The organism is Sciscionella marina DSM 45152, from assembly GCF_000379465.1.
GTDB lineage: Bacteria > Actinomycetota > Actinomycetes > Mycobacteriales > Pseudonocardiaceae > Sciscionella > Sciscionella marina.
Genome location: NZ_KB905398.1, coordinates 1 through 57,671 on the forward strand (window position 1 = coordinate 1; position 57,671 = coordinate 57,671).

A 57,671-nucleotide genomic window follows, 5' to 3' on the forward strand; every position below is an offset into this window, starting at 1 on the left:
CCACGAGCAGCCAGGTGCCGGTCAGTGTTGTGGGGGTGGGTTCGGTGATGGGTTCCCAGGTGATTCGGTAGCGCCAGTCGGTGATGGTCGTGTCGGCCAGTTCGCGGCGCCGCCAGGACGCAAGCGCGGGCAGGATGTCCCGCAGCTGCCCGTCCTCGACCGCCAACTCATCGGCGAGCCCATCGACGTCCCCGTCCTCGACCGCCGCCCAAAATCGCGAATCACCTGTCGTGTCCACTGCGGACTGCTGTGCCGGACGGTCGGGCCAGAACCTGGTGCGTTGGAAGGCATAAGTGGGCAGATCAACCGCCTGTCCATTCAGGACAGTGGTCCAGTCCACCGAAACACCGTGCACATGCGCCCGGGACAGGCTGATGCGTAGCGCATCCTCGACCGGGGTGTCCTTACGCAGCAAGGGAATGAACACCGAATCCGGTAGTGTCTCCGATCCTATTGACGACAAGGTGCCATCGGGTCCGATCTCGATGAACACCGAAACGTCCCGCGCTGCCAGGGTTTCCACGGCATCGGCGAACCGGACCGGATGCCGGGCCTGCTCGGGCCAGTAATTCGCACCCAGTGTCTCAACGAGTCCGCCAGTGAGCGCACCAGCCCACGGAATCTCCGGCACCGAAAACTCCAATTCCCCGGCCACTTGGGCGAGCTCATCGAGGACGGGGTCCATGTGGTGCGAATGGAACGCATGAGAAACCCGCAACCGCCGCACCCGATAACCCCGCTCACCCCACCGCTCGACGATTCCTTCGACCGTGTCGGCATCCCCAGAAACCACCACCGAGGCCGGACTATTCACCGCGGCCAGCGACACCCCATCAACGCCATCGATCTCGGCACGCACCTCGGCCTCAGACGCCGCAACGGCCACCATCGCCCCACCCTCGGGCAACGCCTGCATCAGCCGGGCACGAGCGGCAACCAGCCGCGCCGCATCAACCAGCGACAACACCCCAGCCGCATACGCCGCCACGATCTCACCAACCGAATGCCCCGACACTGCATCTGGCCGCACCCCATGGGAAGCGAGCATCGCGACCAGCCCTACCTCGACGGCGAACAACCCGGTCTGGGCATACAGCGTCTGATCCGCCCGCTCATCCTCTCCCTCGGCCAGAACCACATCCCGGATCGAGGTGTCGAGTTCGGCCTCGATGAGCGCGCACGCCTCGTCGAACGCCTCCGCGAACACCGAACACGCGGCATACAGCCCTCGACCCATCCCAGCCCGCTGACTGCCCTGACCCGCGAAGACGAAGCCCACCCGGCCCGCACGCACCGAGCCGGTCACGACGCCAGGCGCGGACTGGCCAGTCGCCACGGCGGCCAGGCCCGCCAGCAGTTCCTCGCGGCCGCTGCCGGTCACCACGGCACGATGGTCGAACGCCGTCCGAGTCGTCGCCAGCGACCAACCTGCATCCGCCGAACCCAGCCCCGGACGGGCCAACACAAACTCCCGCAACCGGCCCGCCTGCGCTACCAAACCCGCGGCCGACCGAGCCGACACCGGCCAAACAAAACCACCGATAGCGGGAACACGTGCCCCCTCGGCGGGTTCCTCGACGTCCTCGGCGGGGGGTTCCTCGAGGATCACGTGCGCGTTGGTGCCGCTGATGCCGAACGCCGACACCCCGGCCCGACGCGGACGCTCACCAGCGGACCACTCCACCGGCTCCCGCAGCAGCTCGACGCTGCCCGACGACCAGTCCACGTGCGGCGACGGCTCGTCCACGTGCAGCGTCGCGGGCAGTTCGCCGTGTTGGAGAGACAGGACCATCTTGATCACGCCGACCACACCGGCGGCCTGTTGACTGTGGCCGATGTTCGACTTCACCGATCCCAGCCACAGTGGCCGATCACGGTCCCGCCCGTAAGTGGCGAGGACGGCCTGCGCCTCGATCGGGTCGCCCAGGGCAGTGCCGGTGCCGTGCGCCTCGACGACGTCCACGTCGGCCGCGTCGAGCCCGCCGTTGGCCAGCGCCGCGCGGATGACCCGCTGCTGCGAAGGACCATTCGGCGCCGTCAACCCGTTGGAGGCGCCGTCCTGGTTGGTCGCACTACCCCGCACCACCGCCAACACCCGATGGCCATGACGCCAAGCATCGGAGAGGCGTTCGACGGCCAGCATGCCCGCCCCCTCGGCCCAGCCGGTTCCGTCGGCATCGGCGGAGAACGCCTTGCACCGGCCATCGGCGGCCAGGCCCTGCTGGCGGGCGAACTCGACGAACACGTCCGGGTCGGCCATGACCGTGACGCCACCCGCGAGCGCGAGCGTGCACTCCCCCGACTGCAGCGCCTGCACCGCCAAGTGCAGCGCCACCAACGACGATGAGCACGCGGTGTCCACCGTCACCGCCGGGCCCTCCAGGCCGAGCGCGTAGGACACCCGGCCGGACAGGATGCTGGTAGCGGTGCCCATCAGCAGGTGGGCGTCCGCGTCGGCGGCGAGGGTGGAGCCCGCGCCGTAGCCGGAGGCGGCGGCTCCGGCGAACACGCCGGTGCGGGAGCCGCGCAGGGTGGTCGGGTCGATGCCCGCGCGTTCCAGGGCCTCCCACGACACCTCCAACAACAACCGCTGCTGCGGATCCATCGCCAGCGCCTCGCGCGGGGAAATTCCGAAGAAATCCGCGTCGAACTCGGCCGCATCGGTCAGGAAGCCACCAACTTGGGCGTAGCCGGTGTTGTGCACGTCCCAGCCGCGGTCGGTGGGAAAACCGCCGACGGCATCGGTGCCCGTGGTCAGGAGGTCCCAGTACTGCTCGGGGGTGGCGACGCCGCCGGGCAGGCGCAGGCCCATCCCGACGATAACGAGGGACTCGGTGTCCGCAGTGGCCACCGCGACCGGCCGGTCGGTCTCGGTGGTGTCGCCGACCAGTTCACCGCGCAGGTACGCGGCCAGCGCGATCGGAGTGGGGTAGTCGAACACGAGGGTCGCGGGCAGGCGCAGAGCGGTGCTCTCGGCCAGCCGATCGCGCAGCTCCACCGAGGTCAGTGAGTCGAAGCCGAGGTCCTTGAACGCCCGGCCGGGGTCGACCGCCGTGGCCGAAGCGTGTTCGAGAACGGTGGCGGTACGGGTGCGGACCAGGTCGGTCAGCAGCCGGTCCTGCTCGGTCCTGGTGAGCCCGGCAAGCCGCAGGACCAGCTCGGAATCGGCGCCGCGAGTAGGTTCGGGTTCGGCGCTGCGGGCCGCTGCGGCCTCGGGCAGTGAAGCCAGCAGCGGACTCGGACCGCGCAGGGTGAACGTCGGGGCGAACCGATCCCAGTCGACATCGGCGAGCGTGACCGCGCATTCGCCACCGTCGAGGACCTTGCCAAGGGCCTGCACGGCGAGGTACGGATCCATGGGGCACACGCCGCGGCGCCGGGCCTGCGCACCGCCGTCTCCCGCGCCGAGGCCATGTCCGCCCCACAACCCCCAAGCCACCGAGGCGCCCGGCAGGCCGCGAGCACGGCGGCTTTCCGCGAGAGCATCGAGGAAGGCATTGCCCGCAGCGTAACCAGGCTGCCATGCGCTGCCCCAGGTCGCGGAGACAGACGAGAACAATACGAACGCCTCGAGATCCTCAGTCAACTCGTCGAGCCATACCGCGCCCGCCACCTTGGCCTCGGTGACGGCGGCCTGTTCGGCCAGCGTCGTGTCCTGCAGCGCGGTTGCCTGCCCAACGCCCGCGGCGTGCACGACGGCGGTCAACTCTGGGGTGCGGTCCAGCAGCGCGGCGACGTTGTCCCGGCAGGCGACGTCACCGGCGAGGACATCCACCGCTGCGCCGCGCCTTGCCAGCTCGGCGACCAGTTCCGCGACGCCATCCGCGCGGGGACCACTCCGGCCGGTCAGCACGAGGTGCGGTGCACCGCGATCGACGAGCCACCGGGCGACATGGCCACCGATCGCGCCAGTGCCGCCGGTGATCAGGACGCTGCCGCGCGGCGTATAACGCTCGGTGCCACGGGGCAGCGGCGCCCGCACCAGCCGACGTGCGGCGATCCCTGCGGGCCGCAGCGCCACCTGGTCCTCACCGCGGTCCGCCAGCACCGCGCACAGTCGCGCGGTGGCGCGATCATCGAGGGTTTCGGGCAGGTCGATCAGGCCGCCCCAGCGGTCCGGGTGTTCCAGACCGATGACCCGGCCGAGGCCCCACGCCTGCGCCTGGTAGGGACGGGGCAGCGGCTCGGCAGGGCCGGTGGCGACCGCGCCCCTGGTGAGCACCCACAGCGGGGCCGTGATCTCGGCATCGCCGAGCGCCTGGGCGAGGGTCAGCGTCGCGGCGATTCCGTTGGGCAGCATAGGGAATTCCGGGTGCGGCATCTCGTCGAATGCCAGCACGGACACGATCCCCGCGAGGTCCGTCCCAGGCAGCGCGGCGGCCAGTTCCGCGCGGTCGAGGCCATCGATGTCCAGGGTGATGACGTGTGCGCCACGCTCGGTCAGTGCCGGGCCGATTTCCGCCGACTCGCCCACCAGCAGCCAGGTGCCGGTCAGCGCCGCGGGGGCGGGTTCGGCCACCGGGGTCCAGGTGATCCGGTAGCGCCAGTCTGCCGCGCTCGAATCGGCCAGTTCGCGGCGCCGCCAGGACGCGAGCGCGGGCAGGATGTCCCGCAGTCGCCCGTCCTCAACGGCCAACTCGTCGGCGAGCCCGTCGAGGTCGCCGTGCTCGATCGCGGCCCAGAACCGCGAGTCGACGGTGGTATCCACTGTGGACTGCTGGGCGGGGCGTTCGGGCCAGAACCTGTTTCGCTGGAAGGCGTAGGTGGGCAGCTCAACCGTCTGTCCACTCAGGACAGTGGTCCAGTCCACCGGGACACCGTGTACGTGTGCCCGGGACAGCGCGGTGCGTAGCGCTTCCTCGGCCGGAATGTCTTTGTGCAGCACGGGGATGAACACCGAATCCGGCAGCACGGTCGAGCCCATCGACGACAGGGTCCCATCAGGACCGATCTCGATGAACACCGACACATCCTGAGCAGCCATGGTGTCGAGAGCATCACCAAACCGCACCGGCTGCCGCGCCTGCCCCGGCCAATACGATGCATCCGGCGTGTCAATCAACTCACCCGTGAGCGCACCCGCCCACGGAATCTCCGGCACCGAGAAATCCGATTCCCCGGCCACCCGAGCCAACTCATCCAGAACCGGGTCCATGTGATGCGAATGAAAAGCATGACTGACCCGCAACCACCGCACCCGACGATCCCGCCCTCGCCACCGGTCGGCAACCTCCTCGACGGTGTTGGTGTCACCGGAAACCACCACCGAAGACGGACCATTCACCGCCGCAATATCAACACCGTCAACACCAGCAATATCCGCAAGTACCTCAGCCTCGCTGGCGGCGATCGCGGCCATCGCCCCACCCCCAGGCAAGGCCTGCATCAACCGAGCACGAGCAGCCACCAACCGAACCGCATCATTCAGCGACAAAACACCGGCAGCGTGAGCCGCAGCGATCTCCCCCACCGAATGCCCAACCACCACATCCGGACGAACACCATGCGCCGCCAACAGCGCAACCAAACCAACCTCAACCGCAAACAAACCCGTCTGCGCATAAAGCGTCTGATCCGCCCGCTCATCGCCCCCATCCCCCAAAACCACATCCCGAACCGGAACATCCAGCTCAGCCTCAATCAGCGCGCAAACCTCATCAAACACCTCCGCAAACACCCGACTCAAGGCATACAGTTCACGACCCATCCCAGCCCGCTGGCTGCCCTGACCCGCAAACACAAAACCAACCCGACCCAAACCAGCAACCCCAGACACCACCGTGCTCACCGACCGGCCACTCGCCAACGCCGCCAACCCATCCAACAACTCACCACGATCGGAACCACAAACAACCGCACGATGACCGAACACCGACCGCGTCGTCGCAAGAGACCAACCAACATCCACCGGATCCAGCTCCGGACGAGCCAACACAAACTCCCCCAACCGAGCAGCCTGACCCACCAAACCCTCAGCAGTCCGAGCAGACACCGGCCACACCGGAACACCCAACACCACAGCACGCTCCGATTCCCCAGCCGCATCCTCATCCTCGGGAGCGGGAGCTTCCTCGAGAATCAGGTGCACGTTGGTGCCGCTGGCGCCGAAGGCGGAAACTCCGGCGCGGCGGGGGTGTTCGGCGACGGGCCACGGCACCGATTCCCGCAGCAGCCGCACCTTCCCGGCCGACCAGTCCACGTGCGGGGAAGGCTCCTCGGCATGCAGGGTCGCCGGGATCCTCTCGTGGCACAGGGCGAGCACCATCTTGATCACTCCGGCGACGCCCGCCGCCGTTTGGGTGTGCCCGATGTTCGACTTCAGCGAGCCCAGCCACACCGGAGTTTCCCGGTCCTGGCCGTAGGTGGCCAGCAGGGTTTCCGCCTCGATCGGGTCGCCGAGCTCGGTGCCGGTGCCGTGGGCTTCCACGACGTCCACATCGGACGGTGTCAGCTTGGCGTCGGCGAGAGCGGCGCGGATGACACGGCGTTGGGCGGGAGCGCTGGGGGCGGTGAGCCCATTGGAGGCGCCGTCTTGATTGGTGGCGCTGCCTCGGATGACCGCCAGCACGCGGTGCCCATTACTACGGGCTTCCGAGAGGCGTTCGAGGGCCACCATGCCCGCTCCTTCACCCCAGCCGGTGCCGTCGGCATCAGCGGAGAACGCCTTGCACCGGCCATCGGAGGCCAGGCCCTGCTGACGGGCGAACTCGGCGAACATGCTCGGAGTGGCCATCACCATCACCCCACCGGCGAGCGCGAGCGTGCACTCCCCGGAGCGCAGCGCTCGGATCGCCTGGTGCATCGCCACCAGCGACGAGGAGCACGCCGTGTCCACGGTGACCGCAGGGCCGTTGAGGCCGAGCGTGTAGGCGAGCCTGCCGGAGAGCACGCTGATCGCGTTGCCCGCGACGAGATGTCCTTCCGGCCCACCACGCTCACGGGAAAGCCAGTCATAGCCGGAAGCGGTGGCGCCGACGAACACGCCGGTGGGCGAACCGTGCAGCGCCGTGGGTTCGAGGCCCGCGCGTTCCAGGGTCTCCCAGGCCACCTCGAGCAGCAGCCGCTGCTGCGGATCCATCGCCAAAGCCTCACGCGGGGAAATACCGAAGAAGGCCGCGTCGAACTCGGTGGCGTCGTGCACGAAACCGCCCTGGCGCTCGTAGCCGGCGCCGATGTCCTCGACATCCCAGCCCCGGTCGGTGGGGAAGCCCGCGACGGCGTCGGTGCCGTCGGCGAGGAGGTCCCACAGGTCCTCCGGTCCGCGCACCCCACCTGGGTAGCGGCAGCCCATGCCGACGACCGCGATCGGCTCCTCCGCCGCCGACTCCAGCTCGTGCAGGCGCCGGCGGGTGTCGTGCAGGTTCGCCGTCACCTGCTTGAGGAAGTACCGGAGCTTGTCCTCACTCACTTACGCCACCTCGTCGAATGCCGGTCAGTAGATGCCGAACTCTTTGCCGATGAATTCGAAGACCTCGTCGTCATCGGCCGACTCGAGCCGGCCGGAGACATCGGGGCCGTCCGCCCGTTCGCGGATCTCCTTCCACCTGGCCAGTACGGCCTCCAGACGGGCGGTGATCCGCGCGGCGCCGTCGTCCTCGGCCTGGTCCACCGGCATTCCGATCAGCATCGATTCCAGCCGGTCCACCTCGGTAAGCACGCGTTCCGGTTCGGCGCCGTCACCGGTGACGATCCGCAGCAGATGTGCCGCCAGCGCTGCCGGGGTGGGGAATTCGAAGACCACGGTGGATGGCAGCTTCACCCCGGTCGCGGCCGAGAGCCGGTTCCGCAACTCCAGCGAGGTCAGCGAGTCGAAACCGATCTCGCTGAACGCACGGTCCGGCGAAATGGCCGCGGAGCCTGTGTGGTCCAGGACCCGCGCCGCCTCGGTGCGCACCAGCTCGGTGAGTTCCCTGTCCCGCTGGGCCGGGGGCAGCCCGGCCAGTCGTTCGACAAGAGCGGGACCGTCCCCGCTGTCGGCGGGCTCCGGTTCGGTCAGCGCCTCGGCGACCTCGGCCAGGGACTCGAACAGCGGGCTGGGACGGCGCAGGGTGAACGCCGGGGCGAACGTCGCCCAATCCACGTCCGCGATCGTCACCAGATCCTCACCGCCATCGAGCACCTGGGCCAGGGCACGGACCGCCATCGCCGGGTCCAGCTCGCGCAGTCCGTGCCGCACCGAGCTCACCGGATCGGTGCCGTCGGCCCACGGCCCCCAGGCGATCGAGGTCGCCACCCGGCCGTGCGCACGGCGGCGTTCGACGAGGGCGTCGAGCGCCGCATTGCCCGCCGCGTAGCCGGGTACAAGGGCGCTGCCCCAGGTGGCGGCGATCGAGGAGAAGACCACGAACGCGTCGAGCTCGCCGATCAGTTCGTCGAGCCAGATCGCAGCGGCGGCTTTGGCGGCGGAGACCTCGGCCAGCTCCGCCGTACTTGTATCGGCGACCGAGGTGGCCTGGCCCGCGCCTGCGGCGTGCACAACGGCGGTCAGCGCGGGGCCCTCGGCGGCAATCCGGTCCAGCAGACCGGCCAGCTCGGCGCGACGGGTGGTGTCGCAGGCGAGGATCAGCACCTCGCTGCCTGCGGCGGCGGTGTCGGAGGCCACCGAGGCGGCTTCGGCGGTCAGCTGATTGCTCGCGGCAAGGACGACCCGCTCGGCGCCCCGTCCGGCGGCCCACCGGCCGACCTGTCCACCAATGGCGCCAGTGCCACCGGTGACGAGGACACTGCCGCGCGGCGTCCAGGTACGCGTGCGACGGGGCTGCGCGGCACGGGTGAGCCGCCGGGCCAGGATGCCGCGCTGGCGCAGCGCGACCTGGTCCTCCCCTGTCCCGGCAAGCACGGCGCACAAGCGGGAGGCGATGCGCTCGTCCCAGTTCTCCGGAAGATCGGCGAGCCCGCCCCAGCGTTCCGGGTGTTCCAGGCCGACGACCCGGCCCAGGCCCCAGGCTTGCGCCTGCGCCGGACTGGCTGCCTCGCCGGGAGCGGTGGCGACGGCGCCCCTCGTGAGCACCCACAGTGGAGCGTCGATCTCGGTGTCGCCGAGCGCGTGCACCAGGTCCAGCGTTGCGGCCAGGCCAGCAGTCATAGTCGGCCCGTCATCGGTGGGGGTTTCATCGAGCGCCAGCAAGGAGACCACCCCGGCGAGCCGGTCGAACTGGGCCAATTCCGCCCGATCGACCCGGTCGGCGGTGACGACGTGGGCGCCCCTCTCGGTCAGCGCGCGGGTGACCTCGGTGGAGCGACCGAGGACGAGCCAGGTACCGGTCAGGGTCGTGGTTCCGGATTCGGTCACCGGATTCCAGGTGATCCGGTAGCGCCAGTCGGCCACGGCGGACTCTTCGCGTTCGTTGCGCCGCCAGGAAATCAGCGCGGGCAGCAGATCGCCGATGCATTCGTCATTGACGGCGAGTGTGGCGGCGAGTTCACTCGGATCACCGTGCTCGACGGCGGCCCAGAATGCGGATTCGGCCGAGGAGCCGCCGGTAGCGGTTCCACCCGGCTGGACCCAGTAACGCTCGTGCTGGAAGGCGTAGGTGGGCAGGTCGACGGTCGTGCCACTGCCGAGGATTGTTGTCCAGTCCACGGCGACACCGCGCACGAACGCCTCCCCGAAGGAGGCCAGCAACCGGTCCGCGCCACCATCATCACGACGCAACGTCCCAACCACGATCGGATCAGCGTCCTCGAGGGTGTCGGTGACCGCGGTCGTCAGCACCGGATGCGGAGACGCTTCAACGAACACACCGTGCCCGGACTCACCAAGCGTGCGAATGGCGCGTTCGAATTCGACCGGTTCCCGCAGGCTCGCGAACCAATACTCGGCATCCAACTCCGGACCCGACAGCATCTCACCGGTCATTGCCGACACCATCGGAACATCACCCTGCTGCGGACTAATCCCATCCAGTACGGAAAAGATCTCCTCCCGCAGTGCGTCCACCTGACCCGAATGCGACGCGTAATCCACCGGAATCATCCGCGTCCGCACCTCCGGACACGAATCCGCCAGTTCCTCCAAGGCCCCCGGGTCACCCGACACCACCGTCGCTTGCGGACCATTCACCGCAGCCACAGAAAGCCGCACGCCCCACGACTGGATGCGCTCGCGCACCACATCAGCTGGCTCGGCAATCGACATCATCCCGCCCTGGCCCGCCAGCGTGGCCAACGCCTTACTGCGCAAAGAAACCACACGCGCACCATCATCCAACGACAAAACACCCGCCACCACCGCAGCAGCAATCTCACCCTGCGAATGACCAACCACCACATCCGGAACCACCCCAGCGGCCTTCCACACCTCCGCCAGCGACACCATCACCGCCCACAACGCAGGCTGCACCACATCCGCAGACTCAAACCCATAAACACCAGACACGACATCATCCAAAGACCAGTCCATAAAAGGCGACAACGCCCCAGCACACTCAGCCAACCGTGCGGCGAACACCGGCGACACCCCAGCCAACTCCCGGCCCATCCCCAACCACTGAGAACCCTGACCCGGAAACACAAACACCCTGCGACCAATGGCACCAGGCGCGGCAACACCGGTGAGCGCGTCCGCGCCGGTCGCCACCGCGGCCAACCCGGCAGCCAGCTCGTCGCGGGCATCACCGAGCACCACCGCACGATGTTCGAACACCGAACGAGTACTCGCCAACGACCACGCCACATCCCCATCCGGCACCTCCGGCCGGGCAAGGACGAACTCGCGTAGCCGACCAGCCTGGGCCGCAAGGGCCGCCGCGGTTCGCGCCGACACCGGCCACGCGGTGACACCCGGCGACAGCACCGGAGCGGTCGCGGTGGATTCGGCGGGCACCGGTGCGGGAGCCTCTTCGAGGATGACGTGGGCATTGGTGCCGCTCATTCCGAAGCCCGAGACGCCCGCGCGCCGGGTCCGGTCACCCGCCTGCCACGGCACCGGTTCGCTGAGCAGCCGCATCGCCCCCGCGGACCAGTCGACGTGCGGGGACGGCTCGTCCGCGTGGAGGGTTCGGGGCAGTTCGCCGTGCCGCAGCGCCAGCACCATCTTGATCACCCCGGCCACCCCAGCGGCGGCTTGGGCGTGCCCGATGTTGGACTTCACCGAACCCAGCCACACCGGCTGCTCCCGGCCCTGACCGTAGGTGGCCAGCAGCGCTTGCGCCTCGATCGGATCACCAAGCGTGGTGCCCGTACCGTGCGCCTCCACAGCATCCACATCGGACGCCGAAAGGCCGGCGTCGGCAAGCGCCGCGCGAATAACCCGCTGCTGCGACGGCCCGTTCGGCGCGGTCAGGCCGTTGGAGGCGCCGTCCTGGTTGACCGCGCTGCCCCGGATCACGGCCAGTATGCGGCGGCCGTTGTGGCGGGCATCGGAAAGCCGTTCGACCGCCAGCATCCCGGCGCCCTCGGCCATCCCCATGCCATCGGCGCTCGCAGAGAAAGCCTTGCAGCGCCCGTCCACGGACAGGCCGCGCTGCCGGGAGAAGCCGACCAGGTCGCGCGGGGTGGCCATCACGGTGACACCGCCGACCAGCGCCAGCGAGCATTCGTCGTTGCGCAGCGCCTGGCAAGCCATGTGCAGCGCCACCAAGGACGAGGAGCAGGCGGTGTCGACGGTGAGCGCGGGCCCCTCCAAGCCGAGCAGGTACGACACGCGTCCGGACAGGACACTCGTCGCGTTCCCGGTCATCAGGTGCCCCTCGAGGCCACCGCCCGCCGCCTGGCTCGTGAACTGGTCGTAGCCGGAGAAGTAACCGCCGATGAACACGCCGGTCCGGGATCCGCGCAGGGAACCGAGATCGATGCCGCCGCGCTCCAGGGCTTCCCAGGACACCTCGAGCAGCAGCCGCTGTTGCGGATCCATCGCCAGCGCCTCACGCGGAGAGATCCCGAAGAACCCGGCGTCGAATTCCGGGGCGTCGTGCAGGAATCCACCCTCGCGCACGTAGAGCGTGCCGGTACGGTCGGGGTCGGGGTCGTAGAGGGTGTCGAGGTCCCAACCGCGATCGGTGGGCAGTCCGGAGATCGCGTCACCACCGGTCGCCAAGAGTTCCCACAACTCTTCCGGACTGCGCACCCCGCCGGGAAATCGGCAGCCCATGGCGACGATCGCCAACGGTTCGTCCTCGGTCACCCGCACGCCGGGGATGTCCGCCGGTACCGGGTCCGCGCCGAGCAGCTCCGCGCGCAGGAATGCGGCGAGCGCGACCGGATCCGGATGATCGAACAACAGCGTGGTCGGCAGGTGCAAGCCGGTCGCGGTGTTGAGCCGGTTACGCAGTTCCACCGAGGTCAGCGAGTCCAGGCCCATTTCGCTGAACGCCCGGGTCTGCTCGATGACCTCGGCGGAGTCGTAGCCCATGACCATGGCGGCCTCGGCGCGGATCAGGTCGACGAGGACCCGTTGCTGCTCGGTCTCCGGCAGTCCGGACAGTCGCGTGTACAGTGCGCCATCGGTATCGACGCCGGTCTGGGCCGGTGTCGCCGCACCAGCCGTGCGCAGTTCCGGAAGGTCGCGCAGGAATGGTGTGTTGCGCAGGTCTTCGGCGCCGCGTTCGGTTGCCAGCGCGTCGAAATCGACCTCCATCAAGGTCAGGACGACGCTGTCCGGGTCTTCGATCGCCTGGCCCATGGCACGCACGGCGAGCTCGGGGTCCATGAGGACTTCCCATTTGTTGCGGGCGAGCCGCTGCCGGGCGCCTTCGCTGGCCTGGCCGACCCCGCCGCCGTCCCACGGTCCCCAGGCAAGCGACAACCCGGCCAGCCCGCGTGCCCTGCGGTCCTCGGCCAGTGCGTCGAGGAAGCAGTTCGCGGCGGCATAGTTGCCCTGGCCGCCGTTGCCGAATGTGGCCGAGGTGGAGGAGAACAACACGAAAGCATCGAGGTCGAGGTCCGCGGTGAGTTCGTCCAGCCACACCGCACCTGCGGCCTTGCCGGACAGAGTGCTGGACAGCCGTTCGGGGTTCAGCCGGTCCAGGACACCGTCGTCGAGTGCACCCGCGGCGTGCATCACGGTGGACAGCGCAGGCCCGGTGGCCGCGATGCGGTCCAGCACACCGGCGATCTCACCGCGTTCGCCGGTGTCACAAGTGAGGATGTCGACGTCCGCGCCCGCACCGGCCAGATCGGCGGCCAGCCCGGCCACGCCATCGGCCTGCGGGCCGGAGCGGCTGGTCAGCACCACGCGCCGGGCCTCGCGAGCCGTCAGCCAGCGGCCGACGTGACCGCCGATGGCCCCGGTGCCGCCAGTGATGAGCACGGTGCCGCGCGGACGGTAGTGCGTGGCCGAAGTGGCCGGCAGCGGTGCACGGGCCAGTCGCCGGGCAAGAATTCCGTTGCCACGCAACGCAACCTGGTCCTCATCGCGTTCGGCCAGCACAGCGCAGAATCGGCCGGCCGCCCGCTCGTCCCAGGCTTCGGGCAGATCGATCAGCCCACCCCAGCGGTCGGGATGTTCGGCGGCCACGGTCCGGCCAAGGCCCCACACCTGCGCCTGCCGGGGGTCGGCCACGACCTCGCCGGAGCCGGTGGCGACCGCGCCCCGGGTCAGAGCCCACAACGGTGCGTCGATCCCGGCATCGCCGAGCGCCTGCACCAGTGCGAGGGTTCCGGCCAAACCGGTCGGCACCGCCGGATAACCGTCCATAGTGGACTCATCCAGGGCGAGCAGGGACACCACGCCATCGGGACGCAGCCCGGCGAGCCGACCGGCAAGGGCTGCGCGGTCGACGGTGTCCACGGCGATGGTGATCACCTCGGCGCCGTGCTCGGCGAGTGTCCGTGCGGCCGGATGCTCGGGAAGTTCAGCGGAGGAGACGGCCAGCCACGTACCGGAGAGCACCGCCGTCGTTGGCGCGGCCACCGGTGCCCAGGCAACCCGGAACCGCCAGTTCTCCGCGGCCGAGTCGCCGCGTTCACGGCGGCGCCAGGAGGCCAGTGCGGGCAGCACGCCTTCGAGGCGGGTGCGGTCTTCGATGGCGAGGGTATCGGCCAGCGTGTGCAGGTCGCCCTCCTCGACCGCGGCCCAGAACCGCGCCTCGGCCGTGCGCGAGCCACTGTCCTGTCCCGGCACGGTGGCCGTGGTCTTCGGTTGGGGCCAGTAGTGCTGGTGCTGGAAGGCGTAGGTGGGCAGCTCGACCCGATGGCCGCCGCCGAGCACGGCGGCCCAGTCGATGTCCACCCCACGCACGTGGCCCTCGCCAAGCGCGCGCAGGATCCGTTCGGCACCGCCGTCCTCGCGGTGCAGCGTTCCCACCACCATCGGCTCGGGCAGGTCCTCGCGGGCATCGAAAACCTCTTCCACTGCAGTCGTCAGCACCGGATGCGCCGAAACCTCGATGAACGCCTCGTACCCGGACTCGGCCAGACTCAGCACGGATTCGGCGAACCGGACCGGCTTGCGCACATTGGCGTACCAATAATCGGCGTCGAGCTCAGTGCCGTCGAGCCAGCGACTCTCCACAGTGGAGAAAAAAGGAATTTCCCCTTCTGCAGGCTGAATTCCGGCCAACTCCCCGGGCAGTGTCTCGGCAAGCGGCTCCACCAGTACCGAGTGCGCCACGAAATCCGTTGCCGGAATGCGCCAGCGCATCACCCGGCGGGAGCGCAGTTCCCTCTCGAACTCGGTCAACGCCTCGGGTGAACCGGAGACCACGGTGGCGGTCGGGCTGTTCACCGCCGCGACGGACAGCCGCTCGCCCCACGGCTCCAGGATGTCGCTGACCTGCTCGGCGGGCATGACCACCGACAGCATTCCGCCCTCGACGTCCAGGACGCTCAACGCCTTCGACCGCAGCGCCACCACCCGGGCGGCGTCCTCCACCGACAAAACCCCAGCCACACACGCCGCGGCAATCTCGCCCTGACTGTGCCCGAGCACGGCGTCCGGACGCACCCCGGCCGCCCGCCACACCTCGGCCAGCGACACCATGATCGCCCACAACACCGGCTGCATCACATCCGCGCTGTCCAGACCAGGGGCGCCGTCGACACCGTTGACGACATCCGTCAAGTCCCAGTCCACAAAGGACGACAAGGCACACCCACACTCGGCGAACCGGGCAGCGAACAGCGGTGACTCCGCCAGCATCCGCCGACCCATCCCCAGCCACTGACTACCCTGACCCGGAAACACGAACGCCACGCGCTCGCGGTCACCGGCAGCGGCGCCGCCCGTGATCACGCCCGGATCCGGCTGTCCGGTGGCCACCGCGGCCAGACCGGCCGCCAGCTCCTCGCGGTGCGCACCGAGCACCACGGCCCGGTGCCCGAAGCTCGCGCGGGTGGTTGCCAGGGACCAGGCGAGGTCGGCGGGATCCAGCTCGGGCCGGGCCAGGACGTACTCCCGCAGTCGCCCGGCTTGCGCCGCCAGTCCCTCCCCCGTCCGGCCCGATACCGGCCACGCCCGCGCCTCGGTCGCCAGCACCGGCAGATCCCGGCCGGTCACCTCGGCGGCGGGCTCATCCGGTGCCTCCTCCAGGATCACGTGCACGTTCGTGCCGCTCATGCCGAACGCGGACACCCCGGCCCGCCGTGAGGCGCCGTCGCTGATCCAGGGCAGTTCCTCGGTGAGCAGCCGAACCTGACCGGAATCCCAGTCGATGTGCAGGGACGGTTCGCCGGCGTGCAGGGTGCGCGGCAGCGTTTTGTGCTGCAGGGCAAGCACCATCTTGATCAGCCCGGCGACACCAGCGGCCGTCTGGGTGTGGCCGATATTGGACTTCACCGACCCCAGCCACAGCGGCTGGTCACGCTCCTGACCATAGGTCGCGATCAGCGCACCCGCCTCGATCGGATCACCCAGAACAGTGCCGGTACCGTGCGCCTCGACGGCGTCCACATCCGAAGAACGCAACCCGGCATCGGCCAGCGCCGCCCGGATCACCCGCTGCTGCGCGGGACCATTCGGCGCCGTCAGCCCATTCGAGGCCCCATCCTGATTCATCGCGGTGCCACGAATCACCGCCAGCACCGGGTGCCCGAGGCGACGAGCATCGGACAACCGCTCCACCGCCAGCATTCCGGCACCCTCGGACATCCCCATGCCATCGGCCTCAGCGGAAAAGGCCTTGCAGCGCCCGTCCACGGACAGACCGCGTTGCCGGGAGAAGCCGATGAACTGGCCCGGCGCGGCCATGACCATCACACCGCCGACCAGCGCCAGTGAGCACTCCCCGGTCCGCAAGGCCTGGCCTGCCGTGTTCAGGGCGACCAAGGACGAGGAACAGGCGGTGTCGATGGTGACCGCCGGCCCCTCAAGACCCAGGGTGTAGGCGACCCGGCCGGAGATGACACTCCCGGAGTTGCCGGTGACCAGGTAGCCCTCGGCGCCGCTGTCGCCCTCGGCCATGCCTGCCCCGTACCCGGTGAGCGCGGCGCCCGCGAAGACCCCGGCCGGTGTGCCGCGCAGCGATTCGGGATCGATCCCCGCTCGTTCCAGGGCCTCCCAAGACACCTCAAGCAGCAGCCGCTGCTGCGGATCCATCGCCAAGGCCTCACGCGGGGAAATCCCGAAAAACCTGGGATCGAACTCGGCCGCGTCGTAGAGGAACCCACCGAACCGGGTATAGGACTTGCCCTGCTTGTCAGGATCGGGGTCGAACAGGTCAGCGTCCCAACCGCGATCGGTGGGGAATTCGGCGATGACGTCCGCGCCCGCGGTCAGGAGATCCCAGTACTGCTCCGGGCTTGCGGCGCCACCGGGGAAGCGGCAGCCCATGCCGATGATCGCCAGCGGCTCGCCGGGATCCGCGGTGACCGCCGCAGGGGCCGCCGGTTGCTCCGCGGCGCCGGTGCCGAGCAGCTGCCCGAGGATGCGCTCGGCGAGCGCCGCAGGATTCGGATAGTCGAAGACGATCGAGGAGGGCAACTTCAGCCCGGTCGCGGCATTGAGCCGTTTGCGCAACTCCACCGCGGTGAGCGAATCGAAACCGAGCTCCCGGAATGCCTTCGCGCCGGGCACCTCGCGCGCCGAATCGTGTCCCAGGGTCGCGGCCGCGTGTGTCCGCACCAGTTCGGTGACGATCCGGGAACGCTCGGCGGCAGTCGCCTCAGTTAGGCCGCGGGCCAATTCCCCGTTCGCCGCGGGTGTCGTTTCCGGTGCCGGGCCGGTGTTCTGCCGGGCCTCGGGGATGCGTTCGAGCAGTGCGCGGGAGCGAGCTGCGGTGTATACGGGGGCGAAGCGGGCCCAGTCCATATCGGCGAGCACGAGGAAGGTGTCGCCCTCGGCGAGAACGCGCCCCATGGCGGCCAGCGCCGGCTCCGGCGGGAGGAATCGCATGCCCTGGCGCAGCAGCCGCGCCGGGGTGACGCTGCCCGGCTCATGTGCCGTGGCGGCGTTCAGCGCGTCCCAGTCGCGGGTGTCCCACACTCCCCAGGCGATCGAGGTGGCGGGTAGGCCGCGAGCACGGCGACATTCGGCGAGGGCGTCGAGATGGGCATTGGCGGCGGCGTAGACACCGTGCTCGTTGCTGCCCCAGGTGGCCGCGATCGAGGAGAAAAGCACGAACTCGTCGAGGTTCCCGGTCAGTTCGTCCAGCCAGACCGCGCCCGCGACCTTGGCCGCCAGCGCGGTCGCCAGCCCGTCGATATCGGTCTCTTCGATCCGGGTCAGATGGAACACGTTCGCCGCATGGATCACCGTGCTCAGGGCTGGTCCGCTCGCGGCGATCCGATCCAGCAGACCGGCCATCTGGTCCCGTTCGGCGATGTCGCAGGCCACGACGTCGACCGCGGTTCCCTGGCCGACAAGGGCAGCGGCGGACGAAGCCAAGGCCGCGCTCGGCCCGGAACGGCTGGGCAGCACGACCCTGCGGGCACCGTGTTCAGCCAGCCACGGGCCGATGTGCGCACCGATGGAGCCGGTCCCGCCGGTGACGAGCACCGTGCCACGCGGTGACCACGGGGCGGTGTCGGCCCGGCGCTGCCGGTCCCGTTCCAGCCTGCGCGCCAAGGTCCCGGCCGGGCGAACGGCGACCTGGTCTTCCGCGCCACCGGCCAGCACCCCGCACAGCCGCCGCGCCGTCGGCTCGTCCCAGGTGCCGGGCAGGTCGATGAGCCCGCCCCAGCGGTCCGGATGCTCCAGCCCGACGACGCGGCCGAGTCCCCAAGCCTGTGCCTGCACCGGGTTTGCCGGTTCATCTGCTGCAGTGGCGGCGACCGCACCCCGGGTGGCCACCCACAGTGGGGCGCCGATCCCCGCGTCACCGAGCGCCTGCACCAGACCGAGGGTCGCGGCGATGCCCCGGGGCACGACCGAGTTCTCCGCTACCGACTCCTCATCGAGGGCGAGCAGGGACAGCACTCCGGCGAGCTCGTCTCGGGGCAGTTCGGCGGCGATGCGTTGCCGGTCGGTGTCGTCCGTCCGCAGCACGCGGACCTCGGCACCGTGGCCGGTTAGCGCCCGCAAGCAGTCATCCGGGACTGCCGCACCGGTCACCACCAGCCAGGTCCCGGCCAGAACCGGGGTGCGATCCGCACCGGCCGGAGTCCAGGTGACCCGATACCGCCACTGCCCGGCCGCGGCATCGTGGCGTTCGCGTCGGTGCCAGGACGCGAGCGCCGGAAGGACCTCGCCCAGGCTCTGGTCGTCGACGGCCAGGGTGTCGGCGAGACCGCGGACATCGCCGCTCTCGACGGCGTTCCAGAACACCGATTCGGCGGTGTCCTCGGCGAGCGCGGGTGCCTGGGCCGGTTGTGGCCAGTAGCGCTGCCGTTGGAAGGCGTAGGTGGGCAGATCGACCGGGTCCCGCTGGTCGAGCACCGCGGTCCAGTCGACGGTGACACCGTTCACGTGGGCCTCGGCGAACGAGAGCAGGAGGCGTTGTGCACCGCCGTCATCGCGGCGCAGCGTGCCGGTCACCACGGGGGAATCGTCCTCGAGGTTGTCCGCGATCGCCGTCGTGAGCACTGGGTGCGGGGAGGTTTCGAGGAACACCCGGTGCCCGGATGCGCCGAGGGTACGGATGGCGCGGTCGAATTCGACGGTGTTGCGCAGGCTCGCGTACCAGTAGCCCGCATCCAGCTCCGAGCCCTCGAGCATCTCTCCGGTCATCGCCGAGATCATCGGGATCTCGGCTGCGTGCGGGCTGATTCCTGCCAAGAGACCGAGGATCTCCTCGCACAGGTCGTCCACATGGGCGCTGTGCGAGGCATAGTCCACCGGGATGATGCGGGTGCGCACCTCGGGGCAGGACTCGGCGAGCTCATGCAGCGCCCCGGGGTCACCGGACACCACTGTCGACTGTGGACCGTTGGCCGCCGCGAGCGCGAGCCGATCGCCGCAGGCCGCGATGCGATCCCGCACCACCGAGGCCGGTTCGGCAACGGACATCATCCCGCCACGCCCGGCCAGAGCGGTCAATGCCTTGCTGCGCAAGGCCACCACCCGTGCGGCGTCCTCAAGGGAAAGAATCCCGGCAACCACGGCGGCGGCGATCTCGCCCTGCGAGTGGCCCACCACCGCGTCCGGCCGCACCCCCGCCTGCCGCCACACCTCGGCCAGCGAAACCAGCACCGCCCACAGCGCGGGCTGCACCACATCGGCGGACTCGAATCCGTGCGCACCGGCGAGAACCTCGTCCAGTGACCAATCCACGACGGGCGCCAAGGCCGCGGCGCACTCGGCCAAGCGGGCCGCGAACACCGGGGAGGACTCGGCCAGCTCCCGGCCCATGCCCAGCCACTGGCACCCCTGGCCGGGGAACACGAACACCGTCCGGCCGACACCGCCCGCCAAGACCTCCCCCGTGACCACCTCGCCCGCGGGCTGCTCGGCCGCGGCCGCGGCCAGCCCGGCGACCGGATCCTCCCCCGTCACGACCGCCCGATGCTCGAACTCCGAACGCGTCGTCGCCAGTGACCAGGCCACATCGGCGTTGTCCAGCTCCGGATGGGCCAGCACGTGTTCCCGCAGCCGACTCGCCTGCGCCGCCAGTCCCTTCCCCGAAGGGCTCGACAGCAACCAAGCCGTCGCCCCGGTCAGCACGGGAAGCCGGGATCCGGCGGCGGCCACGTCCTGCTCGTTCTCCTCCGCCACCGGTTCGGGAGCTTCCTCGAGTACCAGGTGCGCGTTGGTGCCGCTGATGCCGAAGCCCGAGATCCCCGCGCGCCGCGGCCGTTCGCCCGCTTCCCACGGCACCGGCTCGGTCAGCAGCCGCACCGTGCCCGGCGACCATTCCACGTGCGGGGAGGGCTCCGCGGCATGCAGGGTGCGCGGCAGCATTCCGTTACGCAGCGCCATGACCATCTTGATGACCCCGGCGACCCCGGCAGCGGCCTGGGTGTGACCGAAGTTCGACTTCACCGATCCCAGCCACAACGGCCGATCGTCCGGCCGGTTCTGACCATATGTGGCCAGCAAGGCGGTGGCCTCGATCGGATCGCCGAGTGTGGTTCCGGTGCCGTGCGCCTCGACCGCGTCGACCTCCGCGGCGGGCACCCGCGCGGCGGCGAGGGCCGATTCGATGACCCGCCGCTGCGCTGGGCCATTGGGGGCGGTGAGCCCGTTCGAGGCGCCATCCTGGTTCACCGCACTGCCGCGGATCACCGCCAGTATCCGCCGGCCGTTGCGGCGCGCATCGGAAAGCCGCTCCAGCACCAGCATTCCGGCACCTTCACCCCAGCCGGTGCCATCCGCCTCGGCCGAAAAGGACTTGCAGCGCCCGTCGCCGGCCAAGCCCTGCTGCCGGGCGAACTCGGCGAACAAGGTCGGGGTCGACATCACGGTCACCCCACCGGCCAGCGCCAGCGAACATTCCCCGGACCGCAGCGCCTGCGCGGCCAGGTGCAGTGACACCAGCGAGGAGGAGCAGGCCGTGTCCACCGATACCGCGGGCCCCTCCAGGCCGAGGGTGAAAGCGACCCTCCCGGAGAGCACGCTGTTCGCGGTCCCGGTCAGCAGGTGCCCTCCCACGTCCTCGGTACCGATGCGCAAGCTCGTGCCATAGCCGGAGGAGTAGACCCCGGCGAACACTCCCGTGCGGGTTCCGCGCAGCGAGGATGCCACGATCCCGGCCCGTTCCAGGGTCTCCCAGGAAATCTCGAGCAGCAAGCGCTGCTGCGGGTCCATCGCCAACGCCTCACGTGGCGAGATACCGAAGAAACCGGCATCGAATTCCGGGGCGTCGTAGAGGAAGCCGCCCTGGTGCGTCGTCGAGAAGCTGGGTGTCTCCGCGTCGTACAGGTTGTCGACATCCCAGCCGCGGTCGGCCGGGAAACCGGATATCGCGTCGACTCCGTCGCCGACCAGGCTCCAGAACTGCTCCGGTCCGCTTATACCGCCGGGAAAACGGCACCCCATACCGACGATGGCGATCGGCTCGTTCGCGCGTTCGGAAAGCTCACGAGCCTGTTGACGCGTCTTTTGTAAGTCGGCGGTCACCAACTTCAGGTAGTCGCGGAGCTTATCCTCGTTCGCCATTACTCCACCATTCCAAGGCACACCGAAATATCGGGGTCAAGAATCCATCAATCGCGAATAAGCGGAACAAACACAACAAGACGTCATTGGGCAGGTAGATCTACTCGACAGCACAAAAATCAATCCCTGAACGAACCGTCAAGTATCGCTTGGAAACGAAGCATGATTGCCCGCCACGCGGTCAATCATGCTTCGGTATTACGAAAACCGCCGCCAAAGCGGGGTCTGTCCGGCAGCCGATTCGTATCGGCAGCCACCCAGCCCAAGTACCCGGATACACGCCACGAGAATCCGCCGATTCCCGAGCTCAGGACGACGGACGATGCCCACTAGGCACGCGCGGCCTCGTCGACCACCTCCGCCTCGGCTTCGACCACGTCCGCGCTGACCTCCGCCGCATCTTCAGCCGTGGCACCAGCGGGCTGAGCTGGGACACTGAGCCCGGGAACTCCCAGTTCGGGAACTGTCTTCACCGCCTCGAGCGCGGACTCGATCGCCTCGGAGAGCGAGGGCGAAACCGTGTCGTCGAGCTCGATCTTCGTCACGGGCACATCCGCATTGGTCGGGAGCGTGTCGTCATCGAACAAGGCGCTGCCACGGATCGCTTCCTTCAGAGTCACCGATTCGTCATCGGTGATCTTCCGGCTGAGAACAAGGGAGAACTTATAACCCACCGTCTATCACCCTTAAAGTCCTATACATAACGGATATTCGGCTCAGTCAACGGAACAAACCTAACCAAGCCGCTTCGCGCGACGCAAGAGTCCTGCAGCTATCGGAAAACACTCGCTCATCGAGATGTTCAACCGCATAAATCCGGCGGCTGAACAGAGACGACATGAATCCCTCGATCCGGATTGCCGGGGTACCCTCGCAGCGCAATATCCCGAGTTTTCCTCGCTAGCCTGGAGTACCATGTCCCAGCATTCTTCCGAAGACAGCCTGTGGTTCCGCCGTTATCGGCCCCACCAGGATCCCGCTGCCCGGCTGGTGTGTTTCCCACACGCGGGCGGGGCCGCCTCGTTCTTCCGCCCGGTTTCGTTCGCGCTCCGGTCCCGGGTAGATGTCATCGCTGTCCAGTACCCGGCACGCCAGGATCGCCGGGCCGAGGCGCCGATCGACGATCTCCTGACGCTCGCCGACCGGATCCACGGTCTTCTGCGGGAGCAGCCGGAGCTCCCCTTGACGCTGTTCGGTCACAGCATGGGAGCCATCGTGGCCTTCGAGGTCGCGCGCCGCTGCACGGCCAAAGGACCATCCCCAGTGGGACTGTTCGTTTCCGGGCGCCGCGGACCGGCTATCCATCGGGAAGAGGGGGTGCACCAACGGGACGACGAGGGACTCTTGGCCGAGATTCGCGGACTCGGCGGATCCGCCGCGGAAATACTCGACGATGAAGAGATCATGCGCGCCGCGCTACCCGCACTGCGCGGGGACTATCGCGCGGTGGAAACCTATCGCTGTCCACCCGAGGCAACGGTGCACTGCCCCATTTCGGTACTGACCGGGGAGGACGACCCCAAGACGACGCTCGACGAGGCGAAGGAATGGGCCCAGCACACCTCGGGACGGTTCGACTTGCGAGTCTTCGAGGGCGGGCATTTCTTTCTCACGTCCAATATGGACGCGATCATCGAGCACCTGGATCGGCACTTCGAGACCGCCGGGGTCGGCTCAGGTATCTGAGATCGATCCGGCGGTCGGCGGTTGTTCACCTGATGCTACTGCGGTGTTGAACATCCCCAGGCCGTGAGAGGTGCCGGTACCTGCGAACCGGCACCTCCTCCGTCACCGGAGCAGCTTAGCGAAACCGGACCACATGTCCGCGTAATGCTGCGCCAAGCCGTGCACCACCTCGGCACAGTGTTCGGGAACAGCGGTCGCGAGCTGCGGTAGACCATGCTTTTCCACCGCATTGCGGTGCAGCAGGCGAAGCAGCTGACGCCCCTCTTCTTTGTTGCGCAACGCCGGGTCCCGGAGCAACTTCTCGAGCAGGATCACCGGATCATGCTGCGAAGGATCGGAATCCCGCTGCTCAGTCCGCTGCCGCTGCGCCACGATGGATCCCGGTCCCCGCACCGCATCGTCGGTGCGGGTTTTCCGCTCCACGACGGCGGGCTGCCCGGAAGCCAGGCGCCTGCGCACATCGCTGACCGTAGCCGGGGAAACGCCGGCGCGGCGCGCAATCTCCCGGAGCGAGGCGTCGGGATACTCCTCCATCAGCCGGGCGGCCCGGATTCTCCCCTCTGCCTTGTTCAGCGGGTGAATCTTGCCATCCTTACCGACCCGCGCCACGGGCTCCGTGATCGCGCCACCGAGGCCACGCCGCACATTTCCCACGGTTCGCGCACTCAACCCGGAAACATCCGCAATCGCCCGGTCCGACTTGTGCGGATGCGAGGTGAGGATCCGCACCGCGGCGGCCCGGCGATCCTCCACGGAAAGCGGAAGCCCGTGCGTCACGTTCGCCTCGACGGCACGCAGAAAAGCGTCCTCCTCGGTACCGTCGAAGAACTCGACACCGATCACGGTCTGCCCCTTCGCTACGGCAGCGAGCAATCGGTGCATCCCGTCGATCACCCGCATCGTGCTCCTGTCCACCAGGATGGGCGGCAGCGGATCATCGACCTCGGCCAACCTGGCGATATGCGCGGCATCCTCTCCATTCAGCCGAGGCGAATCGGCGTGCGCCAGTTGCGCGATCGGGATGGTGACGCATCTGCCTTCACGGTTATCGCAATCCGAATCCGGTCGCGTTGGAACAGGCATTTCCGCCTGGCATGAAGACTCGTCCCGTTGAACAGTTCCACTGATCAAGGAGACACCACCTCCCCACGAAGCACGCTATTTCACGATTCTTCGCGAATCGTGATCATACATCCAGAAAAGCCGATCGGCTATATATACAGAGCCTGACAATGTCGTATTCCGCGACATTGTCACACCGGGAATTGCCCTCGAATTACTGTTTTAACAATCGCTGATAGAAACCGCAACGAACTATTTCCCCATTGACGACTGCGGTTCACCAACCATAGCGCCACGCAAAGCCCCAGTTCGGGCACCTCCTGCCGCTCGATGGAAAAGGTCGAATTTGCCTGTCGCCCCACTTTGCGTAGCGCCCCATCACAGGTTATAGCTTAGACTCCCCACAATACGAGCGTCAAGATAGCATATATCGGACAACATGCCCATTTCTGGCGGCGAAATGCGAGCGGCCGTTACTCCGGATAATCAGGCAAATCAGTCAGCTCGTGCACGTCCTACCGCTGTCCCGAACCCAACCCGCAGCGCAAAGCCCTGGATCGCGTTCGTGAATAGCAGTAACGAATCCTGGCCGAGATCGTCGCGCCGATTACGCTCAGAACATTGAAGGGGTCTGCAGGTACCTGCAGACCCCTTCCATTGACACTGCGAACAATTCGTTAAACGATAACGCACCGAGAGTTTATCTCACGTTACGTGCTGAGCAGCCCTGCGTTGTACGCCGCTGCGACCGCCGCAGCCCGGTCACTGACCCCGAGCTTGCTGTAGACATTGAGCAGATGAGTCTTGACGGTGGCCTCGGTGATGAACAGCCGCGCCGCCACTTCACGATTGGTGTTCCCCTGCGCGACCAGATTGAGAACCTCGACCTCGCGTTGCGAAGGAACCTCGTTCCCCGGAACCTCGGGTTCCCGGACCCGGCGCATCAGCCGCGCCGCGACCGTAGGGGACAACACCGCTTCGCCTTCGGCTGCGGCGCGAACCCCGCGCAGCAGCTCCTCCCGGGGCGCGTCCTTAAGCAGGTACCCGGTCGCACCGGCATCGATCGCCGGGAGCACGTCGGCGTCGGTGTCATAGGTGGTGAGCACGAGCACTCGAACCGGAACCCCGGTGCGGACGAGTTCGGTGATCGCGGCGACGCCGTCGGTCCCCGGCATGCGCAGGTCCATGAGCACGACATCGGGGCGCAGCGCCACGGCCTGCCGGACCGCTTCGGCACCGTCCGCGGCCTGTCCGACCACTTCGAATCCGGAGTCATTGGCGAACATGCTGCTCAATCCGTCCCGCACGACGGGGTGGTCGTCCACGATCAGCAAACTGACAGGCCGGTTCACAAGCTCACCTCACTGATTCCCCGAGGACCGGCCGCCGATTCGTCCCGGATCTCGCTCACGGTCGCGTTTCCTTCCGCGACCACCGGTACGCGAGCGGAGATTCCCGTTCCCGCCCCCGGATCCGACTCCACCTGTAGTGTCCCGCCAACCTGTTCGGCCCGCTGGCGCATGCTGAGCAATCCGACACTCGAATCGGCCCCCCGCTCGTTGAGATTGAACCCCTTACCGTCGTCACGCACATCCACGGCGACCTCATCGGCAAAGTAGGACAACGTCACGCCGACCCGGCTCGCCTCGGCGTGTTTGCCCACGTTCGCCAGCGCTTCCTGGGTGATCCGCAGCAGCGCCGTCTCGGCCTCGGCATCGAGTGGCCGCACGCTGCCCGTCGTGGTGAAGGCGGCAGCCACCCCGTTGCGGGTCGACCAGCGCTCGGCGACTTCACCGAGCGCGTGCTCCAACCGCGCGGTGCGCAAGGGCTCCGGGCGCAGCGCGCCGACCGAGCGCCGCGCTTCGGCGAGGCTCTCCCTGGCCAGCTGTGTCGCGGATTCGATGTGGTGCCCGCGCCCGTCGATGTCCTGTTCGGCGGCCCGCAACTGAGCGATGATCCCGGTCAGCCCCTGAGCGAGGGTATCGTGGATCTCCCGTGCCATCCGCTGGCGCTCGTCGTGCACTCCTGCATCGCGCGCCTTGGAAAGCAGCTCCTCATGCAGTCGCGCATTCTCCTCGAGGCTCGCGGCGAGCCTCCTGTTGGCGTCTCGCGTTTCCGCGAGAGCTCGTTCACGCTCGTCATTGCGCCGTCCACCGTGCCAGATCAACCAGGCGAACACGCACATCGGGACCACGTTCACCACGAGGACAGCGGCGAAGCTCAACAGCCCGAGCATCGTGGTCTTGTCGATCTCGGTGGCCTGTGCCGTCCCCGCTATCAGCGCCACCGCAGCGATCACCGGCAGCTGCCACGGCCAGGGAATCAACCGGAAGGCATAGACGTAGGCCGCGGGCACGAACGCCCCGAACCACGGATCGCGCACCACCAGGAGCGCCATGATGGCCAGTAGGCCGAGGACGAAAACCGTCATCACGCCCGGGCGTAGCCGCCATTCGGGGAACAGCGTGAACAGGAACAACATCCACAGAGCTGCCAGACCGCAGAGTCCGAGGTCCACAGCGAGCGAGGCACCATCGGCATGCTTCTCGATGATGGTGAAGGCGGTCAGCCCGGCGAGCAGCACATAGGGCAGTACCGTGACAACGGGGTGCCGGTGTGACTCCCACGATCGCATAACGCCATCCTCCTTCAGGCCCCCGCCACCTGAACGACCGCATTCAGCCCTTCGCAAAGGAAGCGCGCACGCGCTTGCCGTTGATCAGGACCACGACACCGAGTAGCAGCAGCCCGCAGATCCCCTGCTCGATCTTGACCCACAGCGGTAGAAAACCGGGAAGCGCGAGGATGACCGCGATCACGACCACCATGACCCCGGAGGAGATACGCAACCGCAGATACGACCTCGCCGAACCACGCGCCGCGCTGACCGCGAAACTCAACATCAACGCTCCGGTCAGGGCGACGATGATCGTCCGGATCCACACCGCGTCGGTGACAAGTGTGGGATTGTTCTGCAGCACGATGTCCGCGACGACGGTCAAGATGCTCACGGCCAGGTAGGTGCCGATCAGCACCTTCGGTGTCCGAAGTTCCTTGCTGATTTCGCTCATGCTCATCCCTCTCCTTTGTTCGTCTGTAACCGATCCTGCCGGGCCGTTCCCCGCGCGCGCATCCCCTGATGGCTCGATCCTCCGCCTCCACCGATCGGTTGATCGCATGCCGGACACGACGTGTGTCTCCGTGCCGGAGGACGCGGACTCGGTCGCCCAGGGTACACGCTCGCTGACCGAACGTTTCGGGGTTCGGTCCGCTCGTCCCTGTGTTCAGCTGGGTGCGGGTTTCGTATCGCGCACGAGCAGAGCGAGTATCGCCGCGAGCAGGGCGACCGCGGTACCGACCCAGTAGACCGTGTGCAGTCCGGTCATGAAGGTGTGGTGGGCAACATCGCTGACGGTGTCGGCGATCCGGGTTGCCTCGGACGCGGAGGTGCCGCCATGGGTGAGTCCCTGGACGATCCCTTCTCGTGCGGCGGGCGGAAAGCCGAGTTCCACGGTTTTCCCCAAACCGGCTGCGACCTGATCGGCCTCCAGTGTGCTGCCGAGCGCTCCGCGCAGGTTGCCGGCGAAAGTGGAGCCGACGATCGTGGCCATGACTCCGCCTAGTACCGAAGTGCCGAGGGCTCCGCCGAGTTGGGTCATGGACTGTTGCAACCCGGAAGCGACCCCGGCTTTGTCGACAGGTGCGTTCCCCACGATCGCCTGGGTGGCCGCCACCATCATGAACCCGATGCCGAAGCCGGCGATCACGAAGATGGGGACCAGTTCCCACACGCTCGATCCGATCTGGATGCGTTGCATCAGCAGCAGCCCGATCACCAGCAACACGGCGCCCGAGACGAGGGTCTTGCGCACCCCGGCTTTCTCGGTCATCCATCCCGAGACCGGGGAAGCGACGAGCGAAGTCGCCGAGAGGGGCAATAATGCGATTCCGGTGGCCATCGCGGAGAGTTCTTGGGGACCCTGCAGGAAAAACGTCATGAAGAACATGAGGCTGAACAGGGAGAACATCACCACGATCATCAGCACGATACCGATCGACAGTGAACGGTTCCGGAACAGCGAAAGCGGCACCATCGGGCTGTGCGTTTTCCGCTCGATGACCATGAACACGGCCAGCAGTACGAGCCCCACTACCAAGAACAGCATGGTCGACGCGCTGGTCCACCCACTGTCCTGGGCTTGAGTGATGCCCCACACCAAGCTGGCCATGGCGAGGGTGAGCGTGACCGCACCGGGCACATCCAGGCGGTGGTTGCCTCGTTCACACGATTCGCGGATGATCACCAATCCCAGCGAGACACCGAGCACCCCGAAAGGCAGGTTGAGAAAGAACACCCACGGCCAGTTCGCGTACTGCACGAGTAGCCCGCCCACGATCGGTCCACCGGCGCTGGCGATGGCCGAGATGGAGCCGAAGATCCCGAGCGCGCGGGAGAGCTTGTCCACCGGGAACGCCGCACGCAGCACACCGATACCCGCGGGCCCGATCATCGCCCCGAACACCGCCTGCAACCCGCGAGCGGCCACCAGGAACCAGATCGAACCGGCCAGCCCGCACAGCAATGAGGCGAGCGAGAACCCGCCCACCCCCACCAGGAACAGGCGTTTGCGACCGAACTTGTCAGCCACCCTGCCCATCGGAATGGTCAACCCGGCCAACACCAGCAAATACGCGTTCGTGACCCACTGAATCCCCTCCGGGCTCGCATGCAGATCACTGGCGATCGTCGGATTCGCCACCCCCACGACGGTGCCATCGATCATCACCACGAAAATCCCGGTCACCACCGCGAACAAGCTCAACCAAGCATGACGCGGAATAGTGCTGCCGCCCGTTGGTGGATCAACATGCGCGCCCGGCGTAGCAACAGACAATCGCACACCTCCGGGAAAGAAACTTGGACTCGCCGTACAACCTACGGACAACCACCGAACCAGTCGACCAGGAAGGGGTTCACACCTGAACGGCATCACCGCAGACAGTCCTCGGCTGTCGTATGACTGCGCGGAACCCCTGCAAACTGCATGAGGCTGCGGGTGGTCCACCCGGTGACCGCCGCGACCTCGACGCGGGGGCAGCGGCGACGGAACTCGCGCACGATGTGCTGCTTCCGTTGGTCGTTGACGCCCTGGGGGTGGGATTGGGTCTTCTGTAGGAGCCTTTCATACGGTGTCTGGCCGTCCAGGCTGCCGTGGGGGCGATGATAGTTGTAGTAGTCCTCCCATTCCTTGAGTTTCTCGTTGAACGCACCGATGTCGCCGAGGACGACACCGTCGAGCAGGCGGTAGAACTCTTCGGCGTCGATGCGGTGGGAGCGTTCGACCTTGCCGTTGAGCCGCGGGGTGGCGGGACGGATGTAGACATGACCGATGCCCTGGTCGAGCAGGTGCCAGTGAAACGCCGACTGGAACTCGGCTCCGTTGCGTTCCTAACGGATGTCAAGCCGCTCGGTGGGGTTTAGCGTGTGTGTTGGACGGGTCGGTGGATGGAGCGCGTGGCGACTTCTTGGTTCGCTGACCCGTCCCCACTACGGTTGTCTTGCGGGATCGGCGAATGTCTTCGGGCACGGTGTATCGCTCGGCGACTATGGCGCGGGCTTGAGCACGAGTGACTGGCGTGCCGTCGACGTCGCGTAGCTGGTAGGGCGTGTTGTTCTTCCAGCAGGAAGCGATGCGTGTCAGCAGGGTGGTTGCGATGTGGCAGAGCGCAGAGTTGTGGTGTTTACCGGCTTCGACCATGAGCCGGTGGTATTTGGCTGCCAGGGTGGGGTCGTTGCGGCGGGCCTGGCTGGCGGCCATGAACAGCGCTTCGCGGAGTAGGGCGTCGCCGCGTTTGGTCGGTCCGCCGTGGCTGCCGGAGAGGCCGGAAGCATCCAGTGAGGGAACAAGGCCGCTGAAGCCGCGGACCGCGGCCAGCGACGAGAAGCGGTTGATGTTACCGAGTCGTCCGAGAATTACCGCCCCGGTCACGGCCCCGATGCCGGGCGCGGAGGTGATGATCCCCTCGGGGTCGCGTTCGGCGACCAGGACGGTGATGCGTTCGTCGACGTCTTTGATTTCGTCGGTGATCGCCAGCGCGAGGCGGGCTTCGACGGCGATGTCGTCGGCCAGCTCGGAAAAGGCCAGTTCCTCGCCCCACAGCTGTGCTGTGGCCGCGGCGGCAGCCAGGATCTTGTCGGCCTCGGGTTCGCCCCATGAGCCGCGCGAGTGTCGGTAGAAGAACCGGGTCAATCGCGAGCGGCCGAGGCGACGGATGGTGTGGGGGTCGGCGTAGCCGGCGGCGAGGAAGCGCCGTGGAGTCTTGTTCGCCAGATCACCGCTGAGGGCGGCGTGCCAGTCCGGTCCGAGGATCTCCAGCAGTGCATCGAGCCGGGCCAGGCTGGCGGTGCGACGCTGGACGAGCGTGGAGTGCAGCTTTGTCGCGCGCCGCAGCGGATCGCCTGGACCGGCGCCTCGCTCGGGATAGAGCCCTTCGGGGTGCAGCAGCGGCAGCCGGGCCAGCAGGATCGAATCCAGCCGATCGCTTTTGGTGTGTTTGGCATAGTAGGCGCGCAGATCCGCCGAACGCTCCGCCGATACCAGCACCACGGTGGCGCCCTGCCTGCGAAACCACGCTGCCAGCGGCACCCACGCATTGCGCGTCGGCTCCATCACGACCGTCACCTCGTCCGGCGTGACGTCGCTGGACAGTCGTGCCCACAACCGGTCTAAATCCTCGCCACGAGTGCGGAACCGGTGCCCGGACCACAACACCGTGCCCCGCTCGTCAGCCAGACTGGCTTGGTGCGGTGCGCGGACTGCGATGTCGATGCCCATCCGAACGATCACTATCGGAGCTCCCTTTTTGTTCGACTGAAACCAGAACCGGCCGCCGGGGCTGCCGTGGGAGCTCGATCCGCACCAGACATTCGCTAACAGGGATCCACCTCCGGCCCGAAGGCCGACGCGGTCGCCGGGTTCCTAACAGGGCATCTCGAACTCCGGCAGTGGCCCTGCCCGCCAGCATGGTCAACAGGCAAGGAGTCGCGCAGCGCTCCACTCGGTCAAACAACGTTGACGGGCAGGTGCCGGACGACCCAATCCTGCCCCGCCGGCCGACAAGACAAGATCAACGCCGCACACCAAGCTTGAATGTCGGTCTGGATCTTCTCTACCTGGAATGGCAGTCGAGACAGCACGAAGTCCAGAAACTGGATCGCGGTCTTCTGATCGGACCGAGGGTAGATCCGCAGGATCCGCAAACGGGTGCAGTCATCGATCGCGGTGTACTGGTAGAACCGCTTCTTCCGACCGGTGTCGGTCATGATCGGATCGACGAACTTGACGTCGATCTGCAACTGGTGGCCAGGTCGTTGCTTCTCATACCGCTTCCACCTCTGGCGGTGGCGCTTGTAGCGCTGGGAGGCAGGTAGCCGGCTCATGCCCGGGCGCTTGAGGATGCGATAGATCGTGGATGCGCTGATCTCTTGGTCGTGGTAGCGGCGCAGGTACATGCTGATCTTCAGCGGGCCGAAGTGGTAATGCTGCCGGAGGTGGACGATCTTCTCGACCACCTGCGGGTGAGTAATCGTCGGGCAATGCAGCGGCGCACTGGAGCGGTCTTTCAGCCCGTCGATGCCCTCGTCCTCGTAGCGCGTTTCCACCGGTAGAACACGGTGCGGCTGATGCCGTAATACCGGCAGGTCGCCGCAACGTTGCCGCTGATCTCTTCCGCGTGACGAAGAACGGCCAGACGCCGGTTCGCGCGCCTGACCAGATCCTTCTCACTCCACACTCGCTCAGCCATGGGCCTCCCTTTGATCAAGAACCCAGACTGTCAACAACCTCAGTCAGTTTTAGAACTAGATGCTGTCGCCGACGAACTGAATGATCGGCCCCGAGAAACACCCGACTGGCTCAAACCCACCGAAATCCTCAACAAAATCCCCCTCGAGCACAGTGGTGCACCCACCACTTGACACCGCCATCATCGAGGTATTGCGCTCGACCGGTTGACCCCACACTGGAGCCGATTACGTATTTCCTGCTCATCCTCAGCGGAATTGCACCATACACCCGCTAGCCGAATCAGCGGTCTGCCTGAGACCGACTCCGACCGGGCCCACTTTTCGGCCAACCTAGAACCTACGGATGAAAAGGCCGCAGCCCTGGATGACACCTAGTGCCACCGGGCGCCGGTCAATGCCGGTTTGTGCAGTTCAACCCATAAATCGCCACCCGAGCGGTGTCAGCCAGTACCGAACTGTACCGGACAGGACATCGACACACGAGCCCGAACGGAGCCCGGTGAACCTTACACTTCAGTCCTAAGTAGACATATGGCCTTGCTGCAGCGAACCCTGCGACGGAATATGCTACCTATCCGCGCGCAGGCTGGCTCACCGGTGGTCGCGGCTTTCGGTGGGCACTTTTCACCCCTCTCGGTTCAGAGCCGTAAGGCCAGTCTTGGCCCCGAGCAGCGGGATACGCAGATCATCATGCAGGTGTTTTCGTTCTGTTCCTCGGTTGTCAGGACGTGGTCGCGGTGGTCGGCTGTTCCCTCGACGATGTCTGTTTCGCAGCTTCCGCATATGCCGTCCTGGCAGTCGCTGATGACGTCGATTCCGGCTGCCCGCACGACGTCGAGGATGGAGCGGTCGGCGGGGACCGGCAGTGTCAGGCCCGAGTTGGTCAGCTCGACGACGAACTCGCGCTCATCGTTGTCCACGGCGGTGGTGGGGGCGACCGAAAACAACTCGTATCGCACTTGATCCGGTGAACCTGATCGGCGTGCTTGGTCCCGGACCGCATCGATCAGTCCTTGCGGGCCGCACACGTAGATCAGTTCGCCGCGATTGGCCGATGCCATTAGGGTCGCGAGGTCCGGGCGGCCGTATTCGTCCTCTGGTTGCACCGAGACCCGGGGGCCGTGGGCTTCCAGTTCGTCCAGGAATGCCATGGATCGGCGTGAACGTCCGCCGTACCACAGCCTCCAGTTCACGCCGGCGCGCTCGGCCTCGCGGATCATGGGCAGGATCGGTGTGATGCCGATGCCTCCGGCGATGAAGGTGTAGCTTGTGGCGTCTTCGAGCCGGAAGTGGTTATGTGGGCGACGTATCCGCAGCACGTCGCCCACGGTGACCTCGTCGTGCAACCATCGCGAGCCACCACGGCCGTCCGGTTCGCGTAGCACCCCGATCCGGTAATGGTCGGTCGTTCCCGGGTCCCCGCACAGTGAATACTGGCGAGCCGAGCCATCTGGGGTCAGCACGTCGATATGGGCGCCCGCGCTCCACGGCGGTAGTGGCGCGCCACTGGTGCGGCGTAGGACCAACGAGCGCACATCGGTGGCTTCGTCATGTGCCTGGGTGGCGCGTACGGAGATGGGGATGCGATCACCAGGCGATGTCAAGGCGCTCAAGCCCCCGGAAGAAGTAGCTGGCGATATAGGTGGGTTCGTAGCCGTCCGCCAACCGCAGTGTGGGCAGCCGGTCGAGCAGGGTCTCGATGGCCACACGTACCTCGGTGCGGGCCAGCTGGGATCCCGGACACTGGTGGATGCCGCTGCCGAAGGCCAGATGTTCCCGGACGTTGCCGCGGTCGAGATCGACCTCGTCGGGGTGGTCGAACTTGGTTTCGTCGCGGTTGGCCGAGCCGAACAGCAGCAGCAGTGCCGTGCCCTTGGGCAGGGTGACGCCGTCGAGTTCGACCTCGCGGGTGGTGACACGCATCAGTCCGCGGTGCGGCGCGTCGCGGCGCAGCGTCTCCTCGAGGATCTTGGGAAGGATTCCCCGGTCGGCTGCCGCCCGCTTCCACAGGTGCCGGTCGTCGTCGAGCATCAGCAGCAGGGCACTGGTCATCAGATCGCGGGTGGTGTCATGACCGGCGAAACGCAGGCCGCGGAACATGTAGTGCAGGTCGCCATGGCTGACCGGTGGGAAGTGGTCGCTGCCGTGGACGAGGTCTGACATGAAGTCCTCGCGTGGGTTGGCGCGGCGATCGGCGGCCATCTTCTCGACGTAGTCCTGGTAGTCGTGCAGGCGCCGGGCGGCCTCGACCTTCCCGTCGACGGGCGCGAGCGGGTTCATCAGCAGCATGTAGTCGTCGGTCCATGCCTGTACTCGGTCGACGTCCTCGGGCGGGATACCGAAAACCAGGCTGACCACGAGCTGGACGAAGGGATCGGAGTACTGGCCGACCAGGTCCGCTCGTCGTTCGGGTACAACGGCGTCGATGAGCTCATTGGCGCGCCGTTGCATCGCGGGAAGCTGCCGGCGTACGCGGCGACCGGAAAAGGCGTGGTTGAGCACCTGCCGCAGCGGCGCGTGCTGGGGTTCGTCCGCGTTGACGACCGTGGACGCTTCCGGTAGCAGCCCGTCCAGGGCTTCCAGTACCTCGGGCGGGTTGGTCCACATCGTCGGGATGGCGTTGGCGGAGGAGAAGGTCTCCGGATCGTCGACGATGGCCCTGATGTCGTCGTAGCGGGTGACCATGTAGGCGTTCAGCGCGGGGCTGTAGGCCACCGGCTGCTCCGTGCGCGACCAGCGATAGAACAGGTGCGGGTCGGCGCGGTGGGGCGAGACCATCGGGTTGAATTCGGCGAGTCCCGCTGGCTGGGCGTTCGTCACAGCACACTCCTTTGTGTCGTGTGTTCCAGACCCGGCCGACGGTAGGCAGCTATGCCGCTGCGGGCTATGCGCTCGACGTAGCGGATATCCGCCCCGCGCACGCAGTCTCAGCGTGACTGGTCGTGCAGGGTGGCGACCGGGAGGTCACCGAACCGACGGCGGTAGTCGCGGGCGAATCGGCCCAGGTGGTGGAAGCCCCAGCGGGTGGCGATTTCGGTGACGGTGCGATGCGCGGGATCGGCGTTGACCAGGTCTCGGTGCGCGGATTCCAAGGCACGTGCGCGCCGGTACGCGGTCGGGCTGAGGCCGAGCTCGCGGGCGAACGCGTTTTGCAGGGCGCGCACGCTCACGCCGCAGACCCTCGCCAGTGCCAGTACATCCACCGGTTCGTCGAGGTGCTCCTCGATGAACCGGACGGCCGTGCGCACCACGCGGCTGGTGGCGATCGGTCGTTCCGCGTCGAGTTCGTCGCGATACTCGTGCCGCGCGGTGTGCAGGAATGAGGTCAACAGCGTCCTTGTCAGCGAGTCGGCGATCCGCCGGCAGCGTTGCGGTGGGAGTGTGCTGCCGAGATCGAACACGGACTGCGCGAGACCGACCCAGGAACGAGCCGCGGCATCACTCAGATCGAGGGCGTGCTCGAACGCGATGGAACCTCGCAGGGGCCGATTCAACAGCTCGGTCAGATCGCGTTCGAGCACTTCGCGACTGAAGCGGATCCCGATCTGGGCGCACCCGGCGTTCCACCGGTCGATGACCGAGGGCAGATCCGGTGTGTAGACCGCGGCGGTGGAGGGCGACGCGATCAGCCGCTGATCGCCGCAGCGGGTATCGACGCGTCCGGACAGGGGGATGTTGACCTGGTACCCGGTTTCCAACCGGCCACAGTCCAGTCGGACCGCTGCCCCATACTCGATCGCACCGACGGTCATCTCGGGCCCGAACTCGCAGGCGCGCAGCCGCATTCCGACCGACTCACGGCCGTCCTGGTCGACCGGTATGAGGTGATGCGGGAAGAACGCGCGTTCGCCGATCGAGCGAGCACGATCGAGGTCACCGGTCGAGACGACCAGCCACTGCACACCACTGCGTTGTGGTTCTCGGCGCATAACTACGAATCCCTGGGTCGGCGCCTTTCAGGTAGATCGGCCGGAGCCCGGCCAGTCAGACACGGTTTCTCTCCATCCCTGTGGGCGGTTCACCGAAAGTCCGGGGGTGTTGTTGGTGTTCCGATCACCAGGCCACGGCCAGGTATTGGGTTTCGGTGTAGTCGAGTACTCCTTCGTGTCCGCCCTCGCGTCCAAGCCCGCTTTGTTTCGCTCCCCCGAACGGTGCGGCCGGGTCCGACAGCAGGCCACGATTGATACCCACCATGCCGGTTTCGAGTCGTTGTCCCAACCTGATGGCTTTGCTGACGTCGCGCGCGTACACGTAGGAGGCGAGGCCGTATTCGGTGTCGTTGGCTTGAGTGACCGCGTCGCGTTCGTTGGTGAAGCGCACGATCGGGGCGACCGGACCGAAGATCTCGGTGTGCAGGATGGCCGCGTCGGTGGGTACGTGGTCCAGGATCGTCGGGGCGATGTACCAGCCTTTGCCCTGGTTCTCGGTTTCGCCGGTCACCAGGGTGGCGCCGGCGGCCAGTGTCGAGTCCACGAGCGCGCGGATGTTGTCGCGTGCCCGTTTGTCGATGAGTGGTCCGAAGTCGGTGTATTCGTCCAGGCCGGGGCCGATGACGAGGTCTTGCAGCCGCCGCGCCAGTCCGGCGACGAACTCGTCGGCGATGTCGTCGTGCACGTAGAACCGGTTGGCCGCGGTGCAGGCCTGCCCGCCGTTGCGCATTTTCGCGATCATCGCGCCATCGAGGGCCGCGTCGAGGTCCGCGTCGGCGCAGACGATGAACGGGGCATTGCCACCCAGTTCCATCGACGAGGCGAGTACGCGGTCGGCGGCCTGGGCCAGCAGGCGGCGCCCCACGGCGGTGGATCCGGTGAACGAGATCTTCCGTACCCGGGCGTCGTCGAGCAGTGCCGACACCACTGGTCCGGGGTCGCTGGTGGGGATCACGTTGACCACCCCGGGTGGCGCGCCAGCACGCTCGAGCAGGCAGGCCAGCGCCAGTGCCGTCAGCGGGGTCTGCGCCGCGGGTTTGAGCACGGCGGTGCATCCGGCCGCCAAGGCGGGGCCGATCTTGCGGGTCGCCATGGCCGCGGGAAAATTCCAGGGGGTGATCAGCGCGGCGACACCGACGGGGTTGAGCGCGGTGACCAGGTGGTTGCCGCCGCCGGGAGCTGGTCCGATCGTCCCGGTCAGACGAACCGCTTCCTCGGAGTACCAGCGGAAGAACTCGGCGGCGTAGGTGACCTCGGCGCGGGCATCGGCGATGGCCTTGCCGTTCTCCCAGCTGATGAGGGCGGCTAGCTCATCGCGGTGTTGCTGCATGAGCTCGTAGGCGGCGCGCAGCACCTCGGCGCGGGCCCGGGGCGGGCGCTGAGCCCAGGTGGGCAGGGCGGCCGCCGCCGCGTCCACCGCCTTTCTCGCCTCGCCCGGGGTCACCGCGGACACCGTCGTGATCGTCTCGTCGGTCGCGGGGTCGAGGACGTCGAACGAGCCGGCACCGGCTGTCGCGCGCCATTCGTTGTCGATCCAGGCGCCGAGCGGGCGATGCGGCGACAGAAAGGTGTCTACCGCGTTGCGGGCGTGTTCGCGGTTGTCGGTCATTTCCCGAACATCTCCACGAACGCGTCCGCCCCCTGGCGCAGCGCCTGCTCGTAGGGTTCCTCGCGGCTGGCGAGGAACAGTGAGCGCCCGGCCAGCGCGGCCTGGCCGCCGCCTTGGGCGAGTTCGGCGTAGTGATGGACACGGTCGGCCAGATGCCCGGCGGGGACAACCTCGTCGACGATGCCGAGTTCATGGGCGCGGCGCGCGCCGAAGGGTTGCCCGGTCAGGGCGTTGGTCAGCGCGGCCTTGATCGGGACTCGGCGGGCCACCGGGCCCTGCGCGATCATCGGCCACGTGCCGAGGGTGGCCTCGATGGTACCGAGCCTGCAGCCCTCGACCGCGATGACGATGTCCGCGCTGCACACCAGTCCGAACCCGCCGGCCAGTGCGTCACCGTTGACCGCGGCCAGGATTGGTTTGCGCGCTCGCGGAAAGTGCGCGAACAGCTCGACCGCCGCGTCGGCAAACTCGCGGGCCGTTCCGGTTTCGCGCAGTTTCGGCCCGTCGGCGCCGCCGCAGAAGAACTCGCCGGCTCCGGTGAGCACGAGCGCGCCGACCGAGTCGTCGCCGTCGAGCTCGACCAGCGTGGTGTGCAGTTGAACGGTCAGGTCGGTGTCGAGGAGGTTCTTCGGCGGGCGGTTGAGCCGGATCCAGGCGACGCGGCCGCTGCGTTCGATCTCGACCAAGGGGCGTGTGGTGGTCATACCGCGTGTTCCTTTCGGCCGGTGATGGTGGCTTCTGGGACGTAGTCCAGGGCGAATCGCTCCTCGCACAGCTCGTCGAGCCGTTCGAGCAGCCGAAGGTGGGCCGGGTGGTTCCAGTACTGGTCCTGGAAAGCAGTTTCCGAGCTCAGACGGGCCAGGCAGGCGTGGGTGAAACCACGCTGCAACCCACTGGGGTTGAGGTTCTGCCCGAAGGTCAGCTCGAGCAGGCCGGGCAGGCTCCCATGGACCCCCGCGCCGAACTCGGATAGGGCCTGGGCCAGATCTTCGATGCGCCCGGGTTTCGGTTTGAAGACCACATAGTGTTCGAACATCGCTCAGGACTCCTTTCACGCCTCGCGTGCGGGCAGATCGGACACGAGGGCTTGCAACTCATACAGCGCGGAGAAGTCGTCCTGGCCGTGGCCCAGCCCGATACAGGACTGGATCAGTTCTCGGGTCACCGCGGCCAGTGGCAGCGGTACACCGAGCTCGCGTGCCTGCTCGAGGCCGAGGTCGAAGTCCTTGCGCAGCAACGTGGTGGTGAACGTGGGCGGCTGGTAGTCGCGGCTGATCAACGGTCCGGACTTGGCGGTGATGAACTTCGAGGACAGCACCGTGTTCCCGAGGAACTCGAAAAAGGCCTCGCGTTCGATGCCCGCCTTGTCCATCAGCGCCAGCACCTCGCCCAGGGATTGGGTGATCAAGCCGAGCAGCAGGTTGTGACCGAGCTTCGCCAGCCGCGCGACCTCCCCCTGTCCGGCATACACGGCGGCACGGGCGATGGTCTCCAGCAACGTGGACACGCGATCGAAGGATTCCCGCGGGCCGGAGGCGACGACACACGCGCCGCCGGCAGCGACCACGTCGGGGTTGCCACTGATCGGCGCGGCCACGAAATTCCACCCGGCCTGCTCTGCCGCGTCCCGGGTTTCGGCCGAAGCCTGCGGTGAAACGGTCGAGCAGTCGACGATCGTGCGGTCCGGGCCGGTGCCACCCCCGGAGAACAGGCCCCCGGGGCCCGTGGTGACCGCCAGCAGGTCGGCAGGGCCGGAGACCGTGATGAACACGACCTCGCAGTCGGCCAACTCCGCCGGAGTACCGACGGGATTCACGTGGTCGGTTCGCCACTGGGCGATCTTCGATGGTGTCCGGTTGTAGGCGGCGATGGTGTGACCGGCGTCGATCAGGCGATCGGCCATCCGAGTACCCATGCGGCCGAGGCCGATCCAGCCGATGTGCGGGCGTGATGAGGACATCAGGCTCCCTTCGGCTCGGCCGCCACGGCCCCATTACCCGTGGAGTGCGCGGGCACGACGTTGCCGGTCGGCACGGTCGAGGTGTTGAACGAGAACCCGTTCCAATAGCGGGTGCCCGCGACCAGCAGTTCGTCGGCGGGGAATCGTGTGATCACGCGGGCGCCGTCGGCGGTCACGACGACTTCCTCCTCGATGCGCGCCGCGGACGAGCCGTCCGGGGTCGGCCAGTAGGTCTCCAGCGCGAAGACCATCCCCTCTTCGATGTCGACGGGATGGTCGAGCGAGTGGTAGCGGCTGATCAACGGCTGCTCCCAGACCGAGAGGCCGACGCCGTGGCAGTACTGCAGCCCGAACGCCTCTTCCTCGCTGGCATACCCGAGATCCTTCGCAGACGGCAGCGCTCGCGCCACGTCGGCGCTCGTCGCGCCGGGGCGCACCGCTGCGATCGCGTTGTCGATCGCCTCGCGGGCCTTGCCGTAGGCGTCGCGCTGGGCGCTGCTGGCGCTGCCCACGTTCAAGGTTCGGTAATAGCAGGTGCGGTAGCCGTTGAACGAGTGGATGATGTCGAAGTAGGCGGTATCGCCGGGCCGAGTCAGCCGGTCGGAGAACACGTGCGGGTGCGGGCTGCACCGTTCACCCGAGATCGCGTTGACCGCTTCGACCTCTTCGGAACCGAGTTCGTAGAGCACCCGGTTGACCAGCGCGACGCACTCGTTCTCGCGGGTACCGACGTGCAGGTTGCGGTAGAGCTCGTCGTAGGCGGCATCGACCATCCCGGCCGAATGGTCCAGCAGGGCGATCTCGTCGACGGTCTTGATCCGCCGTGCCCGCTGCATCAGCTCCTGGCCGTTGACGATGTGCAGACCCTCCGCTTCCAAGGCGCGCAGCACCGGAATTTCGACCACGTCGACACCGATCGACTCGCCGGACAGACCGGCATCGCGCAGCAGTTGGGCGATGCGGTGGGCGTTGCCGCGTTCCACACCGACGTCCTCGGGGATCGAACCCCGCCAACTCGAGATCCCGGCCTGCCAGCTGTCGGGACCGAACCAGGGCGCGTGTGCCTTGTGCTGGCGAGCCGCGGAACCGATATCCCACAGGATCGGGTCCCGATCACGCATCACCAGCGCGCACCGGAACAGTTTGTCCCGTGCCCAGTTGCCGATGTAGGTGGCGGTGGTGTAGCGGATGTTGTTCATGTCGAACAGCACCAGCGCGCCGATATCGGAGTCGCGCAGCTGCCGTTGGACGCGTTCGAAGCGTTGGGTGCGCAGCCGGGTGAAATCGACCCGCTGTTCCCAGTCCACGGCCATGACCGCACCCGGCGAGGCCACCGGCGTGTCGTTGTTCAGAATGCCCATCAGAGAACTCCCTTGTCCTTGCTCGTCACACCGGTGCGTACTCGCCCGCTTCGACGGGCGTGGCCGCGGCCGCGGGTGGTTCGTCGGTGCGGTCCAGCGCGTTCCAGGCGGCGTCGATGATGTGCTGTGTCGTCAGGCCATAGCGTTCGAACAGGTAGGGGCCGCTCAGCGCTCCTTCGGCGAAGGTGTCGCGCAATCCCACTCGCCGTAAGGTTCGTCCCAGCCCTGCCTCGGCGAGGGTCTCGGCGACCGCGGATCCGAGTCCGCCGATGATGCTGTGGTTCTCCGCTGTCACCACCGCACGCGCCGACCGGGCGACGCGCACAACCGTGTCGACGTCGAGTGGTTTGATCACCGGCACGTTCACCACGGCGACCCGCACACCACGGCCTCGCAGCGTCGAGGCGGCGGCCAGTGCGGCCGACAGCATCATGCCGTTGGTGAAGATCGCGACCTCGTCGCCCGTGGAGATCACCTGCGCCTGCTCCAGCGACACGCGCCGGTCCTCGTCGAAGATCACCGGGATCTCCCCACGCTTGAGGCGCAGATATACCGGGCCGGGATGATCGGCGATCAACGGCACGATCTGTGTGATCTCCGCGGCGTCGGCCACGTCGATCACGGTCATGTTCGGCAGTGCCCGCATCAGGGCGATGTCCTCGATCGCCTGATGGCTGGGCCCGCCGGGACTGGAGATGCCGGGCATGAACCCGATCAGGCGCACCGGCAGGTTGGGATAGGCCACCGCGTTCACGATCTGATCCAACGGCCGTCGCGTGGCGAACACACCGAAGGTGTGCACGAACGGGTTCAGTCCTTCGCGGGCCATCGCTCCGGCCATGCCGATCATGTTCGCCTCGGCCATGCCCGCATGCACGAATCGGTCCGGCAGCTCGTCGCGGAACAGATCGACCTCGCACTGCCGGGTCAGATCCCCGGACAAGCACACGACATCCTCGCGTTGTCGTGCCAACTCCACAAGAGCACGGCCGTAGGGTTTCTGCACGGTCTGGTAGGGCGGTTCACGCATAGCGCGCCTCCAGTTCGGTGAAGGCCTGGTTCGCCAGGTCGGGGGGAAGTTTGATGAAATGCCCGTCCGCGTCGGGGGGCAAGCAGTCGAGGCCGTGCCGGGTGGAGGTGCGCGCGATGATCACGCTGGGACGTGTCGCGGACAGGGCATCGGCGTACGCGTGGCGCAGGGCGTCGAGATCGTGCCCGTCGAGCTCGGCGACGTGCCAGCCATGCGCGGCCCACTTCTCGCCGATGGGCTCCAGGGTGGTGATCCCGTCGACAGGACCGTCCACCTGTGAGTTGTTCGCGTCCAGCACCACCGTCAGGCGGCCGAGCCGGTGGTGGGCCGCGAACAGGGCCGCCTCCCACAACTGGCCCTCCTCCAGTTCACCGTCGCTGCACAGCACGAACGTGTGTGGCGCGTCCGCTTCCTCCTCGCGTCCGCGCAACCGGTCGGTGTAGGCGAATCCCACACCCCCGGACAGGCCCTGGGCCAGGGAGCCGCAGGTGAGGTCCACGGCCGGGGACCGTTCGGTGCCGATGGCCTCCACACGCGACCCGTTCTGCCCGTATGCGGCCAGTTCCTCGGGGTCCAGCAGGCCGACTTCGGCCGCGACCGCGTAGGCGGCGACGATGTAGTGACCGGGCGAGCAGACGAACCGGTCCACGCCGGGCCGGAACAGCTCGGCACACAACACCGCCAGGGTCTCGGCCGCGGACAGGGCCTGGCCGAGATAGCCGAACCCCTGTGGTGCCACCATGCGCAGCGCGCGCAACCGGATGCCCGTGGCCACCCGGGCCGCGTCGTGGCGCGGGGCGGGGATCGCGGTTGCGCGCGTGGGGGACAAAGAGCGTGTCATGGGTTGTCCTTCGGGTCGGTGGGATCGCTGATCGATCATCGCGTCACGCTGCCCAGCTGCCGAAACGGCCGCGGTAGAACAGCAACGGATCGTCGAGTTCGGACTCGTCCAGGTCGGTGACGCGCCCGAGGACGATCTCGTGATCGCCGGCATCGTGCACAGTCTCGAGCCGACATTCGACGTAGGCCAGGTGCCCTTCGAGCACCGGTGTTCCCGTCCGGGACGGATGCCAGCGCACGCCGCGGAACTTGTCGCCTCCCGAGACGGCGAAGGTGTCACAGAGTTGTTGCTGCGCCCCGCTGAGGATGTTGGCTCCGAACCGGCCGGTCTCGACGATCCTCGGCCACGAGCGTGAGGTCTTTTGCGGGCAGAACAACACCAACGGCGGGTCCAGGGACACGCTCACCAGCGACTGCACGAGCAGCCCGGTCGGCCCGGCCTCGTCAACGCCGGTGATCACGGCGACCCCGGTACAGAATCGGCTCATCGTCGTTCGCAGTCGGCCCGGATCGACACTGGGTTCGAGATCCTGGTCGGTTGTCATGCCACGCTCTCCTGTTCCACAAGACCAAGCCGGTACCGGTCGGCGAACTCGACCATCGCCGAGTGACGGGCCAACCGGGCACTGTCGGGCGTCACCAGATGGCTGTACACACCACAACTGCCCAGACCGGCACTTCGAACGAAATCGGCGACCTGCTGCGCGGGGCCCGAACCTTCAACGACGGAATCGACGCGGACCGGGACCATATGCCCGGGACGGTTGAAGTCCTCGCGAACCGAGCCGGGATCGGCCAGCAGCCGGGCCGTTCTGGCCCGATCACGGGCCGAGATGCCGGTCCCTATCCCCTCGGCCGCATCGACGGTCACCCGCATGGCACCAGCCGGACCGTCCTCGTCGGTCCACGGCATCCCAGGCAGGCCCAGCCGTTGACACGCCGGAGCAGACACAGTGACGAACACCAGCCCCGAGCAATGGCGAACGACAAACGCCATCGTCGTCGCGGTCACCAGGCTCCCGGCCACGACAACAAGCCCGACAGGCTCACCACCCTGTGTCGACCCCAGAACCACAGGACGCCCCGCGCGAAGCTCGCCGACCGGATCCACCGGGACACCGGCACTGGCCGGTCGCAGCGCCGACTCGGCGGCTGTGGCCACGCATCCATCGACCGCGACACTCATATCTCAGGCTCCACTTCGCTGTAAGACCCCTCGAATCAGGTTGAAGCCAGTCTGTGGTCCACGAGGCCCCCGCACCATGGGCTGGTTACACAAAGTGTCGGGCAAGTCTTGTGCGGCACGCGTCCAGCAACTCGGATCCCGGACTTCACACCATTTCCGCCACTAGACATGAGCAGCGAATCTGTTGGATCGACACCCGCGCGAGGCGCAGTGCCAAGCAGAACCCACAACGTTCGGCCATTCTTCCCGGGAAGGGGTTTGCACAAACGCGGGCGCGCACTCTGTCACGACAGACCGTATACGGATTCACGACGGCGGGGCGAGACTTCGAGCCGTTCGAGACGAACCCCAACGCCGATGCCCCGGTGTGGTTCTCCCTAGCTCTGACCAATGGAGGTCACCATGACGGACACCCTGTCCCCTGCCGCCGAGACGACTCGTGCCACGGGATACGACGCCGACATCGTCGCCCGAGCAACCGCGTTGCACGACCTCATCCGGGACGAGGCAGCACAAGGAAACGAAGCCCGCCAAATCACCCCACGCGTGACCGACGCGATCGACGAGGCCGGCCTGTTCAACCTGATGGTCCCGACCCGGCTAGGCGGACCCAGCGCCTCGGCTCGCACCATGATCGAGGCACTGATCGAACTCGGGCGAGCGGACGGTTCAGCGGGATGGAGTGCCGCACTGGTCAACGCGTGCACCTGGTTCGCTGTCACCTACGGCGAAAAGGCCCAGCAGGACCTGTGGGCAGGCCATCCCCAGACCAAGGTGTGCGGGATCTTCTTCCCCGGTATGACCCGCCGCCACGAACTGGGCACCGGCTCGAAAGTCGAGGGCGGGTACGTGCTCACCGGCCGGTACCCCTACGCCTCAGGCAGCGCCGTCGCCGACTGGGCCACGCTCGGGATGATGGTCGACGGCCCGAACGGTGAGCCGACCATGGCACTCGGGCTCGTCGAAGCCAAGGACTGGACGGTCGAAGACACCTGGTTCACCTTGGGCATGCGCGGAACCGGGAGCAACACGCTGGTCGTCGAGGACGTGTTCATCCCCGACCACCGCATTCAAACGTTCGAAAACCTCTCCCAGGGCCGCTACGCCACCCCGTTCGCCGAATCCGAACCGAACTCGCGCGCGGCATTCCTGCCCGTGGGCACCGTGATCCTCGCGGCCCCGGCGATAGGCCTCGCCAAAGCAGCACTGGACTACTCCCTGGGCAAACTGCCGACGCGCTCGGTCGGGTACACCGTGTACACCGAGGCGCGCAACTCCCCCACCCACCACATCGCCATCGCCCAAGCAGCCAGCAACATCGACGCCGCCCACCTGCTGCTGGGCCGCGCCTGCGACGACATCGACTCCTACGCCGCCCGAGGCCAATACCCCGACGACCGCGCCCGCAGCCGCATGAGGATGGACACCGGGCACGCGATCTCCCTGTGCAAGGACGCCATCGACGCTCTCATGACCGCCAACGGGGCCGGAGCGTTCGCGCAAGAAGGCACACTCGGCCGCATCTGGCGCGACGCCAACACCGGGGCACGGCACGCCTTCGCCACCCCCGAGATCGGCAAGGAAGTCTACGGGCGCCTGCTGCTCGGCGCGGACGACGCACTGACCATCCAGGTCTGACCAGTGTCGTGGCGGGATACCGTAGTCCCGCCACGACACCTTCAAGGAGGCATCAACGTGGATGCAGCCGAACCAGCGGAGCCGGACTGGCTACTGGACCTCGCGCCCAGAAAAGACGACCCGGTCGAACCGCTCAGCGACGCCCCGACAAGAACACTCGCCGTGACCGAACTGGGCGACGGCCCCGTCGCGTGGGCGGTGGTAACAGCACGGCGAGCAGCCGACCACATCCTTGAACTGCTGCCGGCGTTCGGCGGCGACCTGGCCGCCGAACAGCTACTGCGGCGTGCCGTCGAGTCGACCACGATCGCCGTGCTGCGAGCGTTTCTCAGCGGCGACCCCGAAACCCTCTGGCCCGGCACCGAACCCGCCGACGCCACCAACTCCTACGTACGCCGCGGTATCTCGATGGACTCCGTGATCCGCGGCATCCACCTGTGCCAAGAAACGATCACCGCCAGCCTCCTCGACGAAATCGACCGCCGCGGGCGGCCGGTGACCGACGCCCAGCACGCCAACGAGCTCCTGTTCCGCTGCTTCGACCTATTCAGCGCCAACATCGCAGCGCGTTACTCACTCGAAGCCGAGCAATGGTCACAATCCACAGCAGCGATACGAGCCGAACTGATCGACAAAGTGCTCTCCGGAACAGCCGTCGACGGACAACAAATCTCATCCGCGCTCGACTACCAGCTCGACGGAAGCCACCTCGCAGGGGTGATCTGGCTGGACCCCTCCCACGCCCAAGCCGGCGCACAAGACGAACTCGACGCCGCCCTCGACACCCTCGATCGAAAACTCGGCCAACACCACTCCCTACGCAGGTGGGCCGACCTGTCGACCGTGCACATCTGGCACGAGGACCCAGACGGCAACATCTACCAAGCCCTGCGGAAAATCAACGAATCCCCGCTACCGTCACGACGCGCCCGCATGGCGATCGCCGGCCAGGAAACCGGAATGGAAGGCTTCCGCAGCAGCCACACCCGCGCCCTGTCCGCGGCACGCGTCGCGAACTTCTCCGGACAACAAGCGGCCTGGATCACCGACTACGCCGACATCGAACTCGTCGCACTCATCAGCACCGACCTCGACATGACCCGCTCCTTCATCCGACGCATGCTCGGCCCACTCGCCCACGACGACCAACGTGCCGCCGAACTACGCGAAACACTCGAGGTCTACCTCGACGTCCAACGCAGCATCACCCAAGCCGCCCGACGACTGCACACACACCGCAACACAGTCGTCTACCGCATCAAAAAAATCGAAGAAATCTTCGGCACCGACCGACTCAAAAACCACTCACTCGAACTCGGCGTCGCACTCCGCGCCACCTCCAGCCTCGGCGCCCCCGTCCTGTTCACCCGACCACCGCCGACAACCACCTGAACAACACCCTCGAAACCACACCGCCAGAACGAGACAGGTCCCTTCACCAACGAGCTCGCTCCCCAACGGAACCTGATCTCGCTCAACCGCATTCAGGACCACCCCAGCCGACCCGCTCGTCACCACCGCCGTCGACGATGCACCCGGGAAACCGCGACAAGTACGCAGTCAGGCCAATCGGCGTGTCATTACGCTGGGGTTGCCATGTTGAGCTTCTTGGTGAGTGATCATCGGTCTTGTCCCGGATGATTCGTGGGCGCGCACCGAGCCGGTGCTGCCGCTGTGGATCGGTCGCAGGCAACGGTTCCCGGGACGGTTTCCGCTCGACGGCGAGCACTTCCGGCGTGCCATCGACGGGGACGTCACCGCTGATCTTGATGTCGAGACCGAACAGTTCCGTCCGGTAGTACGGGTCGTGCGCACAGGGCGAAGCTGCGTCGCCGAGAGCAGCCACGGCCCCCTGGACCCGCTGGACAGCGGAGCTCCGGGGATGTTCGGCGATGTGCGCTGCCGGGCACCGGGGTTCGAGGAGTCGTTTCGCCACGACGCACCTGCAGTACGCGCTGCGCACCGCGAGCGCCGATCACGAGTTCGGCGGCGGCCCCGTACGTGCCGGGAACCGCGTCGTCCGCAGCCTTACCTCGGTGCCCTCACTGGCTCGTCACCAGGCCCGGGTGCTCGTCGCGCCCTCGGCCGACCAGCCCCTCCCCGATCTGCGGTTCGCACCGGACTACGCGCGGTCGGCCGGTCGCGGGCGGGACCCTGAATGGGCTGCGGTGAGGAGCGCGTCGAGGTCGTCGTGGGTCGGGGGTCGCGTAGGGCTGGGCCAGAACCTGCTGGATAACTTCGGGCAGGTCGGCTTTGCGCAGCCCGAGCTCGGCCAGTGACCGGGGTGCCCCTGCCGCGGTCGCGAGATCGGCCAAGGCGGTGGCCGGGTGGTCAGTCCGCAGTGCCCGGGACAGGGCGGCGTTGGCAGCCGGTGCGGTGGGCAGGTTGAAGGCCGCCACGTGCGGGAGCACCACGACGTGGGTCGGCGCCTGCGGCAGGTCGAAGGTGCCGCCCAGGATGTGACAGAGCTTGTGGTGCAGTGACATCGTGGTCGCCCCCAGGCAGGCGCCGCAGAGCCAAGCGCCACGCAGAGCCAAGCGCCACGCAGGGCCAGGGACCGCGCCTCGCGGTCCGACGGGTCGGCAGCGATGGCGGGCAGGGCGGCGGCCAGGCACCGGATGCCGTCTTCGGCGAACAGCTCGATCACCGGTGACGTATCAGGCGCGTAAAGGGTCTCCACCGCGTGGGCGATCGCGTTGATCCCGCTGGTGCCGGACAAGGGAACCGGCAGGGCCATGGTCAGGTCGGGGTCATAGACCACGTTTCGGGGCAGTGCGGCCGGATCGCGTCCGGTGCGTTTCCGGCCGGCCTCGGTGATGCCCCAGACCGGTGTCATCTCGGAACCGGAATAGGTCGTGGGCACGGCGACGACTGGCAGGCCGGTCTCGAGGGCGATCGCTTTGCCGAGCCCGATGGTCGAACCGCCCCCGATCGCGACGCAGCCGTCCGCGTCCACCTGCTGGGCGTGGTGCCGTCCCGCGGCCGCGACCTCGGCGGGGACGTGCATCCGGGCACCGGTGAACACCCCGGCTGCCCGGTTGCCGAGCAGGTCGGCGACGTGGTCGGCCAGGGTGCGCTGGTTCGGCGTGGTCAGCACGAGCAGCCGGCGTAGCCCGAGCTCGGAGACCTCGGCGTGCAGTTCGGCCAGCCGTCCCGGATCGAAGACCACTCGCATGGGCGGGGCCTCGTAGGTGAACGCGCCGGCCGTCACGCCCGCTCCTCGAGCACGATGTCGAAATGTGCGTGGACGAAGGGCGCCGTGACCCCGAAGGCTGCCGCTGCCTCGTCGTCGTCCGATTCGGCGAAGTCCGCCAGGAGGCTCTGCTTGACCGCGAATTGTTGGCGCTTCGCTAGGAGTCGAGCATCTGTCGTGCCAGATCATGGGTCGTCAGGAAGTCGAAACGCCGAGAACTTCCTGTCTCGCAACGCCGCATGCTGATCCTCAGCTTAGTTGCGGATTGTTCATGCTTCGGGCACGCGTATCCGGGGGGTAACACCCTTTTCGCCCACCGCGATTCCTGTCAGTAGACGATCAAACCGAGTCTATCCTCAGGCAGAGGCTCGACACGAAGGAGCACACGCGTGAGGTTGGAGTCGATTCAGACACGAAACTTTAACGGATATGGACGTCTTGTGTGAGATTTCTGAGGGCAATAGATAGACCAGCATTGTCACTGGCGTCAGTCCTGGAATGGAGACAGTAAATGTTTGAGCGCAATGCGGAATTTCCGATGGCTGTCGCTAGCGACGATGACGACGGGCTGAATGCCGCTATCGACTGGTGCTGCGAGCACATGCGCGACGATGACATCCTCACGGTGTGGACTCACTTGAGGTCAAATCTGCGCAACAGCCCGCAGCTCGAACACTTCGTCGCGTCTCACCGGAACGTCGAGCACGTCGCAGGCAAAGGCGGAGGATTCGTCCGTCACACCGGGCCGGTCTTGATGGCCTGGCCGGGCATGGCAGACATAGGAGAGCTTTTTAGATTCGGCGTACATCACATACGCGCCCTGGGCGTCGTTGTGTCGAACGAAGACACGATCAGACCTTGGGTTTCGGAAGTCAAGCCGACGATTCTTGGCGATTCTACACCGTGGGAGGTCCAGACTCCCGAGATCGACGGCATCGTCATGGAGGCACTGAAGAGCCTGACTCGAGCCATGAACCACAACAACACCATCTCGGCGGGTTCCGAGAAGGACCAAGTGGTAAGCACACTGCTTGCGTTGCACGATGCTGGGATCACCATGGATGACGAAGCAATGGAGGGCTGGGCGCTGGCGCACGGGTGGTCGGGCAAGAATCCTCAGCAACTGGGTAAGTATGTCCGGGACATCAACCAGGGGAAACGTCCGCAGTGTCGCACGAATGTTCGACCGGACTACGTTGACTTCCTGCGTCGGCGCGCCAGCTGCCGTGACTAGCCTGACTCACAGGTGCGACACCGAGGCAGTGCAGGTCATCGCACTCTCCATGAGCGAGCCGACACCGACCACACCGGCCAGGCTCGCCTCGCTCAGCAGGGCCAGATGGAGTTGAGGGAGAGTCATGCTCGTACGGTTTCGGCTCACCTGCTGCCAGCCGCATAAGAGCGACACGCCCGGAACGTGGTCGCGATTTTCGTGGCATGAATCGTGGCACGAACTCGCGGCCAATAGTGGGATTTCTGGGTTCCATGTGACGGATCGCGGGACTATAGTCGCTGGTAGAGGCCTTAGAAACGAATGTTCCTGCTCTCCGGAAGCAGGTGTCGCAGGTTCGAATCCTGCCGAGGGCGCCAGGTCAAAGGCATGCATTGCTGGTCGGACCGGGGCTCATGGCATGAAACGTGGAATAGCTCTCGACAGACTGGGTGCATGCCTAAAACCAGTGTGCCCAAAGAACATCACGAAAAGGGGAGCATCGAGACGCTCCCCAGTGGGGCTCTTCGCGTCCGCGTCTACGCGGGCGTGGATCCCGTCACAGGCCTCCCGCACTACCTTCGAGAGACCGTCCCAGCTGGCCCCATACCTGGAACAAGGCCAAGAAAATTGCCCGCTGTCTAGCGCATCAAGTTGACGAAGGCAGGCGCCCCAGGACAGAGGCCACGCTCACTGAACTCTTGGACATACATTTCCCGATACTCGATTGCACTGAGACAACTAGACGAACATACGAGCGTCATCGGCGTAAGCGCATCGAACCAGCCCTTGGGAAACTCAAGATCGCCAAAATCGACGCGTCGATTATCGAGTCATTCTATACCGAGCTCCGGACTTGTCGTGATCACTGCAAGCGGCACAAGCATATCCGGCCTGACAAGACGCACGTTTACAAGCCACTCGGGAACTCAACCATTCTGGAAATACATGGCATCCTGTCGAAAGCATTCGGCCGAGCCGAACGCTGGGACTGGATTGTGCAGAATCCAGTTAAGAAGGCGGAGGCTCCAGCGAAGCCAGAACCTGACCCGCAGCCACCGTCTCCGAACGAAGCAGCCAGGATTCTCAATGAATCGTGGAAGGATGTCTCATGGGGAACGCTGGTATGGGTAGCGATGACGACGTCACCCCGCCGCGGGGAATTGTGCGCGCCTCGATGGAGTGATTTCGATGCTGATCGCAGGGTGCCTACTTATAAGCGTTCCATAGCTCAGGATGGGAAGGAGCTATGGGAGACAGACATGAAGACCCACAGAAAACGCATTGTCGCATTGGACGAGAACACCACGGCGATCCTCAGCGATTATAAAGCCCACTGCCAACGGATGGCACGACTCGCGGGAACGCACCTTCGGAGGACACATATATATTCTCTCGTGTTCCGGATGGGACCGTCCCGCTAAAACCTGCTTCGGTTTCACAGCGCTACCGTCGCCTTGCTCGGCGACTCGGCATCGAGTCGACCATTCATAAGCTACGCCACTATACTGCCACTGAGTTGATCACTGCGGGCGTTGATACCCGCACGGTGGTTGGAAGGCTCGGTCATGCTGGCGGGGGAACAACCACACTCAAGATGTATGCGGCATGGGTCAGCGAAGCCGGTCAGCGCGCTTCCGCGATTCTGCACGGACGGATGCCGCAACGCCCCATCGGGCAGGTCAGTACAATCGAGCGCGCCAAGGACGACCCCCAAGCGCCGTTCGAGATAGTCGCCGCTTCGATTCAGCGAGGCATCCTCGCGGGAAAGCTCTGCTACGGCGAAGTTGTGCCCTCTGTCAAGGAAACCGCCGCCGAGCACACGGTCCGTGTCGGTACCGCACACCGTGCGCACGGACTGCTGCGATCACGGGGTCTTGTCACTGAAGGCGGCCGCGGTACACGGCCTACAATCATTGCGCCCGAGGCGCCCTGTGATTCAAGAGCGTTGAAAGCGACGGAGTCCGACGCCTCCGAGTCTCACGATTTCGACGATAGCGAAAAGCTACTCGAACTGCGTCTATTTTCCCTGGTTATCCCTGTCAAGGAATTCAGCACTCAGGCAAGCCCCACAGATGCGACTACACTTCGTCTTCTCTTAAACGGGACTGCACGGCGGCACGGCGGATCTGAATTTAAGATCGAGGACTACGAACTGGAAGTACGCCAGGGAGGAAATTTAGTCACGACATTTGTCGCCTTATGGCTACGAGTGCCTGAGAGTCGGCAGAATGAAGCGTCTGGCAAGGCTGGCGATTAGACGCGCCATTACTTTCTACCTTCCCTCAGATGACAGGTACCATCGGTACCGGCGTCGTCCAGGGATTCGTCCGGTTCGATGTCTATGACCTCAACGACGAGGGGTGCCTGATGAAGCGGGAGCGTGCGACCACTCTCCTCGAGGAGCTGATTCGTCGCACAGCGGGTGCTGGTTGGCCGGTTCAGTTAGTGGAAACGGTCTACGTGTTCGGTTCATACTCCCGAGGCGCCACGGAGCCCGGTGATCTTGATGTCGCGGTCGACATTCAGCGTACTGACCAGTGGGTCGAGCATTTCGTCGCATGCCTGTTCGAAGGTCGAGACCCTTACTCTGAGCTTCGCCAGGCACTGCGTGGCAGGACCCGAAGCGTCTCGATCCTGTTCGAGCGTCGTCACGACCATGATGACGTGCCCATGAACTTGCTGTGGCGGCGAGGTGAACCCCTTGAATTGGCCGTCCAACGCATCCACACCATACCGGTAGACCCCACAGCTGGACGCGCATCCCGAGATGCCATGCCCGCCTGCTTCGAGGGGCTTGACAAGTGGTTACCCCGGTTTATGCGCCGCAAGAGTTCGAGGAACTGATCACTAATTAGACGGGACATCGACCACTAGTCCTGATCAACCGCGCCCCTCAGCGCTGCTATCAGCTTCCGGTGGCCTCCGCGACGAACCGGTGCTGACCCATCCAGCCGGTCTGCTCGATCTGCCGGACCCGGTGCTCGGGATCGAAGCTGATCTCGTACCTGGCTTCACTTCCGGGGCGAGTGAGAAACAGCTCCCACTTCGAGGAATCAGCCGAGTCCGCGCCGCCGTCACGCAGATCCAGCGAAGCGTGGTCGACGGCCGGATCCCCGTTGACGTAGCCGAGGCTGGTGCGGGGCGTTCCGGTCACTGCACCGCGACCGGCCAGCAGCGACCAGGCTGTGACCGACAACGGCTCGCCGGGCAGCAGCCTGTCCGCTTCGATGCGATGGGTGCGCTCTCGTCCGTCGATCTCCGCCACCGACAGCTCGTAGCCGCCCTGGGTGCGCCGGATCGCGTAGGTATCGGTGCCTAGTGCCGTCGTCGTGGTGGATTCACCGTGCTCGAGGGTGAAGTCGGCAGCGATCGACCAGCTGGAGTGCTGGGCGAGCGCGCCGAAGTCCGCGTGCCCGGTGTAGGTCTCCTCGACCTGCCAGCTTCCGTCCGGGAGCCGGCTGTGCCGGTACCGCAGGCGGCCCGCCTCGATCTTCCCATCGTAGTCGACCAGCCGCCCCTCATCGACCGTCGTGGCCTGCGCTGCCACGGCGGGGGGCTCGGGTTCGGGGACCGGTCGCTGCGCGACGCTGGTACGGGCGGCGAGCAGCCCGTCGAGATCGGCGCGCGTCAGGTGGTAGCCGTTGGTGAACACCGCACGGGGCCGGCGGAGTGTCGAAAGGTCTTCCAGCGGGTTGGCCTCGCTGAGCAGCAGGTCGGCCCGGGAGCCGACGGTGATCGTGCCCCATTCGCTTTCCTGGCCGAGGAAACGCGCGGCTTCCCTGGTGCCGCAGCTGAGCGCCTCGAACGCGCTCATCCCCGCCGCGAGGAAGTTCTGGAGTTCATCGTGCACCGAAAAGCCCTCGAACACCCATGGCGTGGGCGTGTCGGTACCCAGCAGCAGCGGAGCGCCTTCCTGGTGCAGGATCGAGATGACCCGGAGATGCGCGTCCACCCGCGCCTGGTTGACATCGCGCCATTCCGAGGCCGGGCCTTGCATGTCGAGATTCGCCCTGGTGGCCTCGACGTTCCACTGGGAAATCGCGGCCGGTGGCTCGTAGCACAGGTGGCGTTTCGCGTCGTCGGTGACGTTGCCGACCTGGCCTTGCCAGGTGATGGTGGTGGGGCAGTTCCAGACCTGGCGTGCCGCCAGCTGGCCGCCGAGGCGGCCGATCGCGTCGTAGTCGAGGTGGTAGGCGATCACGCGCATGGCGTCCAGGCCGAACTTCTCCCCCATCGACCTCCCGGCGGGAAACTGCGTGTCCGGTTTGTGGTGGTCCAGGGCGACGCTCATGAGGTGCTCGAAGCAGTTCATGCCCGCGTCCATGGCCTCTTCGTTGGTCACGCCCTCCGGGCAGTGACCGGTGACCAGAATGCCGGCGTCGGCCGCGGCCCGCCCGACCGCCCGCAGGGTCTCCAGCCGCAGCCAGGAGTACGTCTTGATCTGGTCGTACCCCCGGTCGATGTAGTGCTGGACCAGGTTGTTCGCCTCGGCTGGGTCGTCGAGGTAGACGCACTGGGGCCAGACCGTCAGCCCTCGTTCGTCGACACCGTCGACGAGCGGGCTCGTCGACACCAGGTGGGGGCCGGGCAGTGCCCCGGACCGTACCTGCTGGGCGAAGGCCAGGACGAAAGGCTCACCGGACATGTTGCGCACCTGCGTGACCCCGCTGGCCAGGTGCATCCCGAAGACGGTCGGGTCGCGCAGGTGAACATGCATGTCCGCCAGGCCCGGCGACAGATACAGGCCGGCCCCATCGATGTCCCCCTGCTGCGGCGGGCGGTTGGCGTCGGTTCTCTCCACCGCCACGATCCGCCCGTTCTCGATGACGACCGTCTGTCCACGAAGGACTCTCTCGGTGTCCATCGGGACGACATTGACGTTCCTGATGGCGACCGCGCCCTCGGATCGAGGCGGAAGCGCGAAATCTTCTAGAACTACTGCCACTGATCACTCCTTCGCAGAGGTTCCCTTGTGCCGACTCTTCGACGTGGCTTGGCCGCGCCGCGATCGGCCGCACCCAAGCCGACTGGTCGCACACCCAGCACGACCACTGCCCGGCGCCAATCTATTCTGGGGTGTACCGGTGCTCAATGCGATCGTCATATGTAGCGTCTCGAGACGCATAGTCTCGCCATCTGTGGCGTTACCAGTCGGGTGCCTCGCCGTCACCGGCAACCACCTCGTCGATCCCGTTCACGGCCACGACGATTGTGGCGCCGATGGCGTCCAGACTTCGGCAATCGTCTCGCACCCGGGGGCGATTCATTCGCATAGCCTCTCCGCAATCGAAGCGACGATGCCGACGTCGTCTCCTAGGACGCATCTGAGGCCGCGCTGTCGACGCAGCTCCGACCTCGACCGAAAGAGGTAACGCGCGCCATGTTCAGAAAATCCGTTCCCGCCACAGCACCGCGCCGGACCGGCCGCACTCGGGCCGCCCTTGCCGCTTGCATCGGAGTGGGGCTTGTCCTGTCCGCATGTACCGGCACCAGCGCCCAGCCCGACTCGACCAGCTTCACCTACTCCTTGTCCAGCGCGCCGATTTCGCTCGACATGGCCAAGGATTTCGGTCCGACCACCGAAACCATCACCCCGCTGGTTACCGAACCCCTCGAACGAATCTCCACCTCCGGCCAGCTCACGCCCAACGTCGCCACCGCGGTCAAGCAGCCCGATCCGACCACACTCGTGTACACGCTCCGCTCCGGGATCAAGTTCTCCGATGGAAACCCCCTCACCGCCGACGATGTCGCCTGGAGCATCAATCACGCGGCAACCCAGCCGGCACAGACGGCGGGCGACATCACCGCCTTCCGCGGCGTCGCGGTCACCGGACCGCTCGAAGTCACCGTCAAGCTCAAGGAGCCCGACCCGGCGGCGCGCGGCAAACTGGCGCTGATCACCTCGGTGCAAGAGGCCAAGTTCGCCAAGGAACACGCCACTGACCTCGGCGCCCGCACGGCACTCCCAGTCGGCAGCGGGCCTTACGTGTACAGCTCGTTCGCCACGAACGCGGTGACTCTCAAACCCAACAAGTACTTCTGGGGCCAGCGGCCGACGTGGAAGAACATGACGTTCAGCTTCATCGACACCGACACCTCGGCACAGCTGGCCATGCGCTCCGACTCCATCGGCGGCGCATCGGTGTCGGATCTCAAGACCGCGTCCAACTGGAAGTCCGCTGGCGCGACGCTTTACGCATCGCCGACCCTTCAGTCGCAATACCTGTCCCTGAACACCTCAGTGGCCCCGTTCAGCGACGTGCACGTGCGGAAGGCGATTGCCTATTCGATCGACAGGACGGGAATCCTGAGCTCCGCCTATGGCACCTATGGCAACCTGCTCAAGGGCTTAGTGGTACCGCAGACCGTCGCCAATGTCGCCCCGTCAGCCGAAGCGGCCACACAATTCGTCGGCCAGCTCCCCCAGTACGGCTTCGACCCAACCAAGGCCGCGTCCGAGCTGGCGCAGTCCTCGGTGCCGCATGGCTTCACCGTCACGGTTCCCTATCCGACCAGCTTCCCCTGGTCCGAGCTGACCCTGCTGAACCTGCGACAGAACATGAAGAAGCTGGGTGTCACCGTCAATCTCAAGCCGGTGACGCAGAACCAGTGGCTCACCAGCGTATTCGGGCAGCAGAACACGGGCATCCAGATCGGCCTCGCCGGTGCAGACGTCCCGGACCCCAACGGACTGCTCAACGGCATGGTCGGCAGGGTGAACATGGGTCCGCAGCACTTCAACACGACAAGCTGGACGACACCCACCGTCGAGCGGGCGCTGCCGATCCTGTCGACTTCGAGCACGTCCACCGACCGCTGGTCCGCGGCCAAGACCATCCTGGCCCAGGTCGCCACGGAAGTTCCCTACGTCCCGCTCTTCTCGCCCAACAACGTGGTCGCGCTGGCCAAGGGATACAAGTTCACGAAGAAGGTCGACTACTTCGACATGATCAACGGCAGCTGGGTCTACGATCTGAAGGTCGCCAGTTAGCACGCGAAGCATCCCCGCCGCGTCGTCCTGCCGGTCATCGATCGCTGACTGGCAGGATGGCCGCCGAGACGGGCATGTGGCGCTCGAACCAGTCGAGCACGCGGGTGCTGTGGTCGATCACGGCGGGAAAGGCTTTGATTCCGTGCCCTTCGCCGGGGTAGGACACGCAGACCGACTCGACGTGCGCGGCCAAGAGCGCTTGATGCAACTCGATGGCCTGGCTGGGCGGGGTGCACCGGTCGTCAAGCCCGGTCGTCTGCAACGTAGGAGTACGGACGCGGTCGGCGAACATCACCGGGCTCCGCTCGTGATAGAGACCACCGGCCGCGTGTGGGTCGGCAGCGAGGAAGATCCGGTCGAAATACGGGATGTTCGAAGTGTTGTGCTGGGAGTACCAGTTCGTCACCGGCGCCATCGGCACGGCCGCCGCGAACCGCTGGTCCTGCGTGATCAACCACGAGGACATGAAGCCCCCATAGGACTGCCCGGTGACTCCGACACGGCCGGGATCGACCACGCCGGTGGCCACGAGGTGATCGATACCGCTGAGGTAGTCGCCGGTGTCGGCGCCGCCCATGTCCCCGAACACCGCTTCGGCGAACTCCTGGCCCCGGCCCCCGCTTCCGCGCGGATTCGGATGCAGGACCGCGTAGCCGCGGCTGACCAGCAGCGGCGTGAGGTAGTGGCCCAGCTCCCACCTGTTGCGATACGCCCAGACCGGCCCGCCGTGCACGTACACCACCAGCGGATGCGG

32 protein-coding genes, 1 tRNA gene and 3 pseudogenes (1 of these 36 running past the window's edge) are annotated in these 57,671 nt (G+C 66.7%); 9 read left to right on the forward strand and 27 right to left on the reverse strand.

The annotated features are described in order from the left end of the window. The 3 genes and pseudogenes from A37U_RS53025 to A37U_RS0123065 all read right to left on the reverse strand — a co-directional run. Positions 1–7,405 (reverse strand): annotated as a pseudogene (locus A37U_RS53025) (type I polyketide synthase); the annotation flags it as partial. A 27-nt stretch (positions 7,406–7,432) separates the two neighbouring features. Further along, entirely contained in the window at positions 7,433–21,409 is a 13,977-nt protein-coding gene (locus A37U_RS0123060) for a type I polyketide synthase (RefSeq protein ID WP_020499040.1), read from the reverse strand. A 329-nt stretch (positions 21,410–21,738) separates the two neighbouring features. Next, a complete protein-coding gene (locus A37U_RS0123065) occupies positions 21,739–22,083 on the reverse strand; it encodes a hypothetical protein (RefSeq protein ID WP_020499041.1) in 345 nt (114 codons plus the stop codon). Positions 22,084–22,324: 241 nt separating this feature from the next. Here A37U_RS0123065 and A37U_RS0123070 point away from each other — a divergent pair, with 241 nt between their 5' ends. Then, the gene (locus tag A37U_RS0123070; RefSeq protein ID WP_020499042.1) at positions 22,325–23,095 is read left to right on the forward strand and encodes a thioesterase II family protein; all 771 of its coding nucleotides are present in this window, start codon (positions 22,325–22,327) and stop codon (positions 23,093–23,095) included. Between the two features lie 102 nt (positions 23,096–23,197). On the opposite strand, the gene A37U_RS0123075 is transcribed toward A37U_RS0123070, so the two are convergent. From A37U_RS0123075 to A37U_RS44825, 20 genes and pseudogenes are all read right to left on the reverse strand, one after another. Next, positions 23,198–24,046 (reverse strand): helix-turn-helix domain-containing protein, encoded by an 849-nt coding sequence (locus A37U_RS0123075; RefSeq protein ID WP_020499043.1) that lies wholly within the window; start codon positions 24,044–24,046, stop codon positions 23,198–23,200. Positions 24,047–24,867: 821 nt separating this feature from the next. Next, on the reverse strand, positions 24,868–25,509 hold the full coding sequence (locus A37U_RS0123080; RefSeq protein ID WP_020499044.1) for a response regulator: 642 nt from the start codon (positions 25,507–25,509) through the stop codon (positions 24,868–24,870). Next, positions 25,506–26,792, reverse strand: coding sequence for a sensor histidine kinase (locus A37U_RS0123085; RefSeq protein WP_020499045.1), 1,287 nt, complete (start codon positions 26,790–26,792; stop codon positions 25,506–25,508). Before A37U_RS0123085 ends, A37U_RS0123080 begins: the two co-directional genes overlap by 4 nt. A 43-nt stretch (positions 26,793–26,835) precedes the next feature. After that, the gene (locus A37U_RS0123090; protein WP_020499046.1) at positions 26,836–27,228 is read right to left on the reverse strand and encodes a hypothetical protein; all 393 of its coding nucleotides are present in this window, start codon (positions 27,226–27,228) and stop codon (positions 26,836–26,838) included. 213 nt (positions 27,229–27,441) lie between these two features. Next, positions 27,442–28,980 (reverse strand): MFS transporter, encoded by a 1,539-nt coding sequence (locus tag A37U_RS44795; RefSeq protein WP_240437647.1) that lies wholly within the window; start codon positions 28,978–28,980, stop codon positions 27,442–27,444. 344 nt (positions 28,981–29,324) lie between these two features. Then, a pseudogene (locus A37U_RS54965) lies at positions 29,325–29,600 on the reverse strand (integrase core domain-containing protein); the annotation flags it as partial. A 16-nt stretch (positions 29,601–29,616) separates the two neighbouring features. Next, entirely contained in the window at positions 29,617–30,993 is a 1,377-nt protein-coding gene (locus A37U_RS44800; protein WP_020499049.1) for an IS110 family RNA-guided transposase, read from the reverse strand. A 227-nt stretch (positions 30,994–31,220) separates the two neighbouring features. Then, on the reverse strand, positions 31,221–31,820 hold the full coding sequence (locus tag A37U_RS44805) for a helix-turn-helix domain-containing protein (protein WP_020499050.1): 600 nt from the start codon (positions 31,818–31,820) through the stop codon (positions 31,221–31,223). Positions 31,821–32,602: 782 nt separating this feature from the next. After that, entirely contained in the window at positions 32,603–33,577 is a 975-nt protein-coding gene (locus A37U_RS0123120; RefSeq protein ID WP_205622995.1) for a PDR/VanB family oxidoreductase, read from the reverse strand. Continuing rightward, positions 33,552–34,784, reverse strand: a complete 1,233-nt coding sequence (locus A37U_RS0123125) for a cytochrome P450 (protein WP_020499053.1) — start codon at positions 34,782–34,784, stop codon at positions 33,552–33,554. The genes A37U_RS0123120 and A37U_RS0123125 overlap by 26 nt, the downstream gene beginning before the upstream one ends. A gap of 107 nt (positions 34,785–34,891) precedes the next feature. Beyond that, positions 34,892–35,893 carry an AraC family transcriptional regulator gene (locus tag A37U_RS0123130; protein ID WP_020499054.1) on the reverse strand — a complete coding sequence of 334 codons (1,002 nt, stop codon included), beginning with the start codon at positions 35,891–35,893 and terminating at the stop codon, positions 34,892–34,894. Positions 35,894–36,017: 124 nt separating this feature from the next. Next, positions 36,018–37,502, reverse strand: coding sequence for an NAD-dependent succinate-semialdehyde dehydrogenase (locus A37U_RS0123135; protein WP_020499055.1), 1,485 nt, complete (start codon positions 37,500–37,502; stop codon positions 36,018–36,020). Further along, the gene (locus A37U_RS44810) at positions 37,499–38,206 is read right to left on the reverse strand and encodes an enoyl-CoA hydratase/isomerase family protein (RefSeq protein WP_020499056.1); all 708 of its coding nucleotides are present in this window, start codon (positions 38,204–38,206) and stop codon (positions 37,499–37,501) included. The genes A37U_RS0123135 and A37U_RS44810 overlap by 4 nt, the downstream gene beginning before the upstream one ends. Continuing rightward, entirely contained in the window at positions 38,203–38,538 is a 336-nt protein-coding gene (locus A37U_RS0123145; RefSeq protein ID WP_020499057.1) for a Dabb family protein, read from the reverse strand. Before A37U_RS0123145 ends, A37U_RS44810 begins: the two co-directional genes overlap by 4 nt. Positions 38,539–38,553: 15 nt before the next feature. Next, positions 38,554–39,462 (reverse strand): NAD(P)-dependent oxidoreductase, encoded by a 909-nt coding sequence (locus A37U_RS44815; RefSeq protein WP_020499058.1) that lies wholly within the window; start codon positions 39,460–39,462, stop codon positions 38,554–38,556. Then, positions 39,462–40,823 (reverse strand): M24 family metallopeptidase, encoded by a 1,362-nt coding sequence (locus tag A37U_RS0123155; RefSeq protein WP_020499059.1) that lies wholly within the window; start codon positions 40,821–40,823, stop codon positions 39,462–39,464. The genes A37U_RS44815 and A37U_RS0123155 overlap by 1 nt, the downstream gene beginning before the upstream one ends. Before the next feature lie 25 nt (positions 40,824–40,848). Further along, positions 40,849–41,853, reverse strand: a complete 1,005-nt coding sequence (locus tag A37U_RS0123160) for a transketolase family protein (protein WP_020499060.1) — start codon at positions 41,851–41,853, stop codon at positions 40,849–40,851. Next, positions 41,846–42,694 (reverse strand): thiamine pyrophosphate-dependent enzyme, encoded by an 849-nt coding sequence (locus A37U_RS44820; RefSeq protein ID WP_020499061.1) that lies wholly within the window; start codon positions 42,692–42,694, stop codon positions 41,846–41,848. The genes A37U_RS0123160 and A37U_RS44820 overlap by 8 nt, the downstream gene beginning before the upstream one ends. Positions 42,695–42,737: 43 nt before the next feature. After that, complete coding sequence (locus tag A37U_RS0123170) at positions 42,738–43,238, reverse strand: flavin reductase family protein (RefSeq protein WP_020499062.1); 501 nt, start codon at positions 43,236–43,238, stop codon at positions 42,738–42,740. Continuing rightward, on the reverse strand, positions 43,235–43,879 hold the full coding sequence (locus A37U_RS44825; protein WP_020499063.1) for a 3,4-dihydroxy-2-butanone-4-phosphate synthase: 645 nt from the start codon (positions 43,877–43,879) through the stop codon (positions 43,235–43,237). Before A37U_RS44825 ends, A37U_RS0123170 begins: the two co-directional genes overlap by 4 nt. Before the next feature lie 402 nt (positions 43,880–44,281). Here A37U_RS44825 and A37U_RS0123180 point away from each other — a divergent pair, with 402 nt between their 5' ends. Then, entirely contained in the window at positions 44,282–45,517 is a 1,236-nt protein-coding gene (locus A37U_RS0123180; protein WP_040588567.1) for an acyl-CoA dehydrogenase family protein, read from the forward strand. A 57-nt stretch (positions 45,518–45,574) separates the two neighbouring features. Then, a complete protein-coding gene (locus A37U_RS0123185) occupies positions 45,575–46,909 on the forward strand; it encodes a PucR family transcriptional regulator (protein ID WP_020499065.1) in 1,335 nt (444 codons plus the stop codon). Between the two features lie 650 nt (positions 46,910–47,559). Here A37U_RS0123185 and A37U_RS55310 read toward each other — a convergent pair. Further along, positions 47,560–48,003 carry a dehydroquinate synthase/iron-containing alcohol dehydrogenase family protein gene (locus tag A37U_RS55310; RefSeq protein ID WP_240437651.1) on the reverse strand — a complete coding sequence of 148 codons (444 nt, stop codon included), beginning with the start codon at positions 48,001–48,003 and terminating at the stop codon, positions 47,560–47,562. 101 nt (positions 48,004–48,104) lie between these two features. Further along, positions 48,105–48,899, reverse strand: a pseudogene (locus A37U_RS55315) (iron-containing alcohol dehydrogenase); the annotation flags it as partial. Between the two features lie 322 nt (positions 48,900–49,221). Between A37U_RS55315 and A37U_RS0123200 the strand changes: the two are divergent. From A37U_RS0123200 to A37U_RS44835, 5 genes are all read left to right on the forward strand, one after another. After that, entirely contained in the window at positions 49,222–49,944 is a 723-nt protein-coding gene (locus tag A37U_RS0123200; RefSeq protein WP_020499067.1) for a hypothetical protein, read from the forward strand. Between the two features lie 286 nt (positions 49,945–50,230). Beyond that, positions 50,231–50,300, forward strand: a tRNA-Arg gene (locus A37U_RS51860). Between the two features lie 321 nt (positions 50,301–50,621). Then, complete coding sequence (locus A37U_RS54975; protein ID WP_205622996.1) at positions 50,622–51,344, forward strand: tyrosine-type recombinase/integrase; 723 nt, start codon at positions 50,622–50,624, stop codon at positions 51,342–51,344. Then, positions 51,257–52,180 (forward strand): tyrosine-type recombinase/integrase, encoded by a 924-nt coding sequence (locus tag A37U_RS53040; RefSeq protein ID WP_083933759.1) that lies wholly within the window; start codon positions 51,257–51,259, stop codon positions 52,178–52,180. Before A37U_RS54975 ends, A37U_RS53040 begins: the two co-directional genes overlap by 88 nt. A 29-nt stretch (positions 52,181–52,209) precedes the next feature. After that, positions 52,210–52,767 (forward strand): nucleotidyltransferase family protein, encoded by a 558-nt coding sequence (locus tag A37U_RS44835; RefSeq protein WP_020499069.1) that lies wholly within the window; start codon positions 52,210–52,212, stop codon positions 52,765–52,767. Between the two features lie 61 nt (positions 52,768–52,828). Here the strand turns inward: A37U_RS44835 and A37U_RS0123215 are convergent, their stop codons facing one another. Then, positions 52,829–54,787, reverse strand: a complete 1,959-nt coding sequence (locus A37U_RS0123215; RefSeq protein ID WP_020499070.1) for an amidohydrolase family protein — start codon at positions 54,785–54,787, stop codon at positions 52,829–52,831. A 516-nt stretch (positions 54,788–55,303) separates the two neighbouring features. On the opposite strand from A37U_RS0123215, the gene A37U_RS0123225 reads away from it, so the two are divergent. Further along, positions 55,304–56,917 (forward strand): ABC transporter substrate-binding protein, encoded by a 1,614-nt coding sequence (locus A37U_RS0123225; RefSeq protein WP_083933761.1) that lies wholly within the window; start codon positions 55,304–55,306, stop codon positions 56,915–56,917. A 34-nt stretch (positions 56,918–56,951) separates the two neighbouring features. On the opposite strand, the gene A37U_RS0123230 is transcribed toward A37U_RS0123225, so the two are convergent. Further along, positions 56,952–57,671, reverse strand: partial view of a S9 family peptidase gene (locus tag A37U_RS0123230; RefSeq protein WP_020499073.1) — the 3' portion only. It continues 1,293 nt past the right edge of the window; the window shows 720 of its 2,013 coding nt (coding positions 1,294–2,013); its start codon lies beyond the right edge, outside the window — the gene reads right to left on this strand; it ends in the stop codon at positions 56,952–56,954.

Bases quoted from the DNA above. Each gene is read 5' to 3' on its own strand.
- A37U_RS0123085 (WP_020499045.1), bottom strand. From the start codon at position 26,792: ATGCGATCGTGGGAGTCACACCGGCACCCCGTTGTCACGGTACTGCCC.
- A37U_RS0123215 (WP_020499070.1), bottom strand. From the start codon at position 54,787: ATGGACACCGAGAGAGTCCTTCGTGGACAGACGGTCGTCATCGAGAAC.
- A37U_RS55310 (WP_240437651.1), bottom strand. From the start codon at position 48,003: ATGTCACTGCACCACAAGCTCTGTCACATCCTGGGCGGCACCTTCGAC.
- A37U_RS44810 (WP_020499056.1), bottom strand. From the start codon at position 38,206: ATGACCACCACACGCCCCTTGGTCGAGATCGAACGCAGCGGCCGCGTC.
- A37U_RS44825 (WP_020499063.1), bottom strand. From the start codon at position 43,879: ATGAGTGTCGCGGTCGATGGATGCGTGGCCACAGCCGCCGAGTCGGCG.
- A37U_RS0123130 (WP_020499054.1), bottom strand. From the start codon at position 35,893: ATGCGCCGAGAACCACAACGCAGTGGTGTGCAGTGGCTGGTCGTCTCG.
- A37U_RS0123070 (WP_020499042.1), top strand. From the start codon at position 22,325: ATGTCCCAGCATTCTTCCGAAGACAGCCTGTGGTTCCGCCGTTATCGG.
- A37U_RS44800 (WP_020499049.1), bottom strand. From the start codon at position 30,993: ATGGGCATCGACATCGCAGTCCGCGCACCGCACCAAGCCAGTCTGGCT.
- A37U_RS0123060 (WP_020499040.1), bottom strand. From the start codon at position 21,409: ATGGCGAACGAGGATAAGCTCCGCGACTACCTGAAGTTGGTGACCGCC.
- A37U_RS0123155 (WP_020499059.1), bottom strand. From the start codon at position 40,823: ATGGGCATTCTGAACAACGACACGCCGGTGGCCTCGCCGGGTGCGGTC.
- A37U_RS44820 (WP_020499061.1), bottom strand. From the start codon at position 42,694: ATGACACGCTCTTTGTCCCCCACGCGCGCAACCGCGATCCCCGCCCCG.
- A37U_RS44815 (WP_020499058.1), bottom strand. From the start codon at position 39,462: ATGTCCTCATCACGCCCGCACATCGGCTGGATCGGCCTCGGCCGCATG.
- A37U_RS0123090 (WP_020499046.1), bottom strand. From the start codon at position 27,228: ATGAGCGAAATCAGCAAGGAACTTCGGACACCGAAGGTGCTGATCGGC.
- A37U_RS44835 (WP_020499069.1), top strand. From the start codon at position 52,210: ATGACAGGTACCATCGGTACCGGCGTCGTCCAGGGATTCGTCCGGTTC.
- A37U_RS0123170 (WP_020499062.1), bottom strand. From the start codon at position 43,238: ATGACAACCGACCAGGATCTCGAACCCAGTGTCGATCCGGGCCGACTG.
- A37U_RS0123135 (WP_020499055.1), bottom strand. From the start codon at position 37,502: ATGACCGACAACCGCGAACACGCCCGCAACGCGGTAGACACCTTTCTG.
- A37U_RS0123160 (WP_020499060.1), bottom strand. From the start codon at position 41,853: ATGCGTGAACCGCCCTACCAGACCGTGCAGAAACCCTACGGCCGTGCT.
- A37U_RS0123225 (WP_083933761.1), top strand. From the start codon at position 55,304: ATGTTCAGAAAATCCGTTCCCGCCACAGCACCGCGCCGGACCGGCCGC.
- A37U_RS0123145 (WP_020499057.1), bottom strand. From the start codon at position 38,538: ATGTTCGAACACTATGTGGTCTTCAAACCGAAACCCGGGCGCATCGAA.
- A37U_RS0123200 (WP_020499067.1), top strand. From the start codon at position 49,222: ATGTTTGAGCGCAATGCGGAATTTCCGATGGCTGTCGCTAGCGACGAT.
- A37U_RS0123180 (WP_040588567.1), top strand. From the start codon at position 44,282: ATGACGGACACCCTGTCCCCTGCCGCCGAGACGACTCGTGCCACGGGA.